Annotated in this window: 56 protein-coding genes, 1 rRNA gene, 2 pseudogenes and 1 riboswitch (2 of these 60 running past the window's edge); of the genes and pseudogenes, 32 read left to right on the plus strand and 27 right to left on the minus strand. The window is 43.6% G+C overall.

What is annotated here, in order from left to right; translation table 11 throughout:
* Positions 1 to 490 carry the start of a phosphomethylpyrimidine synthase ThiC gene (gene thiC, locus LU297_RS04845; protein WP_263077280.1) on the minus strand. Its footprint begins 1,364 nt before the window's first position, so only the first 490 of its 1,854 coding nucleotides appear in the window; it begins with the start codon at positions 488 to 490; its stop codon lies off the left edge, out of view.
* A 102-nt stretch (positions 491 to 592) separates the two neighbouring features.
* Positions 593 to 708, minus strand: a riboswitch (TPP riboswitch).
* Between the two features lie 162 nt (positions 709 to 870).
* Between thiC and LU297_RS04850 the strand changes: the two genes are divergently transcribed.
* From LU297_RS04850 to LU297_RS04860, 3 genes are read left to right on the plus strand one after another with little or no spacing between them, the layout of a single operon-like run.
* Positions 871 to 2,121, plus strand: coding sequence for a D-amino acid dehydrogenase (locus LU297_RS04850; RefSeq protein ID WP_263077281.1), 1,251 nt, complete (start codon positions 871 to 873; stop codon positions 2,119 to 2,121).
* Positions 2,122 to 2,127: 6 nt separating this feature from the next.
* Positions 2,128 to 3,945 (plus strand): WG repeat-containing protein, encoded by a 1,818-nt coding sequence (locus LU297_RS04855; RefSeq protein ID WP_263077282.1) that lies wholly within the window; start codon positions 2,128 to 2,130, stop codon positions 3,943 to 3,945.
* 26 nt (positions 3,946 to 3,971) lie between these two features.
* Positions 3,972 to 4,331, plus strand: a complete 360-nt coding sequence (locus tag LU297_RS04860) for a RidA family protein (protein WP_263077283.1) — start codon at positions 3,972 to 3,974, stop codon at positions 4,329 to 4,331.
* A gap of 45 nt (positions 4,332 to 4,376) precedes the next feature.
* Here the strand turns inward: LU297_RS04860 and LU297_RS04865 are convergent, their stop codons facing one another.
* The 7 genes from LU297_RS04865 to guaA form a co-directional block, all read right to left on the minus strand.
* Positions 4,377 to 5,660 (minus strand): valine--pyruvate transaminase, encoded by a 1,284-nt coding sequence (locus tag LU297_RS04865; RefSeq protein WP_263077284.1) that lies wholly within the window; start codon positions 5,658 to 5,660, stop codon positions 4,377 to 4,379.
* 8 nt (positions 5,661 to 5,668) lie between these two features.
* Positions 5,669 to 6,289 (minus strand): phosphatase domain-containing putative toxin, encoded by a 621-nt coding sequence (locus tag LU297_RS04870; RefSeq protein ID WP_263077285.1) that lies wholly within the window; start codon positions 6,287 to 6,289, stop codon positions 5,669 to 5,671.
* 20 nt (positions 6,290 to 6,309) lie between these two features.
* Entirely contained in the window at positions 6,310 to 7,485 is a 1,176-nt protein-coding gene (locus LU297_RS04875) for a type III PLP-dependent enzyme (protein WP_263077286.1), read from the minus strand.
* 157 nt (positions 7,486 to 7,642) lie between these two features.
* Complete coding sequence (locus tag LU297_RS04880; RefSeq protein ID WP_263077287.1) at positions 7,643 to 7,879, minus strand: DUF1653 domain-containing protein; 237 nt, start codon at positions 7,877 to 7,879, stop codon at positions 7,643 to 7,645.
* Complete coding sequence (locus LU297_RS04885) at positions 7,872 to 8,234, minus strand: FKBP-type peptidyl-prolyl cis-trans isomerase (protein WP_263077288.1); 363 nt, start codon at positions 8,232 to 8,234, stop codon at positions 7,872 to 7,874. The genes LU297_RS04880 and LU297_RS04885 overlap by 8 nt, the downstream gene beginning before the upstream one ends.
* The gene (locus LU297_RS04890; RefSeq protein ID WP_263077289.1) at positions 8,235 to 8,726 is read right to left on the minus strand and encodes a septal ring lytic transglycosylase RlpA family protein; all 492 of its coding nucleotides are present in this window, start codon (positions 8,724 to 8,726) and stop codon (positions 8,235 to 8,237) included.
* Positions 8,727 to 9,126: 400 nt separating this feature from the next.
* Positions 9,127 to 10,689, minus strand: a complete 1,563-nt coding sequence (gene guaA, locus LU297_RS04895) for a glutamine-hydrolyzing GMP synthase (RefSeq protein WP_263077290.1) — start codon at positions 10,687 to 10,689, stop codon at positions 9,127 to 9,129.
* 154 nt (positions 10,690 to 10,843) lie between these two features.
* Between guaA and LU297_RS04900 the strand changes: the two are divergent.
* Positions 10,844 to 11,848 (plus strand): annotated as a pseudogene (locus tag LU297_RS04900) (PD-(D/E)XK nuclease family protein); the annotation flags it as partial.
* Positions 11,849 to 11,956: 108 nt separating this feature from the next.
* Here LU297_RS04900 and gyrB read toward each other — a convergent pair.
* From gyrB to dnaA, 4 genes are all read right to left on the minus strand, one after another.
* On the minus strand, positions 11,957 to 14,398 hold the full coding sequence (gyrB, locus tag LU297_RS04905; protein WP_263077291.1) for a DNA topoisomerase (ATP-hydrolyzing) subunit B: 2,442 nt from the start codon (positions 14,396 to 14,398) through the stop codon (positions 11,957 to 11,959).
* Between the two features lie 112 nt (positions 14,399 to 14,510).
* A complete protein-coding gene (gene recF / locus LU297_RS04910; RefSeq protein WP_263077292.1) occupies positions 14,511 to 15,704 on the minus strand; it encodes a DNA replication/repair protein RecF in 1,194 nt (397 codons plus the stop codon).
* Positions 15,705 to 15,706: 2 nt separating this feature from the next.
* Positions 15,707 to 16,876 carry a DNA polymerase III subunit beta gene (dnaN, locus tag LU297_RS04915; RefSeq protein ID WP_263077293.1) on the minus strand — a complete coding sequence of 390 codons (1,170 nt, stop codon included), beginning with the start codon at positions 16,874 to 16,876 and terminating at the stop codon, positions 15,707 to 15,709.
* A gap of 53 nt (positions 16,877 to 16,929) precedes the next feature.
* The gene (gene dnaA, locus LU297_RS04920) at positions 16,930 to 18,300 is read right to left on the minus strand and encodes a chromosomal replication initiator protein DnaA (protein ID WP_263077294.1); all 1,371 of its coding nucleotides are present in this window, start codon (positions 18,298 to 18,300) and stop codon (positions 16,930 to 16,932) included.
* A gap of 615 nt (positions 18,301 to 18,915) precedes the next feature.
* Here dnaA and rpmH point away from each other — a divergent pair.
* From rpmH to LU297_RS04985, 13 genes are all read left to right on the plus strand, one after another.
* Positions 18,916 to 19,050: a 50S ribosomal protein L34 gene (gene rpmH / locus LU297_RS04925; protein ID WP_003662232.1), complete on the plus strand. Its 135-nt coding sequence runs from the start codon at positions 18,916 to 18,918 to the stop codon at positions 19,048 to 19,050.
* A 98-nt stretch (positions 19,051 to 19,148) separates the two neighbouring features.
* Complete coding sequence (gene rnpA, locus LU297_RS04930; protein WP_263075460.1) at positions 19,149 to 19,508, plus strand: ribonuclease P protein component; 360 nt, start codon at positions 19,149 to 19,151, stop codon at positions 19,506 to 19,508.
* 17 nt (positions 19,509 to 19,525) lie between these two features.
* On the plus strand, positions 19,526 to 19,855 hold the full coding sequence (yidD, locus tag LU297_RS04935; RefSeq protein WP_263075461.1) for a membrane protein insertion efficiency factor YidD: 330 nt from the start codon (positions 19,526 to 19,528) through the stop codon (positions 19,853 to 19,855).
* Between the two features lie 171 nt (positions 19,856 to 20,026).
* Positions 20,027 to 21,673, plus strand: a complete 1,647-nt coding sequence (yidC, locus tag LU297_RS04940; RefSeq protein WP_263075462.1) for a membrane protein insertase YidC — start codon at positions 20,027 to 20,029, stop codon at positions 21,671 to 21,673.
* 132 nt (positions 21,674 to 21,805) lie between these two features.
* Entirely contained in the window at positions 21,806 to 23,203 is a 1,398-nt protein-coding gene (gene mnmE, locus LU297_RS04945) for a tRNA uridine-5-carboxymethylaminomethyl(34) synthesis GTPase MnmE (protein WP_263075463.1), read from the plus strand.
* 71 nt (positions 23,204 to 23,274) lie between these two features.
* The gene (gene nrdR, locus LU297_RS04950; protein WP_263075464.1) at positions 23,275 to 23,736 is read left to right on the plus strand and encodes a transcriptional regulator NrdR; all 462 of its coding nucleotides are present in this window, start codon (positions 23,275 to 23,277) and stop codon (positions 23,734 to 23,736) included.
* Entirely contained in the window at positions 23,737 to 24,786 is a 1,050-nt protein-coding gene (gene ribD, locus LU297_RS04955; RefSeq protein ID WP_263075465.1) for a bifunctional diaminohydroxyphosphoribosylaminopyrimidine deaminase/5-amino-6-(5-phosphoribosylamino)uracil reductase RibD, read from the plus strand. It begins immediately after the preceding gene.
* Between the two features lie 282 nt (positions 24,787 to 25,068).
* Positions 25,069 to 25,734 carry a riboflavin synthase gene (locus LU297_RS04960; protein WP_263075466.1) on the plus strand — a complete coding sequence of 222 codons (666 nt, stop codon included), beginning with the start codon at positions 25,069 to 25,071 and terminating at the stop codon, positions 25,732 to 25,734.
* 116 nt (positions 25,735 to 25,850) lie between these two features.
* A complete protein-coding gene (gene fmt, locus LU297_RS04965) occupies positions 25,851 to 26,834 on the plus strand; it encodes a methionyl-tRNA formyltransferase (protein ID WP_263075467.1) in 984 nt (327 codons plus the stop codon).
* On the plus strand, positions 26,827 to 28,164 hold the full coding sequence (gene rsmB, locus LU297_RS04970; protein ID WP_263075468.1) for a 16S rRNA (cytosine(967)-C(5))-methyltransferase RsmB: 1,338 nt from the start codon (positions 26,827 to 26,829) through the stop codon (positions 28,162 to 28,164). The genes fmt and rsmB overlap by 8 nt, the downstream gene beginning before the upstream one ends.
* A 78-nt stretch (positions 28,165 to 28,242) precedes the next feature.
* The gene (gene thrC, locus LU297_RS04975; RefSeq protein WP_263075469.1) at positions 28,243 to 29,658 is read left to right on the plus strand and encodes a threonine synthase; all 1,416 of its coding nucleotides are present in this window, start codon (positions 28,243 to 28,245) and stop codon (positions 29,656 to 29,658) included.
* Between the two features lie 11 nt (positions 29,659 to 29,669).
* Positions 29,670 to 30,854: a DNA-processing protein DprA gene (dprA, locus tag LU297_RS04980; RefSeq protein ID WP_263075470.1), complete on the plus strand. Its 1,185-nt coding sequence runs from the start codon at positions 29,670 to 29,672 to the stop codon at positions 30,852 to 30,854.
* Positions 30,841 to 31,443, plus strand: a complete 603-nt coding sequence (locus LU297_RS04985; RefSeq protein WP_263075471.1) for an L-threonylcarbamoyladenylate synthase — start codon at positions 30,841 to 30,843, stop codon at positions 31,441 to 31,443. Before dprA ends, LU297_RS04985 begins: the two co-directional genes overlap by 14 nt.
* A 71-nt stretch (positions 31,444 to 31,514) precedes the next feature.
* On the opposite strand, the gene LU297_RS04990 is transcribed toward LU297_RS04985, so the two are convergent.
* Positions 31,515 to 31,706, minus strand: a complete 192-nt coding sequence (locus LU297_RS04990; RefSeq protein ID WP_263077331.1) for a GlsB/YeaQ/YmgE family stress response membrane protein — start codon at positions 31,704 to 31,706, stop codon at positions 31,515 to 31,517.
* A gap of 49 nt (positions 31,707 to 31,755) precedes the next feature.
* Between LU297_RS04990 and LU297_RS10055 the strand changes: the two genes are divergently transcribed.
* Both LU297_RS10055 and LU297_RS10060 read left to right on the plus strand, forming a co-directional pair.
* Entirely contained in the window at positions 31,756 to 32,124 is a 369-nt protein-coding gene (locus LU297_RS10055) for an IS630 transposase-related protein (RefSeq protein WP_115007331.1), read from the plus strand.
* A 53-nt stretch (positions 32,125 to 32,177) separates the two neighbouring features.
* On the plus strand, positions 32,178 to 32,645 hold the full coding sequence (locus LU297_RS10060; protein WP_432806279.1) for a transposase: 468 nt from the start codon (positions 32,178 to 32,180) through the stop codon (positions 32,643 to 32,645).
* Positions 32,646 to 32,843: 198 nt separating this feature from the next.
* Here LU297_RS10060 and ribB read toward each other — a convergent pair whose 3' ends face one another.
* Entirely contained in the window at positions 32,844 to 33,944 is a 1,101-nt protein-coding gene (ribB, locus tag LU297_RS05000) for a 3,4-dihydroxy-2-butanone-4-phosphate synthase (protein ID WP_263075472.1), read from the minus strand.
* Between the two features lie 44 nt (positions 33,945 to 33,988).
* Complete coding sequence (locus tag LU297_RS05005) at positions 33,989 to 35,251, minus strand: replication-associated recombination protein A (RefSeq protein WP_263075473.1); 1,263 nt, start codon at positions 35,249 to 35,251, stop codon at positions 33,989 to 33,991.
* A 96-nt stretch (positions 35,252 to 35,347) separates the two neighbouring features.
* Between LU297_RS05005 and LU297_RS05010 the strand changes: the two genes are divergently transcribed.
* Together LU297_RS05010 and LU297_RS05015 are read left to right on the plus strand one after the other, a co-directional pair.
* Entirely contained in the window at positions 35,348 to 35,809 is a 462-nt protein-coding gene (locus tag LU297_RS05010) for a type IV secretion protein Rhs (RefSeq protein WP_263075474.1), read from the plus strand.
* Between the two features lie 101 nt (positions 35,810 to 35,910).
* Positions 35,911 to 37,776 carry an autotransporter domain-containing protein gene (locus tag LU297_RS05015; RefSeq protein ID WP_263075475.1) on the plus strand — a complete coding sequence of 622 codons (1,866 nt, stop codon included), beginning with the start codon at positions 35,911 to 35,913 and terminating at the stop codon, positions 37,774 to 37,776.
* Positions 37,777 to 37,831: 55 nt separating this feature from the next.
* Here the strand turns inward: LU297_RS05015 and LU297_RS05020 are convergent, their stop codons facing one another.
* The 8 genes from LU297_RS05020 to recN are packed head-to-tail and all read right to left on the minus strand — an operon-like array spanning position 37,832 to position 43,685.
* Positions 37,832 to 38,437: a class I SAM-dependent methyltransferase gene (locus tag LU297_RS05020; RefSeq protein WP_263075476.1), complete on the minus strand. Its 606-nt coding sequence runs from the start codon at positions 38,435 to 38,437 to the stop codon at positions 37,832 to 37,834.
* A gap of 42 nt (positions 38,438 to 38,479) precedes the next feature.
* The gene (locus tag LU297_RS05025) at positions 38,480 to 39,352 is read right to left on the minus strand and encodes a glycosyltransferase family 2 protein (protein ID WP_263075477.1); all 873 of its coding nucleotides are present in this window, start codon (positions 39,350 to 39,352) and stop codon (positions 38,480 to 38,482) included.
* The gene (gene xerD / locus LU297_RS05030; RefSeq protein WP_263075478.1) at positions 39,297 to 40,220 is read right to left on the minus strand and encodes a site-specific tyrosine recombinase XerD; all 924 of its coding nucleotides are present in this window, start codon (positions 40,218 to 40,220) and stop codon (positions 39,297 to 39,299) included. The genes LU297_RS05025 and xerD overlap by 56 nt, the downstream gene beginning before the upstream one ends.
* Positions 40,217 to 40,453, minus strand: a complete 237-nt coding sequence (tusA, locus tag LU297_RS05035) for a sulfurtransferase TusA (RefSeq protein ID WP_263075479.1) — start codon at positions 40,451 to 40,453, stop codon at positions 40,217 to 40,219. The genes xerD and tusA overlap by 4 nt, the downstream gene beginning before the upstream one ends.
* Before the next feature lie 11 nt (positions 40,454 to 40,464).
* Positions 40,465 to 40,929 (minus strand): hypothetical protein, encoded by a 465-nt coding sequence (locus LU297_RS05040; protein ID WP_263075480.1) that lies wholly within the window; start codon positions 40,927 to 40,929, stop codon positions 40,465 to 40,467.
* Entirely contained in the window at positions 40,922 to 41,404 is a 483-nt protein-coding gene (gene ruvX, locus LU297_RS05045; protein WP_263075481.1) for a Holliday junction resolvase RuvX, read from the minus strand. Before ruvX ends, LU297_RS05040 begins: the two co-directional genes overlap by 8 nt.
* Entirely contained in the window at positions 41,405 to 41,956 is a 552-nt protein-coding gene (locus LU297_RS05050) for a YqgE/AlgH family protein (protein ID WP_263075482.1), read from the minus strand.
* Positions 41,949 to 43,685 (minus strand): DNA repair protein RecN, encoded by a 1,737-nt coding sequence (recN, locus tag LU297_RS05055; protein ID WP_263075483.1) that lies wholly within the window; start codon positions 43,683 to 43,685, stop codon positions 41,949 to 41,951. The genes LU297_RS05050 and recN overlap by 8 nt, the downstream gene beginning before the upstream one ends.
* A 279-nt stretch (positions 43,686 to 43,964) precedes the next feature.
* On the opposite strand from recN, the gene rlmB reads away from it, so the two are divergent.
* Positions 43,965 to 44,810, plus strand: coding sequence for a 23S rRNA (guanosine(2251)-2'-O)-methyltransferase RlmB (rlmB, locus tag LU297_RS05060; RefSeq protein WP_432806281.1), 846 nt, complete (start codon positions 43,965 to 43,967; stop codon positions 44,808 to 44,810).
* Between the two features lie 103 nt (positions 44,811 to 44,913).
* Here rlmB and fabF read toward each other — a convergent pair whose 3' ends face one another.
* Entirely contained in the window at positions 44,914 to 46,239 is a 1,326-nt protein-coding gene (fabF, locus tag LU297_RS05065) for a beta-ketoacyl-ACP synthase II (protein WP_263075485.1), read from the minus strand.
* Between the two features lie 167 nt (positions 46,240 to 46,406).
* Here fabF and LU297_RS05070 point away from each other — a divergent pair, with 167 nt between their 5' ends.
* From LU297_RS05070 to LU297_RS05085, 4 genes are all read left to right on the plus strand, one after another.
* Positions 46,407 to 47,378: a pseudouridine synthase gene (locus LU297_RS05070; protein ID WP_263075487.1), complete on the plus strand. Its 972-nt coding sequence runs from the start codon at positions 46,407 to 46,409 to the stop codon at positions 47,376 to 47,378.
* Positions 47,379 to 47,541: 163 nt separating this feature from the next.
* Complete coding sequence (sstT, locus tag LU297_RS05075; protein ID WP_263075488.1) at positions 47,542 to 48,753, plus strand: serine/threonine transporter SstT; 1,212 nt, start codon at positions 47,542 to 47,544, stop codon at positions 48,751 to 48,753.
* 176 nt (positions 48,754 to 48,929) lie between these two features.
* The gene (locus tag LU297_RS05080) at positions 48,930 to 49,853 is read left to right on the plus strand and encodes a LysR family transcriptional regulator (RefSeq protein ID WP_263075489.1); all 924 of its coding nucleotides are present in this window, start codon (positions 48,930 to 48,932) and stop codon (positions 49,851 to 49,853) included.
* Positions 49,854 to 50,054: 201 nt separating this feature from the next.
* Positions 50,055 to 51,251, plus strand: a complete 1,197-nt coding sequence (locus tag LU297_RS05085) for an amino acid aminotransferase (RefSeq protein ID WP_263075490.1) — start codon at positions 50,055 to 50,057, stop codon at positions 51,249 to 51,251.
* 49 nt (positions 51,252 to 51,300) lie between these two features.
* Here the strand turns inward: LU297_RS05085 and LU297_RS05090 are convergent, their stop codons facing one another.
* From LU297_RS05090 to LU297_RS05100, 3 genes are all read right to left on the minus strand, one after another.
* Positions 51,301 to 52,071 (minus strand): sulfite exporter TauE/SafE family protein, encoded by a 771-nt coding sequence (locus LU297_RS05090; protein ID WP_263075491.1) that lies wholly within the window; start codon positions 52,069 to 52,071, stop codon positions 51,301 to 51,303.
* A gap of 24 nt (positions 52,072 to 52,095) precedes the next feature.
* Entirely contained in the window at positions 52,096 to 52,383 is a 288-nt protein-coding gene (locus LU297_RS05095; RefSeq protein WP_263075492.1) for a DUF2218 domain-containing protein, read from the minus strand.
* Between the two features lie 155 nt (positions 52,384 to 52,538).
* A complete protein-coding gene (locus LU297_RS05100) occupies positions 52,539 to 53,762 on the minus strand; it encodes an anhydro-N-acetylmuramic acid kinase (protein ID WP_263077332.1) in 1,224 nt (407 codons plus the stop codon).
* A gap of 203 nt (positions 53,763 to 53,965) precedes the next feature.
* Between LU297_RS05100 and tyrS the strand changes: the two genes are divergently transcribed.
* The 6 genes and pseudogenes from tyrS to LU297_RS05130 form a co-directional block, all read left to right on the plus strand.
* Positions 53,966 to 55,171 (plus strand): tyrosine--tRNA ligase, encoded by a 1,206-nt coding sequence (tyrS, locus tag LU297_RS05105; RefSeq protein WP_263075493.1) that lies wholly within the window; start codon positions 53,966 to 53,968, stop codon positions 55,169 to 55,171.
* Between the two features lie 55 nt (positions 55,172 to 55,226).
* Positions 55,227 to 56,144 (plus strand): Holliday junction resolvase-like protein, encoded by a 918-nt coding sequence (locus LU297_RS05110; protein ID WP_263075494.1) that lies wholly within the window; start codon positions 55,227 to 55,229, stop codon positions 56,142 to 56,144.
* 27 nt (positions 56,145 to 56,171) lie between these two features.
* Positions 56,172 to 56,324: pseudogene (locus LU297_RS05115) on the plus strand (DUF1653 domain-containing protein); the annotation flags it as partial.
* Between the two features lie 33 nt (positions 56,325 to 56,357).
* Positions 56,358 to 56,453 (plus strand): FKBP-type peptidyl-prolyl cis-trans isomerase, encoded by a 96-nt coding sequence (locus LU297_RS05120; protein WP_432806228.1) that lies wholly within the window; start codon positions 56,358 to 56,360, stop codon positions 56,451 to 56,453.
* Positions 56,454 to 56,506: 53 nt separating this feature from the next.
* The gene (locus tag LU297_RS05125) at positions 56,507 to 56,629 is read left to right on the plus strand and encodes a hypothetical protein (RefSeq protein ID WP_263075495.1); all 123 of its coding nucleotides are present in this window, start codon (positions 56,507 to 56,509) and stop codon (positions 56,627 to 56,629) included.
* 722 nt (positions 56,630 to 57,351) lie between these two features.
* Positions 57,352 to 57,671, plus strand: a 16S ribosomal RNA gene (locus LU297_RS05130); it runs 1,209 nt beyond the window's last position.

A 57,671-nucleotide genomic window follows, 5' to 3' on the forward strand; every position in this document is an offset into this window, starting at 1 on the left:
CGATATATTCCATTTCAGGGGTGATAATGCCAGCTCGTGCGTAGTGCAGTTGGGTTACATTTTTGCCTTTCTTGGCTCGGCGTGGTTTGGTGATGTGAGCAAAGCGAATATCTGCGGTGCGAATGTCATTTAATCGTGCCTTACCAAAATCCGATGTTAAACTGGGCAAGACTTCGCTGTCATCTCGCTCGGCAATCCAGTTTTCACGCAGTTTGGGTAAGCCCCGATTTAAATCAATACTCACACTTGGGTCGGTATAAACGCCAGAAGTATCATAAACCAAAATGGGGGGATTTTGTTCAAAGCCGTCTTTGGCAAGCCCTGTGGGCGTATCAGTCAGGGAGATTTCACGAAATGGCACACGAATGTCGTCTCGTGAACCTGTTACATAGACTTTTTTGGAAGCAGGCAAGATACGGGTTAAATCTTTGGCATCTTGTTCGTGCTGGTTGATAAGTTCGGTTGGGGATTGATTTGCGATTTGGCTCATCATAATTTCCTTTTTAAATGGCTAATAAACAAATCAAGCCATCAAAAATCTTATGATGAAAAAGTATGATTGATGTAATACCAATCATTAAAAGACTTTGTAAGATTTTGAAAACTTGATTTCCTACGGCGGTACGAACCGCATCAGGTTCAACGGATTGCCAATGGCTCTCAGCGGTTTTTATTTGCACAGCAAAAACCGCACTCCGTCAAGTTGTGTTTATTGTAGCACAATTTTTAGGCAAATTAGACATTTAGCCAGATTGGTATTTTTAATCAAAAGACCACTTTTATTCAAGATAAAATAATTAAAAAACCCACCAATACATGTTATGATGGCAATTCTATGAATGTTTTTTCGTGTAATGTTGGAGGTGGGATATGAATATCATTGTCTTAGGGGGCGGAGTCATCGGCACAACCACCGCCTATTATCTTGCCAAATCTGGGGCAAAAGTTACCGTCATTGACCGCTGTGCCAATGTTGCCGAAGAGACAAGCTTTGGCAACGCAGGGCAGATTTCGCCCGGCTATTCAACGCCTTGGGCAGCTCCAAGCATTCCAATGAAAGCGGTCAAATGGCTGTTCCAAAAGCACGCTCCCCTTGCCATTTCTCCTGACGGCACAGGCTTTCAGCTTTCGTGGATGAAACAAATGCTTGCCAACTGCAACGCCCAAAAATACGAGATTAACAAAGAACGCATGATGCGAGTTGCCGAATACAGCCGAGATTGTATCCGTGCTTTGCGTGATGAAATTGGCATTGATTACGAACACCGCACAGGCGGAACTTTACAGCTCTTTCGTAAACCTGCTCAGCTTGAAGCAATGAAACTAGATACCAAAGTGCTTGATGAGTGCGGTGTACCTTATGAAGTCTTGGACAAAGATGGGCTTGTGCGTGCTGAACCCGCCCTCGCTTATGCCAGTGCCGAGCTTTTGGGCGGTCTAAGACTACCCAATGACGAAACAGGCGACTGTCATTTATTTACCAAACGCCTTGCCGAACACTCTAAAACTTTGGGCGTAGAATTTAAATTTAACACCGTCATTGACAAAATTATCTTTGATAATCAAAAAGTTACAGGCGTGGTGGCAAATGGCGAAACCTTGACGGCAGACGGTTTTGTCTTGGCGTTAGGGAGCTATTCTCGGGCAATGGCAAAGGATTTGGGGCTTGATTTGCCTGTGTATCCTGTCAAAGGTTATTCCTTAACCGTGCCAATCGTGGACGAAACAAAAGCCCCTGTTTCCACCGTGCTTGATGAAACTTATAAAATCGCCATTACTCGCTTTGATAAGCGGATTCGTGTGGGCGGAATGGCAGAGCTATCAGGCTTTGACAAATCCCTAAACCCTGCTCGCCGTGCCACACTGGAAATGGTTACAAAGAGCCTATTTGACGGAGGCGACTTGCCCAATGCCAAATTTTGGACAGGACTGCGTCCAATGACCCCAGATGGCACACCCATCATCGGAGCGACCAAGTTTGATAATTTATTTATCAACACAGGACACGGCACGCTGGGCTGGACGATGGCGTGTGGTTCTGGTAAGTTGCTTTCTGATATTATTTTAGGTCAGCCGACACAGATTAAGATTGATGGGCTTAATATTGAGCGTTATCGGTAATTGGTTATGTTAAAATTTTTGTTATCAAGTTGTTTGTTGTTTGCCAATATTGCCTTTGCCAATTCGGTATTTTTTGAAATATTTGATAAAAAAGACGACCAAGAAGTTGTTGGCATCATTACCGCTAATGGCAAAACCATTATTCCCACAAAATATCAGCACATTATCCAAAATAATGATGATATTGATGGCAATAAGGATAGAAAATGGGTTGGTATTTATGAAAATGACAACAAAGAATATACCGACTACTACACATTAGATGGTCAATTTTTAAAATCACAAGCAAGCACTATACCTTATTCAGAATATGAATTACCCAATTTAATGCTTGATTATCCCGATATTAATGATAAGGAAAAGCTTGCAAAAGTTAATTCTGAAATAGAACAAAAAATCAATCAATTAAGTGAAGAAGATAGAGAGTACAGTTATAAAACAAATGTTATTATCAATAGTTATTTGTCTTTAATCAATCGCAAAACTGGCAAACAAACACCTTTAACCGATAAAAAGATTGCCAAGCTGTCTCGTTTTCAAAATGTTGGCGAGCGAGAGCTTGGGGTTATTGGTGCAAGGGACGAAAATGGCAAATGGGGCTTTATTGATGATGATGCCAATTGGGTTATTCCACCCCAGTTTAATGATTTGAATGATGACCATCGCTCTTTTGCAAAACCCTTACCCAATCATATTTTATCCATTTATCAATTTTATAAAAAAATTGATGATAATTATGAAAGGTGTTGGAGTTTTGTTTTTAAAGATGGTAGTACAGCAGGGGAATTTGATTTTTTTAAAGGTTTTGAAAAGCACTCAAAATATGGCAACATTGGCTTTGCCGAGCCGTGTGGTGCTTACTTGTCAGACCATAATGGCATTATTAACGATAAAGGCGAATGGCTAATTACACCACAAAAAGGTAGGCAGTTACTCTCACTTCCTGATGAACAAGATTTTGTCGCCATTCAGAATGTTGCCATTGATGAACAATACAATGATAAGCATATAGACAAAATTGGTTTTATGGATATGTCGGAAAGTATCAAAATTCCCGTTAAATTTTACTTTCCCAATTCTCGTGAGATGAATTTTGATAGCAATAATGCACAAGTGGCATTTACTAATGAGTTAATGGCGGTTAGTGAAGAGAAAAACAGCCCTTATTATGGCTTTATTGACCGCACAGGTGATTGGGTCATTGAGCCAAACCTAATTACCAATAATTCTAATAGTTACAATTTTGATAATCACGGGTTTTCTTATACTTTTTTGCCCAATAACGAACACCAAGCCAAAGAATATGAAATTGCCAAATCACAATTTGGCTTATCCGATTTTTTATTTCCCAATAGCCTTTCTGGTAGGCGAGTGATTGATAAAACAGGCAAAGAATTATTTAAGGATTTGGCTGGCGATTTTTATAATTTTAATGATAAAGGTTATGCGGTTTTTATCAGTCATAAAAATAAAAATTTGCAAGGCGTTGTTGATAAAAATGGGCATTTTGTCATACCGCCCCAATATGATAATTTGGATTTAGCCGACAATGTTATCATTGCCACCTTAGAAAAATCCAATAAAGAAGAAATAAAACACATGGGCTTATTGGATTATCAGGGCAATGTTATTTTGCCTTTTGAATATCAAACCATTACCGATTATACTTTTATGCTTGATGATAATGCCGTTTTTGTTGTGCGACATCATAATGGTAAATATGGTATATTAGATAAATTTGGTAATTGGCTATTGCCTTTACAAGACAAAAATTTAAGAATTTTTGATGAAGGCATTTGGTTTAAAACCATTGGATTTAATTAACTCTTTAATCAATGTAGGTAACTTTTATGAGTGAAATCATTAAACTAGACAGCAACGAAACCATTGCCGAAATCGCTGTTTATAATGGCGTGGTATATTTGGCAGGGCAAGTGCCTGATGATGACAGCCTTGATATTGTTGGGCAAACTCGGCAGGTTCTTGCTAATATTGACAAAGCCCTTGCCAAAGCAGGCACGGACAAATCTCGCCTTTTGACCGCCCAAGTGTTTATCAAAGATTTAAATGATTTTGATAAATTTAATGCCGAGTACAAGGCGTGGATACAGGGTAATGTTCCGCCCACCCGTGCCACCGTGCAAGCCAATCTGGTCAATCCAAACTGGCTTGTGGAGATTGTGGTGACGGCAGCTACAAAACCAGCCTAAAAAACCACCTAAAAAATCCGCTCAAATGGCGGATTTTTATTTTTATTACTGCATCGCATAGAGTTCTCGCACAACCCTGCCAATGGTTGCAATACCGTCTTTGAGTGTCTGGTCGTCTTGGGCGATGGATAGGCGAATGCACTGTGTGGCGTGCGGATAATCTTTGGTATCCACGCCAACAAAGAAATGCTCGCTTGGAATGATGAGCGTGCCTTGTTCTTTTAAGATTTCATAGAGTTTGGTGGTCGATATTGGTAAATCCTCAAACCATACCCACAAGAAAATCGCCCCTTCGGGTTTATGAATTTTGACTGGAAAATTGGCAAATTCTTTCTGCAACAGCTGAATTGCCAAAGCAGCTTGCCCATGATAAAACGGCTGAATCACCGTATCTGACAGCTCTTTGATGCGGTCATTGGCAAAAAGCGGTGTTGCAACCGCTGCCCCAAAACGCACCGGAGAAAGATTGACAATCGCATTCATATTGCTGATTGCTTGCACAATCTGTGGATTGGCGACAATAATGCCTGTTCTGGCTCCTGGCAAACCCACTTTGGATAGACTAAAACACAGCACCGTATCTGGATTCCATGACAAGGTCGTCTTAGGATAAATCACATTAGGAAACGGCATGCCATAAGCATTATCCACAATCAATGGCACTTGATACCGCTTGGCAATCTGAGCCAGTCTTTGCATCTCATCATCGGTCAAGACATTGCCTGTTGGGTTGGTTGGACGAGAGCAGCAAATCGCTCCGATAGTGCCATTTTTTAATTCTTCTAAATTTTCAAGGGCTTCAAAATCAATTTGATATTTAAAAAATCCTTCACGACCCTCATGCGTGGCTGAACGAATAATAGGCTTAACACCCACAAAATGCACGCCATCGATATGCACATCAGCATAGCCCACATACTCAGGTGCTAAGGGCAACAAGATGGATTTGTTGGTACCGTCAGCAAACTGCCCTGCAAACAAATTAAATAGATAAAAAAACGCATTTTGCGACCCATTGGTCAGCACAATATTATCCGCGGTCAGTTTCCAATCATAATGACGATTAAAAAACTCAACCAAAGTCTGGATAAACTTAGCATCGCCTTGCGGGGTGGAATAATTGGCAATACTCTCCAAGGCATCATGTTGCTCGATGATGTCTTGCAATATTTCTTGATACACTTCATTGAGCTTAGGAATGCTGGCAGGATTGCCACCACCCAGCATGTTGATGGGTTGGTCGCTATTTAACGCATTGCCTAAGTCGTCCATCAACTGTAAGATGGCACTGTCTTGGGTAAATTTTTGACCAAATTTTGAAAACTGCATAAAACTCACTATCTATTATCTGCTTGTTCTAATTTAGCAAGCTCAGCTCGAACCTGCCACACTTTGACATCGGTCAGCAATCTGTCAATATTTTTCCAAATGGCGTGATAGCCAAAATGACCATTTTGCATCTCTTTTTTGGCTTCATCAATCGACCAATGTTGATAGATGATGCGATACATTGCCACCACAATACCTGTGCGATCAGCACCATGATAGCAATGCACCAACACCGCACCATCTTGTTGGGCATATCTGATGGCATACAAAACCCGAGCCAAATCTTTGGGAGAAATACGCCACGCCAATAGTGGCTCATTGAGCAAAACAACCGAGCCATCACGAAACACTTGCTGGTCATCATCACGGTCAAAATATCGCAAATTGATGACAGTCTTGATGTTATTATCCAAAATCAACGGTTTATCATCGATGATTGGCTGCTCGCTTCGATAGAGTTTATCATCAACCTGATAAAAGTTGGCTGATTTATCCATCAAGACCGCCCAATGTTTTGGGTGTGCATTCACCTGATGCGTGCTACATGCAGACAGACCGACAGCCATCATCAATAGCACCATGCCCATTGAGCGGGTTGCAAACTTTTGGTCATTGTTGCCATGTTTCATGTGAAACATACCAGACCTACTTACTCAATATACTTGACTTTTAGTGGCGGAAAACCGTTAAACTCCACCGATGAATATGAATTGGTGTAAGCCCCTGTGGTTAGCCAGTACAACTTATCGCCAATTTCTAAATCTTGGGGTAGTTTGTAAGCAGCGTGTTCGTACATGATGTCCGTACTATCGCAAGTCGGTCCTGCCAAAATCACTGTACCTTTTTCGGTGGCGGTTTCCATTTTTGGGGTATAAACAGGATATTTAATCGCCTCTCCCAAAGTCTCAATCAACCCCTGAAACAGCCCCACATCAGTATAGACCCAACGAGTCAAATCGGTGCGAGACTTACGACTGATTAGCACCACTTCTGACACCAATACACCACTATCGCCCACCATGGAACGACCTGGTTCTAGGATAATCTCTGGCATTTCATCTTCATCAAAATCCTCTGACAAATAACGATGAATCTCTTCGGCGTACACGCTGACTGGGTTTACTTCACTGATGTAATTGGTTGGAAAACCACCGCCCAAGTTAATCATTTGCAGCTTGATACCCTCTTCATACTTCATCCAGTCAAACATATATTTGACTTTGGCAAGTGCATCGTCCCACGCTGCCACATCTTTTTGTTGGCTGCCTACATGAAATGAGATGCCATAGGGAATCAGACCCAGATTTTTGGCTTGCACCAGCAAATCAATCGCCATATCAGGGTGGCAACCAAACTTACGAGACAATGGCCATTCTGCGGTATCCGCCCCATGTACCAAAATACGCACAAACACCTTTGAGCCTGGTGCATGCTTAGCAATATTGATTAGGTCAGATTTAGAATCTGTGGCGTATAGTTTGATGCCTTTTTCGAAGGCATACTTAACATGCTCCGCCTTTTTAATGGTGTTGCCATACGAAATGCGTTCAGGTTCCACACCGCAATCCAACACTCTATCAAGTTCATAAATAGATGCACAGTCGAAGTTTGACCCTAAATCTGCCAAATATTTCACCACCTCAACAGCAGGGCTGGCTTTCATGGCATAATGAATTTTTGCCTTAGGAAATAGTGCCACCATCTCTTCGTACTTTGCCTTGATGCGACTTAAATCCACAACAAGTAACGGAGTTTCTTGACCTTGTGCAGCATCGGTGAATTTTTGCCACTGTGCTTGGCTAAAATATTGTTCAATTTTAATCATAAAAAACCTCCGTCATTTTGGCGAGCATCTACATCGCCAAGATTCAAAGAAAAAAGCACCTTTAACCCCAAACCAAACTGGTTTGTTATTAAAAATGCCATCAGTAGGAATTTATTATAACAATCTTTATGAGTGATAACTAGCTTTTTGATGTTTTTTATTGTGTATTTAGCAGGGCAAATCTAGGCAAATATTCGCCCGACACCAGCACTAATTCAGTAAACATCGCAGCAGGTCTGACCCACAATTTTTCTGATACAGGCTCATCAATGTACAATGGCTGGTACAACACCAGCCATTCTTGCGTTTCACTATGGCGAACCAATCCAAGTACTTGGTATAGATTGCCCTTATAGTGTCGATAGATGCCTGTATCAATCTTAGGCTTAGTCATCACGAGTGCGAACTTCCAACAATTCTATCTCAAAATACAATGTTGAATTTGGCGGGATTTTACCAATCGCACGTTCACCATAACCCAAATGTGCTGGCACAACCAAACGGCGTTTGCCACCAACTTTCATTGGGGCAACCTGAACATCATCGTCAGTAAAGCCTAACACACCCAAATCCCAGCCTTTGATGACTCGCCCTGTGCCAATCACGCATTCAAACGCCTTGCCACGACTGACTGACGAGTCAAATATCGTGCCATCAGCCAGTTTGCCTGTGTACTGCGTGCTGATTAACGCACCCTTTACGGCTGTTTTGCCAGTGCCAATCTCAATATCTTCTACAATTAGAGTCATTTATTGCTCGCTGGTGTTGCTGGATAAAGTAATGGTGACCGTCTGAGAAATGCTCAACGGCTCAATCGCAGGTAACGCTTGCTCCACCTGCTCGCTATTAGCTTGATTTGACGCCATCACCTCTGCCTGCTCCACCACTGGTGCAACCGCTGGCACATCACGCACAGGCGTGATGGTTACTCTGGCACGACCCTGAGACAGCGGAGCGATTTTAGCAAATGCTGCTTTGGACAAATCCAGCGAAATACCGTACTTGCTAAATCCACCACGGTCATTGACACGACAAATGACAGATTTACCATTTTTGACATTGGTTACTTTTAGTCGAGTACCAAATTTGTGTGAATTACTGGCACAAGTCAGGGCATTTTGGTTAAAGCGTTCGCCACTGGCGGTTTTTTTACCATGAAAGCCTGCTCCATAATAGGTAACCACCTGTGCATTAGCAGACATACCCATCAGCACCATTGTTGCTAAAAGAAGTTTTTTCATCATACGACTCGCATTGTGATAATTTTCGCCCATCATAGACGAAAAATCCATCATGGACAAGTTTTTGGTTAAGATTTACTGATAATTGTATAAAAATCAATCAATTTGCTAATGATTTGAGCGATGATGTTGTCACTTTTTGATGATTTGCCCATTTTTTTAAATGACACACGCTCCCTGCATTGCTCCAAGCAGCTTTTCGGTTATCCAAAAACCCTTTTAAGCCAAGCAACACTTAGACATCTGATTGAATTGACCAATGTTTACACTTTGCAAATCCATATTGACCCAAATACAGCCCGACAATCTTCATATCATCAACAAATCATCATCATTTTCATTATTTCACTCTTTTAACTTAAAAAAAACAAAACCGCCAATTTCTTGACGGTTTTTTGGTTTACTCCCACTCAATCGTCGCTGGCGGTTTGCTACTTACATCATACACCACACGAGAAACATCGGTGATTTCATTCATAATACGGGTTGAGATTTTATCTACCAAGTCATATGGCAAATGAGCAAAACGAGCGGTCATAAAGTCCACCGTTTCAACGGCACGCAATGCAATCACCCACGCATAACGGCGACCGTCGCCAACCACACCCACTGATTTGACAGGTTGGAATACGGCAAAGGCTTGGGCGGTTTTATCATACCAACCAGACGCACGAAGCTCCTGCATAAAAATATCGTCCGCCACACGCAAAATGTCGGCATATTCTTTTTTGACTTCGCCCAAAATGCGTACGCCCAAGCCCGGCCCTGGGAACGGATGACGATAAATCATATGGTACGGAATGCCAAGAGCCACGCCAAGTTTACGCACTTCGTCTTTAAATAAATCACGCAAAGGCTCAACCAATTCAAAGGCTAAATCGTCAGGCAAACCGCCAACATTGTGGTGTGATTTAATCACGTGGGCTTTGCCCTGTTTGGATTTGGCGGACTCAATGACATCAGGGTAAATCGTGCCTTGTGCCAAAAACTTGATACCGTCTAGTTTTCTGGCTTCTTCGCTAAATACTTCAATAAATTCTCGTCCGATGATTTTACGCTTAGCCTCTGGGTCGGTTACGCCTGCAAGGGCGGTCAAAAAGCGATTTTCGGCATCGGCACGAATCACCCGAATGCCCATATTCTCGGCAAACATTTGCATTACTTGGTCGCCTTCGTTGAGACGCAGCAAACCATTGTCCACAAAGACGCAGGTCAATTTATCGCCAATCGCACGGTGCAACAACGCTGCTACCACTGATGAATCCACACCGCCTGATAAGCCAAGTAAGACTTCGCTGTTGCCAATTTGTTCTTGGAGTTGTTTGATACGAAGTTCAATGATATTCTCACTATTCCACAGACTGCCACAACCACAAATGCTATGGACAAAGTTTGAAATCAAGGTTTCGCCTTTATCGGTATGGGTTACTTCTGGGTGAAATTGCACCCCATAAAAATGACGGCTTTCATCAGAGGCAGACGCATACGGACAGCTAGGCGTACTAGAAGTAACACTAAATCCGTCCGCCAATTTGGTCACTTTGTCGCCGTGACTCATCCACACTTGTGATTGGTTGTGTTCGTCCGCCATATTGGCAAGCAGTTTGTCAGCTTGGGAGATGTCAATTTTGGCATAGCCAAATTCTTTGACATCGCCTGCTTCCACCACGCCACCCAGCTGGGCGGTCATCGCCTGAAAGCCGTAGCAAATGCCAAGCAAAGGCACGCCAAGCTCAAACACGGCTTGTGGGATTTTGGGGCTATTGTCAGCGTACACGCTCTCAGGCCCGCCTGATAGGATAATGCCTTTTGGGGCGAATGCACGGATTTCGTCATCGCTTGCGTCATAGGCGTACATTTCAGAATAAACGCCTGCTTCTCGCACACGGCGGGCGATGAGCTGGCTATATTGTGAGCCAAAATCTAGGATTAAAATGCGGTCGGTGGTGATGTTTTGGGTCATTTAAGCGGTCCTTTGGTGTGTAAAACGATAGAGATATTTTGGGATATTTTAGCATTTTTTTGGTTGTTTAGCGAACAATAAATGGTGTAATATGTACGCTTAAACTTCATTTTTAAGGACGCAACATGACCACCCCCCCCCAAATCTTTTTTCATTCGCCACTAGTGAGCTAAGTCAAGATGCATTTTTTGCATGGCTACTCAGTTTTGCTGATAAAAAATACCAAAACGACTTTAAAGATTTGCACGACCTCGCCCAAGATTTGGTTTACACCATGATTCACATTACTGCTGTTGGGTTTGAACTTTACAACATTAACAAAGTTGAGGTTGTGCGTCAATATCACAATATTGACATTATGGTTATCATCAATGACGGATTTAGAATTCTGATAGAAAGCAAAACGAATAGCAAACAGCACAACGACCAACTCGCTCGCTACTACAAATTTGCCAAACAGCAGCAAGACTGGAGTGGATTTTGCTTAGTCTATCTAAAAACTGGCAATGAATCACAGTATCATCTTGACAAGAACTGGGAGAATTTAAAAAAAATATCTCCCTTTGGTTACGCATCCATATCAAGAGAAATGCTTTTAAATAGGTTTAATAGGTACAAACATATTAAAAATGACATTTTCCAAGCCTATTTTGAACACTTACAAGCCATACAAAATAGATCAGATGCTTATCTTACCCTTCCAATTAAAGACTGGGATCATTATTGTTGGCAAGGGTTCTTTATGCTGCTTGAAACAAGCCATGCCAATCCTATTTGGTGGGATTATGTTGATAATAAAAATGGTGGTTTTTGGGCGATTGATTGGCGTGAATCACAGTGGCAAGGGCATAAAATTGTCATGGCTTTTCATCAAACTCGCTTAGTGTTTGGCATTTTCGTTGATGATGAAAATATTCGCTCTCAAAAACGCAATGAATTTAGCGATTATTTATTATCCAAAGCCGATGCATTTTCAGAAAAGCACTATGTTTCACTTCACATTTCTCGCCCTACCAAATTTGGTAAGGGTAGATTTATGAAAGTTGCCGAGGTTGAGCAGCAATATTGGCTGGGTGGTGATAATCAAATATTTGACTGGCAAGATTTCTCACTAAATCTAAGATTTTATGAAATATTTTTCCTTTCTTTAAAAGACTGATAAAATAAATCAGTACAAATCAACATACCAATCGAACCACATTTTAACGCATAGGCTCGGTTGGTGCAAAATAAAAAGCAGACCTAAAAGCCTGCTTTTTTATTTATTTTAAGCATCAATCTCAGCGTTCAGAGCGTTTTCTTCGATAAACGCTCGGCGTGGTTCAACATCATCGCCCATCAGGCAGGCAAACATTCTGTCCGCCTCAATCGCATCTTGCAAAGTAACCTGCAACATATTGCGATTTTCTGGGTCCATGGTTGTCTCCCACAGTTGGTCAGGGTTCATCTCACCCAAACCTTTGTATCGTTGCACAGCAATGCCATGTCTTGCGGTGTGCATCAACTGATTCCAAAGATGATGAAAATCTCTAATGGCAATGTCTTTATCGCCTCGACGCAAGAAAGCCTGTGCACCAAGCACCGTATTCCATGCACCAGACAGTCTCATAAAGCGTGCATATTCACTTGATGCCAAAAAGCCCAAATCAAGCAGATAATGATGTGGCAGACGATGCTGATAAATCGTTACTCTTGGCAAGAATTGCTGTTTTTCCTCGCCAAATGTTTCTAGCGTGACAGTCGGCTCATCGCCCAAAAACTCACGCAATTTGGCTTGCAATTTATCCGCCCATGCCTGTACTGCTGCCTGATTATTGATGGCATTGACATCAAATTTATCGATTAAAGCTAAGGCATCAAGCAAAGCAGCAGGGTACTTCGATTGCAAACGACTCTTGATGACTTGGCTATGGTTATAATCATTAAGCAGCTTTTCTAGTGCCACACCTGTCACCGCTGGGGTGTCTTTATCCAAGAATAGTTGATTATCATCGATGGTTGATGATAATAAATATGATTTCAATGCCTCATCATCTTTTAGGTACAGCTCTTGTTTATTCTTTTTGATTTTGTACAACGGTGGTTGGGCGATGTAAATATGTCCACGCTCAACCAGTTCTGGCGTTTGACGAAAAAAGAAAGTCAAAAGCAATGTACGAATATGGCTACCGTCCACATCAGCATCGGTCATGATGATGATTTTATGATAGCGAAGTTTGTCAGGATTGTATTCTTCACGACCAATGCCCGTGCCAAGTGCCGTAATGAGCGTGCCAACTTCTGCCGAAGATAGCATCTTGTCAAATCTGGCTCTCTCTACATTCAAAATCTTACCTTTGAGTGGCAAAATCGCCTGCATTTTGCGATTACGCCCCTGTTTGGCACTACCACCTGCCGAATCACCCTCGACAATGTATAATTCGGATAATGCAGGGTCTTTTTCTTGGCAATCTGCCAATTTGCCAGGCAGACCTGCGATGTCCAACGCCGATTTGCGGCGGGTCATCTCACGAGCTTTGCGAGCAGCATCTCTGGCACGAGCAGCATCGATGATTTTGGCAGCAATGGTCTTGGCGGCAGCTGGATTTTCAAGCAAAAACTCAGACAGGCGTTCATGCATCGTGGTCTCGACCGCTGATTTGACTTCGCTAGACACCAGCTTATCTTTGGTTTGGGAGCTAAATTTAGGGTCTGGAACCTTGACAGAGATGATTGCCACCAAGCCCTCTCGTGCATCATCGCCCGTCACTTGCACCTTTTCTTTTTTGCCAATATTCTCACTATCCATATAATGATTGAGGCAACGAGTCAGAGCTGAACGAAAGCCTGACAGGTGCGTACCGCCATCTTTTTGGGGAATGTTATTGGTAAAACACAACACTTTTTCGTTGTAGCTGTCCGACCATTGCAACGCAACCTCAACACCAATCCCATCACTGCCATCAGCAGTAAAATGAAAAATATCATTCAAAGTCTGCTTGCCATCATTGATGTAGCTGACAAATTCGGACAAACCACCTTTGTGTTCAAACACCTCGTGCTTGTCGGTGCGTTCATCAGTCAGTACGATACGAACGCCTGAATTTAGGAATGATAATTCACGCAATCTTTTGGCAAGAATATCATAATCAAAAACGGTCACACCCTTAAAAATCTCAAAACTAGGATAAAATCTGACCTGCGTGCCTGTCTTGGTTGAGGGTTCAAGCTGTGCCAATGGTGCATCTGGCACACCATCGCTAAATGATTGGCTATGAGCAAAGCCATCACGCCAAATGTTTAATACCAGCTTACTCGACAGAGCATTCACCACCGACACGCCCACGCCATGCAGACCGCCTGAAACCTTATAAGAATTATCGTCAAACTTACCGCCAGCATGCAGCACAGTCATGATGACCTCTGCTGCCGACACACCTTCTTCTGGGTGAATATCCACAGGAATGCCACGGCCATTATCCATCACTGACACCGAGCCATCGTCATGAATGATGATGTTAATCTCATCACAATGCCCTGCCAATGCCTCATCAATGGCATTATCCACCACCTCAAACACCATGTGATGCAAGCCAGTACCATCGTCCGTATCGCCAATGTACATACCAGGACGCACTCGCACCGCTTCTAGTCCACGCAAGACTCGAATATTCTTGGAGCTGTAATCCTGTTCTTCGACTTGATGATTGTCATGTGTCTGTTCGGTCATGAAATATCCTTTAAATTTGGGATTTTATCTGTTTTCTTAATAAAAAGAACGACCAAATTATAGCATTTTTTTGACCAAAAGTCATCGGATAATCGCTTGATTTATGGCTTTTTTATTCATCTTTGGCATCATTATTGGGTGCTGTTTGTGCGGTCAAAAACTCGCCTTGTTCCACATGAAACACACGACAAATGGCTGATGGCGACAGTATTGATAATTTATCATCAATAACTTGGCAAATCTCTTGATTTAGACTGGTGATGATGACTTGGCATGGCAATGATAATATCGTATCCAGCAGCATTGATACCGCCCTTTGGTCAAGCTCTGCATCAATATCATCAATCAGCACCACAGGTAGATTTAGTTGATTGCCTTGGGTGTTTAACTGACAAATCAGTGTTAATTGTGACAGTTTCAAGGCAGTGATGAGTAGTTTTTTTTCGCCACGAGACAGAACATGACTTGCCTGCTCTCGCACCTTTTTGCCCTGCTCGTCCATCGTCTTAAATACAACGGAAACATCAGCACGATGCGAGCCAACTCTGGTATAACCAAGCTCAATATCCTGCCAAATGCGTTCGGTCAAAGTGTGCAATAATGGCGTGCTAACATCAAAACCTGCCTGATAAGATAAACTTAACATATCTTGATAAGCTGGCAACAGGCGACTGACCATCTGCTCAAATGCCAACTGCCATTGCTCAAAAATCTGCAATCGATGCTCGTGTAAGGCATGAGCATAAAAAGAAAGCTGATTATCCCAAGCGGTTAGTTGGTGGGTATGCTGACGAATATTGGCTTGCTTTAACAGGGCATTTCGCTGTTTTAGCAGTCTTTGATAATTTAGCCATTGTTCATAAAAATCAGGTTTCACATGAAACACCAGCCAATCAAGCATCTGCCTACGAGTTGCACTCCCCTCGTCCAACACAGTCATGCTACTAGGGTCAATCAAAAGGACGGGCAAATGCTTACTTAGCACGCTTTGCCCCAACACCGTCTTATCATCAAATTTTAGTGTGGTGTCTGATTTTCCTGACAAATCCATCTGTTTTTTGATGGCGAGTGTGCAAGGCTGATAAAAATCAGTCATCGCCCAAACGATGCACTCTGTGGCGTGATGACTGATGTATCTTTTGGGTTCATGATGTCGAAAACTTTTGCCACGAGAAAGCAAAAACACCGCCTCCAACAGCGATGTTTTTCCGCTACCATTCTTGCCAATCAGTACATTATGCTTGGCAAGCGATAAGGTTGCTTGCTTGACATTACGAAACTGATGAATGTGTAACTTGCGAATCACGCTTAGACACGCATTGGCATGATGACATGGCGATAAAACTCATCGCCATCTTGATAAATCAAGGTTGGAGAGCCTGGCTGGCTCATCTCGATACACACCTTACCCTCCAAGACTCCAAGTACTGCTCGCAAATAGCTTTCATTGAATGATAATTCAATCGGACCGCCCTGATAGCTGACCGCCAGCAATTCTTCGGCTTGGCTTTTACTGCGTTTATCATCAACACCGATTTTAAGGGTATCAGCCGATGAGAAATTCAAGAGTACGCCTGGCACTTCTTTGCTATTTAAAATCGAAATACGGCGTAGCACATCTGCCATTGCATCACGGTCAAAATAGACTTTTTTGTCATTTTCGGTCGGTATGACACGGCGATAATCGGGAAACTTACCCTCAATCAAACGGGCGGTCAAACCCACTTCCATACCAGCTGCAACACCCACCTGCTCTTCGCTAGTCAAGGTTAAAGCCACTTGCAGGTATTCGCCATTAAACCCAAGCTCAACCACCTGCTCATCATTGCTTGATTTGGATAATTCAAGCAACAATCGCTCCAATTCACTAATCGCCTTGCCAGGAATAATCATCTGAGTTGGCTCATAAGTTTCATTCAATGGACGATACGCCATCGCCAAACGATGTCCATCTGTTGCTACGGCAGTCAGCTGTTCACCACCAAGCTCAAACAACACGCCAGTCAGATAATGACGCACATCTTGGGTTGCCATTGCAAAACGAGTGCGATGAATCAAATCCACCAAGTCTGACTGAGCAATCTTAACAATGGTGGTCGGCACACCAGCACCCACATCTGGAAAATCATCGGCTGGCAACGCACTTAGCGTGTACTTACCTTGACCACTGCTGATTTGGCATCTTAGACTGCCTTGCGGTGCTTCGATGGTCACCATTTCATCGGATAATGACTTACAAATACCAAAGAACATCTCGGCTGGCAAGGTGGTTGAACCCGCCTCAATGCACACATCAGGCGAGATTGGCAAACGCACCGTCAATTCCAATTCAATGTCCGAACCTGTCAAGACCAAAAACTCTGGACTAAGTTCAATTTTAATGTTCGCCAAGATTGCCAAACGATGGCGTTTATCAGCCGCTTTTACAACCAGATTTACCGCCTTAATCAGCAAATCTCTATTGATGACTAATTTCATAACAACTCACTTTGTTTATCTTTTTACTATGGTAAAAGGTTTATTGGTCAAATTCAAGAAAATTCCAGCATCATTTTTAGGGAATTATAATCCTTCTCAATGCTTGGGTCGGTCAGCTTTAATTCCTCAATTTTTTCACAAGCGTGCATCACGGTGGTGTGGTCTCGACCGCCAAACGCCTGTCCAATCTCAGGGAAGCTATCTTTGGTCAGCTCACGAATGAGTGCCATCGCCATCTGTCTTGGGCGAGCGATGGTACGCATGCGTTTTTTGCTCATCAAATCTTTTGACGATACGCCATAATATTCTGCCACCACATCACGAATATTTTCAGCATTCAATGCTCTGGCTCTGGCGGCAATCTTATCCTTAATGGCGGTGCTGACCAACGCCAAACTGACTGACTCGCCACGAATTTTGGCAATCATGTCTACCTGTTTTAATGCACCTTCTAGCCCTCTGACATCGGACGGTAGATTTTGTGCCATGAACAACGCACATTCTTTGGGCAGCTCAAAACCCATCAACGAGGCTTTTTTGTCCAGAATCTGTACTCGCATTTCCATGTCAGGCGGTTCAATCATCAATGAAAGCCCGCCTGAAAATCTGGATAAAAATCTATCGTCAAACCCTTTCATCTGAGTTGGATGTCTATCCGATGCCATCACGACTTGTTTTTTGGTTGTCTTGCTAAAAGTATCAAATAAAGTCGTCAAAATTTGGGTGACTTTGGGTGCACTTTTGCCATCAAACAAATGCACATCATCGACAATGAGCAAATCCGCCTGACAAATCTGCTTAACAAAATCGTCCATTTTGTTTTCACGAAATGCCTCGGTGGTTTTCTCAAAAAAATGCTCTTTGGTAAAATAACAAAAACTCTTGCCGTGTTTGCGATAGCGATGGGCAATGGCGTGCATCAAATGCGTCTTGCCAAGCCCTGATGACCCATATAAAAACACAGGTCCATAACTGTTGTTATAGTCTTTTTTGGATAATTCATGACAAGCATTGTACGCCAAACTGTTTGACTTACCCTTGACAAAACGCTCGAAGGTAAATGACTCATTTAGCTGCTCGCTTTGTGCCAACAGCTTGCCTAAGGTTGTTTTTTTGGCGGTCTTAGTGGCGGTCTTGGCAGACAAATTAACCGTTTCAACGATGACCTCAACCACCAAGCCCTGTGCATGCTTGAACACACTGCTTTTGATGTCCGCCAAATAATGATCTTTGATGTGCTGCACCCATAAAGCATTGGGTGCAGTCAAAGTCAGCACTTTGGACGACAACTTGATGCTCAATGGGTGAATCCATTGATTAAAATCCTGCTCTTTCATGGCAAATTGCAAATCTGCCAGACATTGCTGCCAGACATCGCCAATCTCAATCACAGGGATTTGTTCATCGTCAAATAATTGACTCATAAGTTCCTCAAATGTTTATGAAAGCCCATCATCATATTGTCATCAAATTTTAAAAAAGTTGGCTTGATTCAATACATCGCCACACCTTTTATCAAATCTTGTTTTTACCTTTAAACATAATAACACAAAATCTGTATTTTTCAAAACTATTTTTCTGTGGATAACTTTATGGAAAATCCTGTGGATAACTCAAAATCATGGGTTTTGCACAAATTAACAACACATTATTAACAATATTTTCCACAGGATAACTTTATGATTTTAATTATATTTTTTTAGTTATACACAGATTTTATCATATATTATTATCATTATTTTTTATATATAATTTAATAAAAGGGTTTTTGAAAAACTGTGGATAAAATTATTTTTTATCTACAAAAGAGTATCAAAAAATACGCCTGATTTTAAGCAAAATAATCATCAAAAGTAAAGCTTGTGACAGGCAAAATTCACAAAGGCTTGATTTTTTAATCAATTTTTTTTATAATTACGAAGCATTTATCTTAATTAAATGCATTAACTAGTTAATAATCGTGGTTGTTGATGATTTTTCATGAACAACATAAGTCATCATTGTAGTGATATAATGGTGCCGACACTTTAAGGTGAATTATGAAACGTACTTTTCAACCAAGCGTTCTAAAACGCAAGCGTACTCACGGTTTCCGTGCTCGTATGGCTACTAAAAAAGGTCGCCAAGTTTTGGCGCGTCGTCGTGCAAAAGGTCGTCATCGTTTGACTGTATAAGCATGATTGAAAAAAGCACCAGTTTTGGTGCTTTTTTTTGCCCAAAATTCATCAATGATGTTACAATCTTTCTACCCTTTTGTGAAAAGATGATGATTATGACCCAGCAATACACTTTTGATAAGAGCGATAGACTGCTTAATCCCAATGAGTTTAAAAAAGTGTTTGACCAGCCAATTAAGAAAGTCCATGGCGAGCATTGCCTATTGTTTGTGGGCAAGGCTCAGACAAATACTGCCAGACTTGGACTTGCTATTACCAAAAAAAAGCTCAAACACGCCGTTGATCGCAATCGCCTTAAACGCCTAACCAGAGAGCATTTTCGTCTTACTCAATCATCTTTATCCCCCGTTGATGTAGTGATGATTGTCAAAAAAGGCTACGATAGGGAGTTTGACATCGGTGCTGAGGTGGCTGAAATTTTTAGAAAAATTAAACAAATGTATCCAAGTAATTAGGTTGATATTTTGTAGATATGATAAAAAATATTATCCTAAAATTGATTGAGTTTTATCAAAAATTCATCAGCCCACTATCGCCACCACGCTGTCGGTATTACCCAACTTGTTCAGCGTACGCCAAACAGGCCATCGTTTGGCATGGTGTTAAAAAGGGTTTACCAATGGCAGTCACCAGAGTGTGTCGGTGTCATCCATGGGGCGGTTCGGGCATTGATTTTGTGCCATTGCCGATGTATTTGTATCGCTATCACTATGTTGGTGGGCAAGCATTGGGCGTACCTTGGCGAAAGGCATTTACCAATTATGCTGATATAATAAATTTAAAATTTAAAAAAAATAATTAAAATAACGATAGCTTTACTGATTTCCCATACTTTGATTACAAAATGTCATAAAAATCTATCAATTCTTTGCTGTTTTTAGTAGAATAAAGGGTTTATTTATGATAGATAATCAACCCACAGGTGGTTTGAGTGCGGCTTAAACCATAAATATGCCTACATAGGATTTGATTTATGCAAAGAATTCTTAGGATTTTAATCATTGTTGCGATGCTAATAACAGCTTATTTGCTGATTTTGGCATGGCGAGATGATTATGCAGGAAAGCCTGCAACCAGCGTACAGCCAACAACCATGACGCAAGCAGGTAGCGATGTGCCAGCGATACAGCACGCAGGTGATGTGCCAGCAACCACCGCCAGTACGCAAGTGGTATCGCCAAATAATGCCAATTTCATCACGGTCTCAACCGATCGCTACGACATCAAAATCAATCCTGTGGGTGGTGATATCGTATATGCCGCTCTAAAAGACCATAGTGCCACACTGGGCAGCAAAGAACCGTTTGTTTTGCTTGAAAGTGAGCAAGGGCGTGTGTATGTGGCACAGTCAGGCTTGATTGGTCGTGATGGTGTGGATACTGCAACAAGTCGCCCAACTTATAGCAGTCCAAAAAATAGCTATCAGATGAATGCCAATGCAGGTGCATTGCAAGTACCGCTCATCTACCAAAAAGATGGTGTTACCATCACTAAGACTTATACTTTTACTGCTGGTCAATACCCCATTACACTGAGCTACAACATCAATAATAATTCTGCCAAAGATTGGCAGGGTCAAATGTATGCACAGTTAAAGCGAGATGGCAGTGCTGACCCAGGCATTGAGGATAAAGGTATGCTGAGTATGGCGACCTATTTAGGTGGTGCATGGGGAACGCCTGATAAGCCTTATAATAAGCTAAAATTTGCTGACTTCAACGAGAAACTTAATGTAAGCAGTCGTGATGGTTGGGTTGGCATTGTTCAGCATTATTTCGTTTCTGCGTGGACGCCCAAAGATTTTGATGCCAATTTTTATAGCCAAAGCAATGGCAATGACTATTTTATTGGTTATAATAGCTCCATCTTAAATGTTCCAGCAAACAAACAAATCACTTTGACAAACACCCTATACGCAGGTCCAAAGGTTCAAGCTGATTTGGCACAAGTGGCAACAGGATTGAATCAGACGGTGGATTATGGTTTCTTGTGGCCGATTTCTAAGGTGCTTTTTGCAACCTTAGAAGGTGTGCATAAGATTGTGGGCAACTGGGGTTGGTCAATCATTATTTTGACATTGATTGTCAAAATTTTGTTGATGTGGTTGTCAAATAAGAGCTATGTTTCGATGGCAAAAATGCGTGCCATTGCACCAAAATTACAAGCCTTAAAAGACAAACATGGCGATGACCGCATGGCGATGAGCCAAGAGATGATGCAGTTGTATCGTGATGAAAAGGTCAATCCAATGGCGGGCTGCCTACCAATCTTAATTCAGATGCCGATTTTCTTGGCACTATATTGGGTGCTTGTAGAGTCTGTGGAACTTCGTCATGCTCCGTGGATTTTATGGATTCAAGATTTATCAGCGATGGACCCTTGGTTTATTTTACCGATTTTTATGGGGGTTACCATGTTCATCCAGCAGCTGCTTAATCCACAGCCAACTGACCCAATGCAGGCAAAAATGATGAAAATCATGCCGATTATCTTTGCAGGTTTTATGCTGTTTTTCCCAGCAGGTTTGGTGCTGTACTGGACGGTGAACAACTTGTTTAGCATGACGCATCAGCATTTGGTGAATAAGCGTGTCGAAAAACAAATGCAAAATAAAGGCTAAATACCGCCATTGATAAAAAAATCCTGCCCTTTTGGCGGGGTTTTTTATTGCTCAAATTCCAGCGGTGATTTTCCCCAAATGACCAAAAAAGTGCTACAATATCAGGTTAACTGTCATTTTATCCCAAATATTATGAACCAAATTACTATCCAAAAACCCACCATTGCCGCCATTGCCACGCCGATTGGTCAAGGAGGTGTTGGGGTTGTTCGTTTATCTGGCAAGACCGCTTATCAAATTGGTTGCCAAATCACAGGACTGCCCAAGCTAAAACCTCGCCATGCACATTTTGCCAAATTTTATGGAGAGCAAGGCGTGATTGATGAGGGAGTGGTGCTTTATTTTCAGGCACCACACTCATTTACTGGCGAAGATGTGGTGGAGCTGCAAGGACATGGCGGTGTTGTGTTACAAAACATGCTGCTTGCCAGATTGTTTGAGCTGGGTGCAAGACAGGCTCAGGCGGGTGAGTTTTCGTATCGAGCTTTTGAAAATGATAAGATAGATTTGGTGCAAGCAGAAGCCATCAGTGACATGATTAGTGCCAATTCTGTTGCTCAGGCAAGCAGTGCGATGCGTTCTTTGAGTGGGGAGTTTTCTAATAAAATTAATCGATTGCTGGATAAATTGACCAATTTACGCCTGTATGTGGAAGCATCTATCGATTTTCCTGATGAAGAAGATGTGGATTTTTTATCCGATGGCGTGATTGAATCTCGCTTGATGGATATTTTGTCAGGTGTTGATGAGATTTTGGCGACCGCTAAACAGGGTCAGCTACTCAGAGATGGTGTGCATGTGGTACTGGCAGGCAGACCTAATGTTGGCAAATCAAGCCTGCTGAATCGACTGTCTGGCACTAATCGAGCCATCGTTACCGACATTGCAGGTACTACCAGAGATACGCTCGAAGAGACTTTGGTGCTAAATGGCTTGACGATTCATTTGACAGACACCGCAGGACTTAGAGAGACGGATGATAAGGTGGAGCAGATTGGGATTGAGCGTGCCAAAACCGCCATTGAGCAAGCCGATGTGCTGATGATGGTGTATGATATAACCCAAGAAAGCAAGCCACTTGACTTGGCAAAAGAGCTGTTTGGCGATAGCATTACTGGTGATATTGACCAGATATTGCATCAAAAATTGATGCCCGTTGCCAATAAATGCGACCTTTTGGCAAGTCAAGACGATATTGTTCCACATGAAACTTGTCAGCCCATCAATATTTACCCCGTTTCATGTGAAACTTCTTGGGGGATTGATGCTTTGGTTGATGCTTTGTGTGAAAAGGTTGGATTTCATCCATCTGAAAATAGCCTGATTGCCCGCACCAGACATATTGACGCCCTTAAAAGAACCCGAGCAAATCTTGAACAGGCACATCAAGAATTAACTGTATTTATGGCAGGCGAATTAGTGGCTGAGCGTTTGCGATTGGCACAGCAGGACTTGGGTGAGATTACAGGTCAGATGAGTGCTGATGAATTATTGGGTAAGATTTTTTCTAGTTTTTGTATTGGAAAATAATAATTTCTAATCAATAATTTTGCCAATCTTACACAAGATTATTGATAAAAAATAAAATATTTGGAGCGAATATGCATTGTCCGTTTTGTAATGAAGTAGATACCAAAGTGATGGATTCTCGATTGGCTGCCGAAGGAGCTCAGGTTCGCCGTCGCCGTCAATGTACTTCTTGCCATGAACGATTCACCACTTTTGAGATTTATGAAGTGGTGATGCCACGAGTGGTGAAATCTAGCGGATTGATAGAGCCGTATGACCAAAACAAGCTTCGCCGCTCAATTTCGTTGCCATTGCAAAAGCGACCAGTCAGTGCTGATGAGGTTGAGGCTGCCATTAGTCGTATTGAGCAGGCATTACGCAAGACTGGCGAGCGAGAAGTACCCAGTAAAATACTTGGCGAGGTGGTCATGAATGAATTAAGACAGCTTGATGTGGTGGCCTATGTGCGATTTGCCAGTGTGTATCGAGATTTTCAAGACATTGATGAATTTCAGGCTGAGCTTGCTAGCATCAAGCAGCCACAAGGAGTATGAATGGACGGTCAGATTTTGCCCCATGATGCTTATTATATGGGGCTTGCCATTGCCTTAGCAAAAAAAGGAGAGTTTACCACCAGACCCAATCCTGCTGTGGGGTGTGTGCTGGTCAAAGATGGGCGGATTATCGGAGAGGGATTTCACCCCAAGGCAGGAGAGCCGCACGCAGAAGTGTTTGCGTTGCGTCATGCCAATCAGCAGGGGTATGATGTGACTGGGGCGACTGCCTATGTAACGCTTGAACCGTGCAGCCATACAGGACGCACGCCACCGTGTGCTGATACGCTTGTGCAAGCTGGTATTGCTCGTGTGGTCATCGCTTGCACAGATAGCAATCCTAAGGTGTCAGGCGGTGGTATTGCAAAGCTTCAACAAGCTGGTATTGCCGTGACGGTTGGGGTAGCTCATCAGCAGGCAGCTGCATTAAATCGTGGATTTTTAAAGGCGATGGCAACAGGAATGCCGTATGTACGCCTAAAAATTGCCACCAGTTTAGATGGCAAGGTGGCAATGGCAAACGGAGAATCCAAGTGGATTACTGGTGATGAGGCTCGAGAAGATGTGCAAAAATTGCGTGCAAAAAGTGCCGCCATCATCACAGGTTCTGGCACAATCATCGCTGACAATCCATCATTGACCGTGCGTAGTACCCAGCTTGGCGTGCCAGCTTGCCATGTTCCAAGCCCAAAAATTGTCGTGCTAGACCGCAGCAAAACACTAAGCCGTTCCATGGATTATCAGGTGTTTTGCAATCCTGATACCATGATTTGGCATCAGGATATCCATTCATTATTAGCACTTTTGGTGCAAGAACATCAATGCCATGATGTTTTGGTGGAGGCAGGTGCTAAGGTTGCTGGTGCGTTCATTGAGGCTGATTTGGTCGATGAGTTGATTGTGTATCAAGCACCAAGCATTCTAGGGGCAAAGGCTGTTTCCATGTTTGATTTTGATGTTGGTCGGTTGGACAATCAAAGGCGATTTACTTTGTCAGAAATGACTAAAATCGGTGAAGATGTCAAGTTGGTTTATCATAAATTATATTAACTATTATATTATTTATTTTAAATAATATAAAATTATCCACAGTCTATTTTTTCATAAATATGAACAATAGTATTTAAATTATGTTCCATGTGAAACTGTGGATAATTAGACGATTTGTATCATGATACATCGTTTATTGTATCGTAATATGATGATTTTTCAGGATATTTTTAAAAAATCAATGATTATTTTTATCTTGTGGATAACTTGATGATGGTTGATTTTACCATGCGATAATAAATTGATTTCAAAAAAGTTATCCACAGTTTTGGAATGATGATTATGTTTACAGGCATTATTGAAACTCTGGGCAAGATTAAGGCGATTCAACCAATTGGCGGCGATGTTCAGTTGGTGATTGATGCTCCCGAGTTGGATTTTAGCGATGTTAAGTTAGGAGACTCTATTGCCTCTAATGGCATTTGTCTGACCGTCGTTTCGGTGAGTGGTCATAGCTATGCGGTCGATGTTTCTCGTGAAACCATGAGTAAGACCGCCCTGCAAAACTGGCGAGTTGGCGATACGATTAACTTGGAAAAAGCCATGCTCCCCACCACTCGTTTTGGCGGTCATATTGTGGCAGGGCATGTGGACGGCGTGGGTCGAGTGCAAAAAATCAACCAAGATGCACGCTCGGTTTATATTGAGATTGAGATTCCCCAAGAATTGATGAGATATACTGCACATAAAGGTTCTATCACGCTAGACGGCATTAGCTTGACAACCAACGCCATCATTCCTGAGAGAAATCTGGTGTGCCTGAACATCATTCCTCATACTGCCGAAAGAACCAATATCGCCAAACACTGGCAGGTGGGAGCTTTGGTTAATGTGGAGGTTGATTTGGTTGCTAGATATCTAGAAAGACTGTTATTGAGTCCAAAATCAGACAATAAACCTAAGAGTAATATCACAGAGGCTTTCTTGGCGGAAAATGGATTTGTGTAATTTTAGAAAAATTGCATAAATATTGATAAATTTTTTATTTCCAATTAGGTATTTATAATTTAGATTATATAAATAATAATTGGGTGTATATAAGAGATAATAAAAGTATGGCAAAAATGAGAGTGGTATTTGCAGGCACGCCAGAGTTTGCTGCGGTGGCGTTGCAAAAATTGATTGATGAAAAAGAAGCGTTGAACATTGATATCGTTGCGGTGTACACTCAGCCTGATCGCAGGTCTGGGCGTGGACAAAAAATAACCATGTCAGCAGTCAAGAATGTCGCATTGGCAAATGGTATTGCTGTTGAGCAGCCTGAAAGTTTTAGCTTAAAGCATGAATTAGGTCAGGTTTGTCGTGAAACTTTGCAAAGTTATCAAGCTGATGTCATGATTGTGGCGGCTTATGGATTGATACTACCCAAGGCGGTGCTGGAAATGCCAAAATATGGCTGTCTTAATATCCATGCTTCTTTATTACCAAAATGGCGAGGGGCGGCACCAATTCATCGAGCCATTTTGTCAGGCGATGCCACAACAGGCATCACCATCATGCAGATGAATCAAGGCTTGGATGCAGGAGATATGCTATATAAGGTGGCTTGTCCAATCCAAGATGATGACACCACGGCGACACTTCACGATACATTGGCGGTGCTTGGCGGAGAAGCGATTGTGACCGTTTTGGCGGACTTGGTGAATTTTCAAGCCAATGCAATTCCTCAAAATGATGCCGATGCAACCTATGCTGACAAGGTGTTTACCCAAGATGGTTTGATTGATTGGAGGCAGTCTGCTCATCATATTCAGCGACAGATTCGAGCATTATCTGCGTACACTTATGTCAATCAGGAGCGTATCAAGGTAATCTCAGTCTTGCCTGTTAAACCTGAACAAACAACTAATGAGCCTGCTGGCAAAATCATCAGCGTGGGCAAAAAAGCCATTTTGGTTTCATGTGGAACAAATGAGCAGGGTGTGGCACATTTGCTAAACATTACAGGAATGCAGTGGGCTGGTGGCAAAATGCTAAATGCAGAACAAATCGCCAATGCCAATAAGCTGAACGATGGCGATGTCTTTGAGATAAAAGCAGATGAATAATTTTTTAGATAAAATCAATAAAAAGACCTTATCATCTCGTGCAAAGTCAATATTGGTTATTGAAGAAATTCTAAATGGAAATTCACTATCTAGTCTGCTGGATATGACGCTTGGTACCATCAATGAGACTGATAGAGGATTTTTTCATGAGTTGCTGGTGGGTACATTAAGGCACTGGCACGCACTGGCACGCATCAGCGAGAGTCTGCTTGATAAAGAGGTGAGTGATCAGGGTTTGCTTGTGGCGATTCATGTTGGATTGTACCAAATGCTGTACATGAATACGCCCGATTATGCTGCCATCAATGATACCGTAGAGGCTGTCAAGCAGCTGGATAAGGGTTATGGGGCGTCTTTGGTTAATGCGATTTTACGAAAGGTACAAAAAACCCCTACTAAATTTGCCAAAAAAGTGCATAAAAATCATAGCTTACCTAATTGGCTGGCAAAAGAATTAAAGCAAGACTGGCCTGAGTATTATGATGAGCTGGGGCAGGCTTTGCGTACTTGTGCGGCGGTTTTTTTGCGTATCAATGAGCGACAATGCTCGGTTGAGCAATATTCTGGCATTTTAACGCAGCATCAGACTGCTCATCAAATCGTCAAACTGGGTATTGATGACAAACAAACCATTCGGCTAGATGAGCAGATTCGCATTGTTGATTTGCCTCATTTTCAGGAAGGCTGGCTGATGGTGCAGGATTTGCATGCTCAATTATCGGCACATTTACTTGAAAAACTGGCAAAAAATCAGCTGTCTGGCAGAGTGCTTGATTTGTGTGCCGCACCAGGTGGTAAGACAACCCATTTGCTTGAAAAGTTCCACATGGAACAGTTATTAGCGATTGATAATGACGAAAAACGCTTGCTAAGAGTGCAGGAGAATCTTGATAGACTGCGGTTAAATGACATGGCGGTGCAGACATTGGTGGCTGATGCCAGAAGTTGGCAGGCGGATAAACCATACGATGTGATTGTGCTTGACGCTCCTTGTACGGCGACGGGTGTGATTCGTAGGCATCCTGACATCGGACTGCTTCGTACCGAAGATGATGTCCGCCAAACTTGTCAGTTACAAAAGCAAATTTTGAATAATGCATGGCAGCAACTACAAGTTGGCGGTGTGTTACTATACATCACTTGCTCCATATTAAAGGTTGAAAATGAGCATCAATTATTGGATTTTTTGAACACCAATACTGACGCCAAACCACTGCCGTTCACATTGGACCTGCCCAACCAAATCAAACAGCAGGTTGGTTATCAATGTTTGCCATTGGATACACAAGGCGGCGATGGTTTTTATTACGCAGCTTTGCAAAAAGTCTAGCATCATCAAGATGATTGATGATTATTTTATGAAAATTATGCTAGAATGATTGATGGATTTTTATAAAGGTAGATGACAATGAAATATATCAGTACTCGTGGCAAGACAGAGCCAATGTTATTTAGCGATGTGTTATTGATGGGGCTGGCTCCTGATGGTGGTTTGATGTTGCCAGAATCATATCCACAGATTGATGATGAAGTATTGACACAATGGCGTACACTTGGCTATACCGACCTTGCTTTTGAAATCATGAAATTATTTGCCACCGATATTCCAGAGCAAGATTTACAGGATATTATTAATAAAACCTACACAAAACAAGCCTTTAATAGCGATGAGATTACCCCAGTGACCAAGCTGTACCAAGGGGTGGATTTGTTGGAATTATCCAATGGTCCTACGCTGGCATTTAAAGATATGGCGATGCAATTTTTGGGCAATGCATTCGAGTATGTGTTGAGCAAAAAAGGCGAAAGATTGACCATCATTGGGGCGACCTCTGGCGACACGGGTAGTGCTGCTGAGTACGCATTGCGTGGCAAGCAAAACATCGAGGTCTTTATGATGTCGCCACATGGCAAAATGAGTGCTTTTCAGCGAGCTCAGATGTACAGTTTGGACGATAAAAATATTCACAATATTGCGGTTCAGGGCATGTTTGACGATTGCCAAGAGATTGTTAAAAAATTACAAGAAGACCATGATTTTAAGCAAAAATATAGCTTAGGTACGGTTAATTCTATCAACTGGGGTCGTATTTTGGCTCAGATTGTGTACTATTTTAAGGGTTATTTTGCCGCCACTCAAAATAATCATGAGACAATCAGTGTTTGTGTCCCTTCTGGTAATTTTGGCAATGTTTGTGCAGCTCATATTGCTCGTGAAATGGGCTTGCCAATCGACCGCCTGATTGTGGCAACCAACGAAAATGATGTGCTAAATGAGTTTTTTAACACAGGTAAATATCAACCAAGAACTTCTGATGAGACTTTTGTGACTTCAAGTCCATCGATGGATATTTCAAAAGCATCGAATTTTGAAAGATTCATCTATCTTTTGTTGGATAAAGACACGCAAAAAGTGGCTCAATTATTCACACAAGTCCGTCAAGGAAACGGGTTTGATTTATCAGAAAATCTAAACAAAATCCAAGAGACATTTGGTTTTGTGGCGGGCAAATCCACCCATCAAGACCGTCTGGATACCATTCGATTTATTTTTGAGCAAACCCAGCGTTTGATTGACCCGCACACCGCTGATGGCGTGAAAGTTGCGTTGGATTTGCAACAGCCAAATGAGAGAATTTTGGTGGCAGAAACGGCATTGCCAGCCAAATTTGAGGAAACGATGAGTGAGGCGTTGGGAGAGATTGACCTGCCACGCCCTGCACATACGGTAGGTTTGGAAGAAAAGCCGCAGTATGTCACGGTGGCGGAAAACCGTGCCGAAGAGGTGGCGGATTTGATTAAGCAGTTTGTACAACCAAATTAACCTTAATCATCATGCAGGCATATCAGGCACTTACAGGGCGATGGGCGGTGTTGGCGTTATGGTATATTGTCAATACTTCGCTGATTGCCTATTACAAACTGTTGGAGCGATTTGGCGGTGCGTCTGAGGCACTACTTGCCACACGGACGGCTTGGCAGGAGCTGGGCATTCATACAGCTCATCTAAATCGTTGGCAAGATGCAACCGATGTGCTGGCATTTATTGACCGAGTGCAAAAAGAACTGTCCATCAATACCTATCATTTGCTTGATACCAGCGATGAGGCGTATCCGAGCCAGCTTTTGCAACTGTATGACCCGCCGCCAGTACTGTTCTATCGTGGCAATGTCGCAAGGCTCAATGATGAGCAAATCGCCATTGTTGGTACTAGAAATCCCACCCAATATGCCCAAAAAACCACATTTGATTTGGCTCAGTATCTGGTGCAGTCGGGCTATACCATCACTAGCGGATTGGCTCAGGGTGTGGATAGACAGGCTCATCTAGGTGCATTGACACAGCTACCTACTTTGATGGGTAGAACGGTTGGTGTGATGGGTACAGGGATTGATGTGTGCTATCCACGCAATCATCATGCCCTGTTTGCTCAAATTATTGATGAGGGCGGCTGTGTATTGACAGAACTATTGCCTGCCACACCTGCCAGCAAGCACACCTTTCCTAGACGCAATCGTCTGGTGGCAGGATTGTCTTTGGCAACGGTCGTGACGGAGGCTGCCGTACAATCGGGCTCTTTGATTACCGCACGATTGTCTGCTGAACAAGGTAAGCAGGTGTTTGTAGTGCCAGGATTGATTGACAATCCACAGGCACAAGGTTGTCATCATCTGATTCGTGAGGGGGCGACTTTGATTTATCACCCTAATCACATTTTGGAGGATATTGGTCGTCAGATTGATGTGCCAAAAACTTTCGGTTCTGGTGCGTCGCCTGAAAAAACCCCATCAAAATCCACTCAAAACAGCCAAGTAGCAGCAACATCTTCTGTGGCACAACATAAAATCATTCCCAAGCATTTGACCGCTATCTTTGATGTGTTATCCGATACACCGCAAGATTTGGATGTATTGGTGGCGATGAGTGGCATGGCAGTGCCAACATTATTGGCTGGCTTGTTGGAGCTTGAAATCTTGGGGGTTTTGGTGCAGATTGGAGGGCGTTATGCCAAAGCCTAAGCATTATTTTCATCAGGATAATTTGCCTCAGTTGTTGGCATTTTTGCGTGCTGGCGGTGTGTTGGCTTATCCTAGCGAAAGCGTTTGGGGGTTGGGCTGTGATGCAAGCGATGAGCAAGCATTGCAACGCATTGTGACACTTAAACAACGAGATTTGGGCAAGGGTTTGATTGTTTTGACCGACCAAGCCAAGAGGCTAAAATCAGCTTTATCAGACGAGTTGATTGAGCGGCTGCAAAGCATTAGTGCAAAACATATGTTGCAACAAGGTCGAGCCAGCACTTGGCTTGTTCCAATGCCAACCAAAGTCATCAATCCACTGTTGATGGGGGATTTTGGGACGCTGGCAGTTCGCATCACACCACACCCGATTCTGGCAAACATTTGCCAACATTTGGTCAGTGATGTCAATCCTTATGGTTTTTTAGTGTCCACCAGTTGCAATCCATCAGGACAAAACCCTGCCACAAGCCTACAAGAGGCGTATGACTATTTTGGCGAAGAGGTTGGCTATCTTGATGTCCAAAGTTTGGGTTTTAAGCAACCAAGCCAAATCATTGATTTGATGACAGGCAAGGTTTTTCGTTAAAAGTCAATCAGTTATCCAAGACCGCTTACCCTGTGGTTACCAAAAAAATGTTTCACATGGAACTTTAAGATTTATTTTTTGTTGGTTAAAAAGCCATAAATCACCAGCACAATCATCGCACCAATGACCGAAAATACCCAATAGGCAAATCCAGCCGTCGCATTAGCACCAACCAATCCTGCTAATAGCGAGCCAATATAAGCTCCCACAATGCCTAAAATGATGGTAAAAATCCAGCCCATGCTGTCATTGCCTGGTTTTATACTAAATTCACTTTAAAACCCTACAAATCTATGCTAAAATATCGCTATTATGGCATATTCAATAGAACTTAAACAAAAGGCCTTAGCCTACTTAGAGCAGTGTGGTAATATTAGCACAGTTTGTACTGCTTACAACATTTCAAGAAGCACCTTGTATGCTTGGATTAAAAAACAAGAACAAGGTGATTTGTCCTGTCAAAGTGGTGGCAATCGTGGTGTTAAAGTGGACAGAAATAAGCTTAAAACTTATGTAGAGCAAAACCCTGATGCTTACTTGTATGAAATTGCTGAAGTTTTTAATTGTGGTACAAGTACCATCTTTTATGCTTTACGCTCTCTTGGTATTACCCATAAAAAAAGACCACAAGTTACAAAGAACAAGACCCAAACAAAATCAAAGACTATCAAGACAGGCTAAAACAGTTACAAAGCATACAAGACTACGAGCTTGTTTATGTAGATGAAACTGGTATTGACACTTACCTACACCGCACCCACGCCAGAAGTTTAAAGGGTCAAAAAGTCTATGATAAGGTGAGTGGTAAATATTATCAACGCATATCATTGGTTGCTGGACAAATTGGTAACAAAGCCAAAAACTTGATTGCTCCACTTATCTATCAAAACACAATGGTAAGCAACTTATTTGAAACTTGGTTTGAACAAATGCTTCTACCTAGCCTTGACAACCACGCCAAGCAAACAGGTAGACCTTGTATCATCATCTTAGATAATGCAAGATTTCATAGAATGAAGCAGTTACAGGTACTTGCTAATAACACAACATGCAAACATGTTATCTTGCCACTCCCACCTTATTCACCTAACCTAAACCCCATAGAACACACTTGGGCAACTATTAAGAGATGGCTTAGAAGTCATCTGTCAAAGTTTGAGAGTATTGAAGGTGGGCTGATGTCTTATTTTGAGTTGAATTGAGTATAATAGACGAGCCAATAGTCCAACCAAAAATCCTACAATGATGGTTTTAATCATGTTTGTGCCTCATTTTTTTATCTATGATGTCTTGATTATACGGATTTTTTTGTTCTTGTGGGTTGTTTGTCTGTAACAATAGTCATCATAGGATTGGTTCTTTTGCAATAAAAAACGCCCCAAACGGAGCGTTTTATTGTGTTAGGTTTTATCTACGGTCTCGATGACATTCAACCCAAAGCCTGACAGGGCATTAAATTTGACAGGGCTGGATAATAAACGCATGTTCTTGACGCCTAAGTGTTTTAGGATTTGAGCACCAACACCGATGGTTTGGTACATTTCTCGGCGGATATGCACAGGTTTTGGGGTTGGGTTTTTGATGGCGGTAAAGGCATCGGCAAGCTGCATATCATCGCCATGCCCAATCCATACAAACACACCATGTTTGGCTTGGCTAAGCTCTTGCAAGGCGTTTTGAATGTTCCATTGGCTACCGCCTGTATGGATACCAAACAAATCTTTCATGGGCGAAAAGCTATGCACACGCACGGTACTGACTTCGTTGTCGTCAGGCGTGCCTTTGACAAAAGCTAGATGTGTGTCGGTTGAGCCAAATTCAGTAAATCGGTAGGCGGTAAATTGTCCATATTGGCTGTCGATGTCAAAATGCTCCACTTCACTGACGGTCTGTTCGGTTGCCATGCGATATTCAATCAAATCGGCAATCGTGCCAATCTTAATGCCATGTTCTTTGGCAAAAATTTCCAAATCATCACGGCGAGCCATTTCGCCATCTGGTTTAATAATCTCGACAATCACCGCCGCAGGTTCAAGTCCTGCCAAGCGTGCCAAGTCACACCCTGCCTCCGTATGCCCTGCACGATGCAAGACACCGCCTTGTCTTGCCATGATGGGAAAGATGTGTCCTGGCTGAACGATGTCGGTGGGCTTGGCGTTTGGGGCGACTGCTGCCAAAATGGTGGTGGCACGGTCAGAGGCTGAAATGCCAGTCGTCACCCCTTCGGCGGCTTCGATGGATAGTGTGAAATTGGTGCTAAATTTTGCACCGTTTTTATCACTCATCAAAGGTAGGTCAAGTTGCTTGCAGCGTTCTTCGGTGAGCGTCAAGCACACCAAGCCACGAGCGTGAGTAATCATAAAATTGATGTCTGATGGCTTGACATGGGTTGCCGCCATGATGATGTCGCCTTCGTTTTCACGCCCTTCATCGTCCATCAAAATGACCATTTTGCCTTGTTTGATGTCTTCGATAATCTCGCGAATGTTATTTAGTGCCATAATAATCTCATTGTGTTTGGGTGGTTAATTGATGGGGTTTTTTGTCAATTTTTAAAGGTGTGATTTTGTTTGAGCCAGTTGATGAAAGCAAAACTTGCCTGTTCCTTTTGATTATCGGCAAATTCATAAAAACGCACACCAGACAAATGCTCTGGCAGGTATTGCTGAGGGTAATAATGATTGGGGTAATCATGCGGATAGACATAATCCACCCCATAGCCCTCTTGTTTCATCAGTTTGGTTACACCATTTCTTAGGTGTAATGGAACAGGTGACTGGTCGGTCTGGGCAACTGCCATTGCCTGATTGATGGCGTTGTAGCTGGTATTGGATTTTGGACTATTGGCAAGATAAATCGCCACCTGCCCTAGTATGATTCTTGCCTCTGGCATGCCAATGGACTGCACAGAACGCAAGGCGGTATCTGCCAGCAATAGAGCATTTGGATTGGCAAGTCCGATGTCTTCGCTGGCGGCAATCACCAGTCTTCGAGCGATAAAAGCAGGGTCTTCGCCAGCGGTCAGCATTCGTGCCAGCCAATATACAGCGGCATCAGCGTCTGAGCCACGAATGGATTTAATCATCGCAGAGACGATGTCATAGTGATTATCGCCTGATTTGTCATATCGCACCAAAGATTGTCCTGCCACTTTGGCGGTGCTTTGATTATTAATGATGATGGGTTCTGGGGCGGTGCAGATGAGTTCTAGTAGATTTAAGACTCGCCTACCATCGCCTTGTGATAAATCAATCAAGGCGGTCAAGTCATCAATGATGATTTGTCGGTGTTTTAAAATCTCATCATGAGCGATGGTATGCTTGACCAGCTTAGTAATGTCATCAGCATCAAGTGGTTTTAGGCGATATACCTGACAACGAGAAAGTAGTGCGTTATTGACGCTAAACGATGGATTTTCGGTGGTTGCCCCAATAAAAGTAATCTGCCCTGTTTCGACCGCTTGCAATAACGCATCTTGCTGGGCTTTATTAAAACGATGAATTTCATCGACAAATACCACAGGCGGCTCAAAGAACAAGCCATCATCGCCATCAAGCACTTCTCTAAGTTCTTTTACGCCTGAGGATATGGCAGATAAGGGGCGAAAAGGACGACCGACCGCTTGTGCCAGTAGCATTGCCAGCGTGGTTTTACCAATCCCTGCTGAGCCGTGCAAAATCATCGATGGCAAAAACTTTTGTCTGATGATGTTGGTAATGGGGGCATCATCGCCCAGCAGGTGTTGCTGTCCGACAATGTCATCAATACGCTTGGGTCGCATGCGTTCAGCTAGGGGTTGTTGGCTCATCATGATGTGCGTGGGATAAAAATTTGTGTTATTTTAGCACAATTTATCGTATTTTTTGTGTTTGATGACTTGTCAGAATGTATGACGATTTTTATAATGGATTTTATTTTTTTAATGCCAAATATGCCACGATTCATCAAACAAGACAGAGCCTTGACCATAGGCGAACAGCAGCTTGCACGCAGCGTTTTTGGCGATGCCATACAGCTTGAACAAGTTCGCCTAAAAACCGCTTGTTGGGTGATAAAGGGTTATGCTGTTTCTCCTAATGGGCATATTTATTTTCATACACAGGATTTTTGTGCAGATTTTAGCGTTCAGTCGTTACAAATCAGAGCGTGGCTGATTCACGAATTGACCCATGTTTGGCAGGTGCAACAGGGTAAGCAGGTGTTTTGGCGAGCGTTATTTAATCGCAGATACCGTTATCGTTTGGGTAAGCGATTTGAGCAATACGGCATTGAGCAACAAGCTCACATGGTTGAAGAATATTACATTCGCCGTGAGATGGGCAAAAATTGCGATGCTTGGCGGGCGTGTTTACCGTTTTTGGCGTGACAAAATCATCAGATTGATAATAGCGATACAAAAACATTTGAGTTTACAAGTGTTTTTTCTTATAATGGCATGATATATTGATGCGATTTAGGGATAATTTGATGAAATTTTCGTATGTATCTTTGATGATTGGGGCGTTGCTTGGTACGCAAGCCTTAGCACAAGATTTTAGCCAGATGGTGATTTTTGGCGATAGCTTATCAGACACTGGCAGGCTTAAAGACATCGTCACACAGGTCAATCCCACTTTTGGCAATGCACTACAAGAGTCCTTCACCACCAATCCTGACCCTGTGTGGGCAAGGGTGTTGGCAAGCAATTTGAGCACCAAAGCCGATGCCAACACCACCGCCAATCCTGCTGGCACAAACTATGCAGTTGGTGGAGCCAGATCTGGCAGTGAAGTTAATTGGAATGGCGTGATTAGCGTTCCTTCGACCAGTAAACAGATTGGTACTTATCTTAGCCAGCACCAAAATAAAGCAGACCCTAATGCTTTATATGCGGTATGGATTGGCTCTAATGATTTGATTGCCGCTGCCCAAGCAGGTAGCACCAATGAGGCTTTGGTGGCGATTTCTTCTTCGGCACAGGCAACTTATCAAGACATTTTGACCCTGCATCAAGCTGGGGCAAAGTATGTTTTGGTGCCAAATGTGCCTGACATTAGCCTAACACCACGAGTGCTGTTTGCCGAAAAAGTGCTTGGTTTAACTGGCACGGCACAAAAATCTAGGACTGCCGCCAAACTTTATAATGATAAGCTGTATCAGCAGCTTAATCAATCTGACATCAATGTCATTTCTGCCAATACTTTTGGTTTGCTTCAAGAAGTTGCTGGCAATCCTACTGATTTTGGCTTCAAAAATACCAGCAGCGTGGCGTGCCAGATGCCAAATCGCACCACAGGAGCAGATGACCCGCTTTCGACTTCTTTGGCGTGCACACCTGCCAATCTGGTAGCAGCCGATGCCAATGAGACCCACCTGTTTGCTGATGATATTCACCCTACTGGACGCACGCACCGTATTTTGGCACAGTATTATCAATCCATCATTGATGCACCAGCCGCCATGGCAAAACTGACGAATGTGGTGACTGATGATGGACAAAGATTTGGGCAAAAACTGTACCAACAAATGAATACATTGACCGATGGTCAGGCGAATTGGTGGATTGATGGCGATGTGGTTAAATTGGATAATGGCTTAATATCCAGTCAAGGCACGCCCACGATGGTTGCTGTTGGAGCAAGTTTTGCCACTGATAACGGACATATTGGTGCTTATGCAAAACACGGTCAGCATCAGTACACACTAAGCCCCACCACCAAAGCAGATATTGACCAAACAGGGGTTGGTGTGTATGCTAAGCAGACTTTTGGTAAAGCCATCATCAATGCCCAAGCTGGTGTATCTCGCCTAGATGCCAAGACCGACCGCAGTATTGCTTGGGAGGGTCAGGCTCGCCATCATCAGGCTTGGGGGCGTGGCAGTCATACGCACGCAGGTCTAAGAGTGGCGTATCAGCTTGGGTCTGATAAGCTAAACTATCGCCCTTATGTGGGGGTGCTTGCCCAGCAGGTTGTCATCAAGGATTTGGTGGAAGACCAAAGTCATTTGTCCACAGCGATGCGATTTGACACCCAAGAATACAACTCACTACAAGGTGAGCTTGGTGTGGCGGCAGATTATCAGCTTAATGACAAAATCGCCATCAATACAGGCGTGGGCTATACGCATGAATTTCATGATGACGACCGCCAGATTGGAGCATCTTTGACTTCCTTGCCGTACAAAGGCTTTGTTTTGCCCACCACCAAAGATAAGAATGATGGTATCTATGCCCATCTTGGGGCAAATGCTCGCTTGACGGCTTCAACATCACTGAATCTGGGCGTGCTTGCCAACCGTGCTGATGATAAGCATGGCGTGGGTGGATTTATTGGACTACAAGGCGTATTTTGATGACACAAAACCCCTAAGCATCACTTAGGGGTTTGTTTTTTGGCATGATACAAATTTAGTCTTTGACCGCCATCGTGATGGTGTAGGTCTTGCCTTGTTTGATTTTGTCGCTATTACCAAATACTTCGGTAAAAGAGCGTTTCATAAAATCTCGCAAGCCGTTGATGGTCACCACATAAAATCTAGCACCGCTTTGCATACGCTCATAAGCGTCCAGCAGATACAGATAGTGCTGTTCCTTGCTGGCTTTGGCAGGTAGATTGCTCATCACAAGGCTAAATTTTTTGTCCATTGGCACTTCACGAAAGCCATTTGAGAGTTGGACTTGGGTGTTGGTTAAGCCGTTTTTTTGGCAGTTGAGCTTGGCGTACTCCACCGCCACAAAGTCTTTATCGATGAGTAAATGCTGACCATTTGGGCATTCACGAGCGGCTGTCATGCCAAGCACGCCATAGCCACAACCTAAGTCAATGCTGTCATCATCAGATTGAAAATCAATATAATCAAGCAACATCAGACTGCCCTCGTCCAACTTTTCGGGGCTAAAAATCCCCCAAGTGCTGACAAAGTCAAACGGCTTACCAAGCACTTCTTGGCGAAAGCTGATGTCGCCTCGCCATTGTTTGGCACGAGCAAGTAGGTCTGGATTGATTTGGTGCATATAAATTCCTTGATAAATAAGCCAAATTATAACACAAAAGCCCTAGTCTTGGGCGTACTGCACCATCAATTCTCGCCTGCCAATATTGGTCTGCCCAATGATGGGGCTAATGCTGGCAAGCTGGCGTTTGATTCTTTGGCTGATGGCATTGGCTGTTGCTATCGTGTTTGCATCAATATTGGGGTCTGATTGACCAAATAAATAGCCATCCAACAGTCTTTGGGCGTGCATGCCTTCTCGGCAATGATTTAGTACGCCCAAATGAGCATCGCCAAACAAAGTACCAACCATTGTGCTTTCGGCAAGAGCGATGCCTAATGCACCATCTTCTCCGCCAAATTGGCGAAATAATGTATCGGTAGGAAAGCCACCGCACGCCAAAAATAATCCTTTGCGAAACACGGTATTGCCAGCCCCTGTCATTTGGGCAATGTCCCAGACTTTGGCAAAATTTGGGTGCTGATGATAGCGGTCTGCCAGATTGATGGGAATCAGTTTGAGTCGGATAAGACTTAGGTTTGGTAATTGGGCAAATACTTGTGGCACGATGTCTAAGGCAGATGGCTGATATTCATCGTCAGCGTCTAAAAATGCCACCAAGTCCGCCTCACTGTGCAGGACACCCCAATTTCTGGCAAGAGCGACACCGCCATTGGTGGGTAGGTGTAATGCTTTGATTTTATTGGGAAATTTTTTGGCAAACTCATCAATCATGGTGGCGGTATCGTCCGATGAGCCATCATTGATGAGTATGATGCGTTGGCAGGCGGCTTGGTGCAGCACGCTTGACACGGCACGATTTAGGGTGGATTGTGCATTATAACAAGGAATGATGACATCAAGCGTTGGCGTGTCCATGTTATCCTCTTGGGTGGTGAGTGGCGTGAAGTTGTTGCAGGCGTGCGGTGGCGACATGGGTATAAATCTGCGTGGTGGATAAATCGCTATGACCCAGTAGTAGCTGCACACTGCGTAAATCAGCACCGTGATTGACCAGATGAGTGGCAAAAGCGTGTCGTAAAGTGTGTGGCGAGATATGACTGGTAATGCCTGCGATTAGGGCGTATTTTTTGATGATGTGCCAAAAATTATGCCGTGTCATGTAGCCACCATGCTCGCTCAAAAACACTGCCTGACAGTCTTTTTTGCCCAGTAAAAATCCTGCACGATGTGGTAGATAGCGATGTAAAGCATCGATGGCATAGTCGCCCAATGGCACAAGGCGAGTTTTATTGCCCTTGCCTGTGATGCGAATCCAGCCTGCATTAAGATTAAGCTCATCTAGGGATAAATTCACCAGCTCGCTGACTCGTAATCCACAAGCATACAGCACTTCTAGCATTGCTTTATCTCTTAGACCCAAAGCGGTGCTGACATCAGGAGCTAACAAGAGTGTTTCGATGTCTTGTTCGGATAGGGATTTTGGCAATGCCATGCCTAGTTTTGGGCTTTTGATGTGCTGGCAGGGATTGTCCTGCCTTTGGTCTTGTTCAATTTGCCACAAAAAAAATCGCCGCAAACTTGCCAATAGCCGTGCGATGGATTTGGGGGATTTATTGTCTTGCTTGGCAAGGGTTAGACAGCTGATGACTTGGCTTTCTTGCCATTGAGACAAAGGGAGCTGATGTTGTTTGATGCACCATCGCAAGTCTTGCAAATAGGCATTTCTGGTTGCCACAGACAAACCCTGTGCCAGCATTGCCCCACGAAAATCACTCAGATAATCTGGGTCATCATCACACAGGACGACTTTGCTTTTGCGAGGTGTGGTGGCACGGCTCATGATTTTTTTTGTACCACATAGCGATAACTGCCATCGTCTAGGGTTTCTTGGCTGACTAGGGTATGCCCCAAATGACGACAAAAATTAGGAATGTCTCTGGTGGTGGCAGGGTCGGTTGCCAATATCTGGATATACTCACCGCCAGCAGCCTGCCTGATGGTTTTGTGCAGTAGCATTACAGGTTCTGGACAAATCAATCCTGTGGTGTCTAATTGATGATGAAAGTCTGTCATAGTGTCCAATCTTAATGATGTTGTTTGGTTGAATGGTTGTGGGTGGATTTATCTTGTAAAAAAGATAAGAATTTTTGTAAATTTACCTTAATCAAAAAAGGCATGCCAAACCAAGCAATCATCGCCAAAAATAAACTCATAAAAAAGACGATGCTTGCATTGCCAATGGCATAACTAATCAGAGCAAACGCCAAAAGTCCTACTCCTACCATCAATAGAATCAATAAAATAATCCCATCAACAATGCGATAGCGATGGAGCAAAAACAGATGATATAAACTGATGGGTATGCTGATGGCAATGAGCAAATACGGCAGATAGTGAAATGCATAATACACCACCGTGCTGTCTTTAAAGTGTGCCATCGATGCCAAAGTGCCAAAGACACAAAAGCAGATGACGGCAAGAATGCCAAGCCAAACCGTAAATTTGGCGAGCGTAAGAGCATGATTGAAAGTGTTGGTTAAGTCAGTCATCTTTGGGCGAGTCTTTGTGGTTTTTGATATAGATAGCGTGCTTGGGACTACGAAAATAGCCGTCAATCAATAAGCAGGCTGAGATGTCATCGATGGGGTCTCTTTCATCATCAATCCAGCCGTTTTCCCAAGCAATTTGTCGTGCTTCGACAGATGATAGGCGTTCATCATAGACGAAGACAGACACGGCTTGATGGCGTTCTGCCAAGCGGTGCGAAAGCCTGCGAGCAAATTTATGGGCTCGCTTGGAAATCATCGAGTCTGTACCGTCCATGTTAAGTGGCAATCCCACCAACACCTCGTGAATGCCCCAATGCTCAATGATGCCAAGCAGATTATCCCAGTCGGCAGGCTGTCCATTATCCATCGCTAAGATGTCAAATGGGCGAGCGTCTTGGGTTAGGCTGTTGCCCAGTGCCATGCCCATTTTTTTGACACCGTAGTCTAGGGCGAGTATCAAAGTTGGATTGTTCATTTAGGCACTCCCAATATGGTCAATCATCATGTGGCGATGAATGCCGATTTTGTCGTAGATGCAAGCCAATCTGTCTTTGGCATCGATGGCAAATATGGTGGATAAATCAGCAGGATAAGCCAACCAATCGCCATTGGCAATCTCTTGGTCTAATTGTCCTTTGCCCCAATTACAATACCCCATGCACAGCAGATAATGCTTGACTCGGTCAAGGCTGATGTCTTCTAAGATGTCTTTGCTGGTGGTCAGGCAGATATTTTCTGAAATGGCAAACGATGATTTATAATCAGGCAACCCTGTGTGTAGCACAAAGCCAGCTTCGCCTCGCACAGGACCGCCATTCATCGCTGGTGTGTTCATGGTGGTTTGGCTGGTGAACAAATCTAACTCGCTAAGCAGTCCGCCAACGCTGGCATCTAGGGGTTGATTGATGATAAATCCCCAAGCACCATCTGTGTTGTGCTTGCAAATATAGATGAGCGTGTCAATAAATCGCTCATCGTCCATTTGAATGCTGGGTGCTAAAAAATGATGAGTGAGTTGTTTAGTCATGATTACTCTGATGGAAATTTTGTAGCTCTTCTAGGGGAATGTTGGCAGTCATCTCATCAGCGTGCCTGATGTCGTTTAGCAGGCTTTTGACATGAGCCTTAGTGGCTTCGGTGATGTTCACACCGCCTGACATGCGAGCCAGTTCATCAATCTGGGCATCGTCTGTGATGATTTGCATGTTGCTGACGGTTTGCTCCCCGTGTTCTTTATGTACCAAAATATGACGATGAGCAGCAGCAGCAACTTGGGCTTGATGAGTGATGGCAAGCAGCTGTTGATGTTTGCCCAAACGACGCAGCAGCTCGCCCACCACCTGTGCTGTCCCGCCACTGATACCAACATCAACCTCGTCAAACACCAGCGTTGGCGTGTGATATTCGCCACTACCAGCCACCATCACTTGCATCACCAAAGCAATGCGAGACAGCTCGCCCCCTGAGGCGACTTTGTGTAAGGGTTGTAGTGGCATGCCCACATTGGCACTAAATAGTAGTGCGATGTCATATTTGCCATGTGCATTGTAGTGTTCGGCAGGTTTTTGATTAAAGGCAAATTCGCAGCGAGCATTAGGCAAAGCCAGAGGTAGCAGTCGAGCTTCTAGCCGTTCGCAGATATCTGGGGCAATGTTGATGCGAGCCTCATCAAGTGCATTGGCAGCGGTCAGATAGGCTTGATACGCTGCTTGAACCTGTGCGTCCATCGTGTCGTTGTCGGGCAATGCACCCAATGTATCAAGCTCGGTTTGCCAATTTTGGGCATCAGCCACCAATGCTTTGATGGGGGTGTGGTATTTATTGGATAATCTGTGAGCTAGACTAATCAGTGTATTTAGTTCATCTAGTCTTGCCTCATCTGGCAGTTGCTGCTCAGCATAATCGTACAGCTTGGCGGCTGCCTCGTTGATATGCTCTTGGGCGACAGATAGGATATGGCTACACTCATTGAAGGTTTTGCTACCAGCATTGTTGTCACAAATCTTCATCGCACGAGCCAGCAAGCTGGACACGCTTGGCGTGTCATTGTCATTATCTAACAAAACCGCAGATTCGACTGCTTCACGCATCAGATGTTCAAGATTTGACAGCTCATCGTATTCTGCTTCGATGTCATCAAAATTCACCAAAAGCAGTGGTTCGATGTCAGCCAGCTTGGCGGATAATAGTGCCATGCGGTCAGCTCTTTGGGCGGACTGGCTTTTGGCTTCATCGGCTTGTTTTTTTAGGGTTTGATAATGATGAAAAGCGGTTTTGGTGGCAGATTTTAGTTCGCCAAGCTCGCCAATGCGGTCTAGCCAATCCACGACAAATTGAGGTTTTAAGAGTTCAAGACCTGCATGCTGGCTGTGGATATTAACCAAGATGGAACCAAGGCTTTTTAGTTCGCTGATGCTGGCTGGCACGCCGTTAATCCATGATTTTGAGCGACCCTGATTGCTGATTTTACGGCGAATCAGTAGGGTGTCTTCTTCTAACACTCTGTCGTGCTGGGCAAACCAGTCGGCAACCTGAGGATTGTCTGTGATGTCAAATTCGCCAAACACCGAAGCCTCGTCTGCACCGTGTCTGATGATGCCACTATCAGCCCGTTCGCCAGCACACAAGGATAAAGCGTCCAAAATCAAGGACTTACCTGCACCAGTCTCGCCTGTGATGACATTAAATCGTTCATCAAAGCTGATTTCTTTATGGTCGATGAGAGCCAGATTTTGTAAGGTAAGCGAGATGAGCATCTTGCCAATTTCCCATTTAGATAAGTAAGGTCAAACTCTCTATGATAATAAAAGCCGTCTGATTTGGCAATCATCAAAATGTAAAGCGATGATTTTTACCAAATCGCATCAGGTGTGTAGGCAAAATATTAACCCAAAGATGATTGATGGGCTGATGAGGGCGACTTTGTTTTTTTGAATATGATGTGGGTTAATGCAGACTTATTTTGACAATCTGCATTGAATTTGCCACAATAGCTCATCTTTATCCATCATTTTAATCAATCCGCCATGAACAAAGTGCATAAAAAATCTCGCCATAGCGACAAATCAGTAGCTCAATCAAAATCTTTTGAAAAATCCACCCAAAAATCTAAGCCAAAAAATCCACATTTTTATGGCATTCATGCTGTCAAGATGCTGCTCAATCGCCGTCCGCAAGATGCACTGACCTTATTTGTCCAACTAAGAGATGATGGCGGAGTCAGTGATGAACACGCCCAGCTGGTGGAGCTTGCCAAGTCGGCAGGCGTGAGCGTGCAGATGACGCACAAAGACCGACTGGCTCAGCTGTGTGATAGCCATCAGCATCAGGGTGTGGTCGTGGCCGCCAGACCGCTTGCCATGCTTGATGAAAGCGTGTTGGAGCAGCTGTGTCAAAAAGATGATGTGTTATTTTTGGTGCTAGACCAAATCACAGATGCTCATAATTTGGGGGCGTGTTTGCGGTCGGCATGTGCGATGGGTGTTGATGCCGTCATTATTCCAAAACACCAATCAGCCAGCCTAACCCCGACTGTTGCCAAAGTTTCGGTTGGAGCAGCAGAGGTCATCGATGTGGTGTCTGTGACCAACTTGGCTCGCACTTTGACCATGCTCAAAAAACAAGGCGTGTTTGTGTTTGGCACGGCACTTGATGAGACTGCCAAGCCGCTGCATGATTGTGATTTTGAGGGTAAGGTTGCCATCGTGATGGGTTCGGAGGGCGATGGCATGAGACGCTTGACCATCGAAAGCTGTGATACTTTGGTGTACATTCCGATGGCGGATATTCCTGACCGACCTCAAAGTCTAAATGTCAGCGTTGCCACAGGCATGACTTTGTACGAGGTGGCTCGTCAGCGTCTGATGCGTGGTTCATCGTAGGAGTAAGTTGATGATGTTTCATGTGAAACCTATCCATGTGAAATTGTTCTGATAATGCCATAAAAAAACCGCCCTAAGTTAGGCGGTTTTTTTTATGGTGTTATCAGTCTTGCCAGCGTCTAAATAGCAATGAACCATTGGTGCCACCAAAGCCAAAGCTGTTGCTTAGGGCATAGTCCACACCATCAACTTGGCGGGCGATGTGTGGGATATAATCTAGCGTGCAATCTGCATCTGGATTATCCAGATTGATGGTGGGCGGTAGGGTTTGGTGTTGCAAGGCAAGCACGGTAAAGATGGCCTCGACCGCACCAGCAGCCCCCAACAGATGACCTGTCATGGACTTGGTGGAGCTGACAGGTACGCCATCGCCAAACAGTCTTTTGATGGCACAGCTTTCGGCGATGTCGCCTTGTGGTGTGCTGGTGCCATGTGCATTGATGTAGCCGATTTGTTGTGGATTGACGCCTGCATCGTTGAGGGCGTTTTGCATGGCACGATATGCCCCTTCACCACCTTGTGAAGGTGAGGTGATGTGATTAGCATCATCACTCATACCAAAGCCAACCAGCTCTGCCAAAATCGTTGCCCCACGAGCTTTGGCATGGGCAAGACTTTCTAGCACTAAGGCACCAGCCCCATCGCCTAATACAAAGCCGTCACGGTCTTGGTCAAAAGGTCGGCTGGCTTTGGTTGGTTCGTCATTTTTGGTGGATAGGGCGTGCATTGCCCCAAATCCAGATAAGCCAAGCGGTGTCGATGCTTTTTCACTACCGCCCACCAAGACCGCATCACAGTCGCCATAGGCAATCAATCTTGCCCCAAGTCCGATGGCGTGCGTTGAAGTGGTGCAAGCGGTGGCTGTGGCAAGATTTGCTCCTTTTAGCCCATGACGCATCGCAATCAGACCTGCTGGCATATTGATGATTGTGCCAGGAATGATGAATGGCGAGACTTTTTTGGCACCGTGTTCTTTGATGGTGTCTCGGCTGTGTTCGATGGTTTGAATACCGCCAATGCCAGAACCCATCACCACACCAAATCGTTCGCCAGCGACCTTGGCAGGCAGACTATCTCCATAAACATCATCAATCAAACCAGCATGATGTAAAGCAATGGCGGCAGCGACTTGGGCATAATGCACAAATGCATCAAAGCGACGCACTTCTTTTGGATTAAGATATTGTTTGGCATCAAACTCTTTGACTAAGCCGACAATCTGCGAACGAAATTCGCTAATATCGACAGACGGGTCATCAAAAGCGGTCAGCTTGGTGATACCACTGTTGCCTTGCGTCAAATTTTGCCAAATCGTATCAAGGTCATTGCCCACAGGGGTCAATGCCCCCATGCCTGTGATGACCACTCGCTCGTGGTCACTTTTTTCAAAATAAGCACGCAAAGGGCGTGGCTGTGATGTTTGTGTCATGGCTAATCCAAGTTGCTTAAATTGTTGATTTAGGCTATCTTAGCATGATTTGTGATGGATTTACAGTTTACAGTTGTTTTTATTTTTAAATTGTCCATATTTGTCCAATTTTATCCATGATTATCGTACAATACGATAAACCAACCTTAAATAAATGACTATTTGCCATGATTGATTGCTCAAATCGGTCGTCAGATGCCATGACCGTACCGCCCACCAAAGAGGGTATTTCGCCCAGTCGTTTGTATTTGCCAAAGATTGAGCCTATGCCGATGAGTATTTTTGCTTATGTTTGCCAAAAATTTGGGCATATCACGGCAGATGAGTGGCGACAACGCTTTGATGATGGCTTGGTGTGTGACGCATTGGGACAAGCGTTATCTGTCGAGACGCCCTATCAGCATGGTCAAACGATTTATTATTATCGAGCGGTGGCTGCCGAGCCTGTTGTGCCATTTTTGCATGAAATTTTGTATGAAAATGAGCATCTTTTGGTGGTGGATAAGCCGCATTTTTTGACCGTTGCCCCAGCAGGTCGCTATGTCAAACAGACGCTGCTTACCAGACTAAAAGAGCAAACTGGCAATGAGCTGTTATCGCCCATTCATCGACTGGATAAGGAGACGGCAGGGGTCATGCTTTTTGCCAAGACGATACTGGCTCGCAAGGCATATCAAGCCCAATTTGCAGACAGGCAAATCCAAAAAACTTATCACGCCATCACGCATCACAATCTTGATGTATCCTTTCCGTGTGAGCTTCATCTAAATTTGCAGCGTGGCGTGCCATTTTATACGATGCAGGTGGTGGGCGGTGTGCCAAATACGCACACCAAGATACACCTGATGGAGCAAAGTGACGATGGTCGTTTTGCCAAAGTGCAGCTTATCCCGACCACAGGCAAACTGCACCAGCTAAGGGTGCATCTTAATCATCTGGGTATGCCGATTTTAAATGACCCATTTTATCCAATGCTTTGCCACAAGGCAGATGATGATTTTGCCAATCCATTACAATTACTGGCTAAGAGTCTAGCCTTTATTGACCCAATCACACAGCAATCGATGTTTTTTGAGTCAAGCAGGCAGCTAAAACTACCAAGCATGGCATCAGATGACCCAAATTTAGATGGGATTTGATGGGAAATTTGGCGTAATTTGCCCAAAAAATAATCAAAATAACCATCACTTACCCAGTTTGCCAAAATTATTGATATAAACTTCTGACATTGATAAAAAAAAGTGTTATATTACCAGCGTTTTTATGTATGGTAATTTCACAAGAATTGTGATGGGAGTTAATATGCGTTCATTGGTTAATGCGTATTTGCGTGCTGGGCTGGTGCCGATGATTGTGGCGGCATTGGTCATTGGTACGATTATTGGGGTGGTGGCACCAAATGTAGGCGTAGGTCTTGGCATTTTGGGCAGTATTTTTGTTGGTGCTCTTAAAGCCATTGCACCAGTCTTGGTATTCTTCTTGGTGCTGGCAGCGGTTTCTGGTCAAAAAATCAATGCCGATGTGCGTGTCAAGCCTGTACTGATTTTGTATTTGGTGGGGACTTTTACCGCAGCTTTGGTGGCGGTCGGGGCAAGTTTTTTATTCCCAACGGAGCTGGTTTTGACAGGGCTTGATGCAGTTGAACAATCTGCTCCCCAAAGCCTAAAAGAGGTTCTGACCAATCTGTTGATGAATCTAGTGGCAAACCCTGTTTCCTCCATTGCTAATGCCAACTATATGGGTATTTTGACTTGGTCGATACTGCTGGGCTTGGCGATTCGTTCGCTTAGCGACACCACTCGTCAAGTCGTGGCAGATGTTGGCACGGCAGTCACTAATGTGGTGAAATGGGTCATTCATCTTGCCCCATTTGGCATCTTAGGATTGGTGGCAAACACCGTTGCTGAGACTGGCATTGATGCCTTGATGGGCTATGGTCGTCTGCTGGGTGTATTGGTTGGGTCGATGTTATTTATTGCGTTGGTGGTCAATCCACTATTGGTGGCAATCGTCACTCGCAAAAACCCATACCCATTGGTGCTGACCTGCTTGCGTGAATCTGGCGTGACGGCATTTTTTACCCGCTCATCGGCCGCCAATATTCCTGTGAATATGAATTTGGCTCGCAAATTGGGTCTTAATGAAGATACTTATTCAGTCACGATTCCTTTGGGGGCGACCATCAATATGGCGGGTGCTGCCATCACCATCAATGTCTTGACTTTGGCGGCGGCACACACGATGGGCATCGAGATTGGTTTTGGTTCAGCACTCTTACTTGCCATCGTTGGCAGTTTGTCAGCGTGCGGTGCCTCAGGTGTGGCAGGCGGGTCATTGCTACTGATTCCTTTGGCGTGTAACTTGTTCAATATCCCTAACGACATCGCCATGCAAGTGGTTGCGATTGGCTTTATTATTGGGGTGGTGCAAGATTCGGCAGAAACTGCTCTAAATTCATCAACTGATGTGCTATTTACAGCAGCGGCTGACCCCAAATTTGCTTATAAAGGCTAACAAATCCAAACAATCCCCTAAATCAACTTAGGGGATTTTTTATAAGATGATTTTGGTTGGTCTTGGTTGGCGATTATTTATCATCTGTTGTATTTGGCAAATAATCATTTATAATATTGATTGATGATTTGTCATGATTGACAAGATGTATGTTTTGAAAATTCAAAAGGAATTTTGTGAGTACAACCCTTCGACAATTACGAGCCTTTGTGCTGGTTGCTGAGCAAAACAGCTTTACTAAGGCTGCCGAAACCCTATGCCTGACACAGTCAGCATTGAGCGGATTGATTAAAGAGCTTGAACAGAATCTGGGGGTCAAGCTGTTTGACCGCACCACCAGAAAACTCTACCTGTCCGATGCAGGGATTAGGTTGTTACCCCAAGCACGCAGGGTACTCAATGAAATGTCGGTGCTAAGCGAAAAGGTCAATAATCTAAAATCCTTACATCAGGGTCATGTGCGTCTGGCGGTCTCCCAACAGCTGTCTGCCAGTACGATGCCCAAGTTCATCAGCAAATTTTGTGAGCTGCACCCCAACATTCAGGTGACGCTGACCGACTGCTCTGTCGATGAGGTGGTGGAGCATATCGAAAATCTTGAAGCAGACTTAGGGGTAGCACCAGAACGCACGCATTCAGAAGATTTGCACCATGAGGTGTTGTTTAGCTCGCCGTTTTATTTGGTGTTGCCTGCCACGCACGCTTTTGCCAAAAAAGATGTGGTGCGTTGGTCGGATTTGCTCAATGAACGACTCATCACGCTTAATGGCCCTTTTATTAAGAGTTTGCAAAATGAGCTGCCTGCCCAGATTTCAAGTCGTATTTTTAATCCTGATTTTGAGGTTAATTTTTTATCGACAGCATTGGGCATGACTCGCATGGGGCTGGGTGTGACACTCTGTCTGCTGTATGCCGCTGAATGGGTGGAGCAAAACGGTCTGGTGATGAGACCGATTGCCGACCCTGTGGTGGAACGCAAATTTTTGCTTTATACTCACAAAAATCGCTCGCTATCACCTGCTGCGGTGGCGTTCAAAGAATTTTTGGAAAAAAATGCTCATGAGTTTTTGGTCAGTGCATCAAAAACCGCCAAGCTGTAATACAAAGTCTGACTCATCAAAATCGCCACGCCAAAAAAGAGTGGCGATTTTTTTTGTAAAAATCTTGAAAATTGTGCCAATTTTTATGCACATTTGCCAAAATTTTGGTTATACTAGCCTAGCCTAGCCTAGCCTAGCCTAGCTTTGTCAATCAAATCCCTATCAAGATTTGATGTTTTTGTTAATAAAAAAGGAATCATTATGTTTAATCATGTCAGCCCTTATGCAGGCGACCCAATCTTGGGTTTGATGGATAAATTTGCCAAAGACCCACGCACCGACATTAAGGTAAACTTGGGCGTGGGCGTGTACTATACCGAAGATGGGCAACTGCCAGTATTAGAATGTGTTAAGAGTGCCGAGCAAACCATCGCCAATCCACCACGCCCCAGAGGCTATCTGCCAATGAGTGGATTGCCAGGGTATCGTAAGGCGTGCCAAGACTTATTATTTGGCAAAGACAGCCAAGCGGTGAGCGAAGGTCGTGTGGCAACCATCGCAACTTTGGGTGGTTCTGGTGCTTTAAAAGTGGGTGCTGACTTTATCCATCAATGGTTCCCAACCGCCAAATGCTATGTGTCAAAGCCAACTTGGGGTAATCACATCAGTATCTTTGAAGGTGCTGGCATGGAAGTGGGCGAGTATCCTTATTATGATGCAGCCACCATTGGTGTCAAATTTGAAGAAATGTGTCAATTCTTTGAAGGGTTGAACGAGCATGATGTGGTGTTGCTACACCCATGCTGTCACAATCCGACAGGCGTGGATTTGAGCCGTGAGCAGTGGGATATTGTCCTACAAATCGTCAAAGACAAAAAGCTCATTCCATTCATGGACATCGCCTATCAAGGTTTTGGGGCGGACATGGACGGCGATGCCTATGCCATCAGAAAGGCGGTGGAGATGGGCTTGACGGTATTTGTCAGCAATTCATTCTCAAAAAATCTATCTTTGTATGGCGAGCGTGTGGGTGGTTTGTCGGTAGTGGCGGAAACCAAAGAGCTTGCTGATGTGGTGTTTGGTCAATTACAATTCACTGTTCGCCGTATCTATTCAAGCCCACCAGCACACGGCAACTTTGTGGTCGATACCGTGATGAATGATGATGCACTGTTTGCCCAATGGGTTGGCGAGGTGTATGAAATGCGTGATCGCATTCGCTTGATGCGTCAAAAGCTACAAGACAGCTTGACTGCTAAGTTGCCAGAGCGTGATTTTAGCTACTTTACCAAGCAACAAGGTATGTTTAGTTTTACAGGGTTGAGTGCTGAGCAAGTGGCACGACTACAAGAAGAATTTGCCGTATATATGGTCAGCAATGGTCGTATGTGTGTGGCAGGTCTGAATAATGGCAATGTTGAATATGTCGCTAACGCCATCGCCCAAGTGCTACAATAAGCACCATCAACACAAAAAAATCCGCATCGGTTGGTGCGGATTTTTTATTTTAAGTCAGTTTTGTGATGCCTGTATGACCAATTTTAAGTGCCAGTAATAATAATACCAAAAAAATCAAGCACTTAAATATATTGACACTGATTTTATTGCGTAGCCAAATACCAACAAACAAGCCTGCCATGGCAATGATGGTCAGATAAAGCAAGTGCAGATATTGAGCCGGTGCTAGACCTGCATAAGTAGATTTGAGCATGAGTATCTGCACCAACTTACCAAGTAAGTAGCACAGATTACTGGCTTTGGCAATTTGATTTTTATCATCGCTAAGACTGAACAAAAAAATCAGTAAAATTGGCGACATGGCATTGGTTGCACCGCCCACCACACCAGCCAATAAACCAAACAATATCATACTGGTGCGATGCGTGGGTACATGCAGACTTTTTGCCTTGCCAGCCAATGACAGCAGTCCGTGTGTGGCGTAATATAGCGTGACCACAGACATCAGCAAATATAGATAGCCAGCAGGTAAGATTAGCAGCAGCCACACGCCTAATACACCACCAATCACACTGCTGATGGCAAGCAGGCGATAGGTGTTGATGTAGTGGCGGATTTCTTGGTAGATGCCCTGTTTGCTACCAGCGGTCAGCACCAAAAGACTCATCAATAGACTGGGCAATGCCACCATTGCCACCGCTTGTGATAATGGCATTGCCATGCTTAATGCACTGGTACCAAGCATTGGAAACCCCATGCCAGTCATGCCATGCAATAAAGCAGCAAAACCAAAAATGGCAACTTGCCACAACTCATTCATATACAATCCTTGTTATGTTGATGTTTATTGGTCTTGCCAATGTGCGTCAAACTCTTCGCCTGCCATGCGATTGATGTGATTGACGATGACGCTTTTGAGTTTGTCAAAAGCCTCTGCTTCGTTGGTGTGTAAACTGGCAAATAGGTGATTTTCATCAGACCACAGCTTGGCGGTGCTGACTGGCGAAAATGGAATGATGGTTTGTTGGTCGATGACCACGATGTCCATTTTGTGTCGCCAATGATTGGCAAGTCTTTTGATGATGCGTTCGCCATCGGTGGTTGTTAGCGTTAATTGACTGGATAAATCCATATTGACTCTCCTTAAAGTAGGCGTGATTGACAGATTGATTGACAATATTTTTTTATCAGGTCTGATGAGACTGATATATGAGCTGCCCTTTGGCTAAATCACAAGGATACAAAGCCTTTGTGTGCATGATGATTGTTCTATTTGCATCAAGGTCATCAAAAACACACTTGTCCTAAGACCACTTCTTTATCCGCCCCCGTGACCGCAGGAACATTACCAGCTCTACCCAAGATGGTTTGGCGAGCCAGCCAAGCAAAAGCCATGCCCTCCACCAAAATGGGCGATACGCCTGACTTGGCTGATGATTGGACGGTTAAGTGTGGCAAATGGGCTTGCAGGCGTGTCATGAGGTGTGTATTTAATGCACCACCACCACAGACGATGAGCGTACCATCTGTAACCAACTCTTTGATGGCGTTAGCGGCACTTTGGGCGGTCAGTTCGGCAAGCGTGGCTTGTACATCGGCAGGGCTGATTGCCAGATTGGGGTGGGTTAGCCCAAGTTGATTTAGATTATCTTGTAGCCAGCCTAGATGAAATTCTTCCCTGCCTGTGCTTTTTGGTGGTGTTTTGGCAAAAAATGGGTGTTCAAGCAGTAGCGTCAATAAAGGCTGTACCATCGTGCCAGAACTTGCCCAGTTGCCATCTTTATCATAGCTAGCCCCTTGATGTTGATGAATCCAAGCGTCCATCAATAGATTGGCAACACCTGTATCAAAACCCTGTACCAAGCCGTCTCTACCCAGTACCGTGATGTTGGCAATGCCACCTAAGTTTAGCACCGCTTTGATGGTAGGGTCTTGAAACATGGCTCGATGAAAAGCAGGCACCAGCGGTGCTCCTTGACCACCGACTGCCATATCACGGCGGCGAAAGTCACTCACGACCGCAATGCCTGTTCGTTCAGCCAGTACATTGGGGTCAAGCAGCTGCAAGCTAAATGACCATTGGGGTCTGTGGCGTACGGTCTGACCATGACAGCCAATGGCACTGACCGCCTGAGCGTCAATATTGGCTTTATCAAGCAGTTCTAGCACCACTTGGCTGGCAAAATTGGCATAATAAACACTTGCCCAGCCAAAGACATCAAGCTCGCTTTCAAAACCCAATCCGTGCTTTGTGATGTATTGTTTTGTGCCATCAGGCTGCGTTAAGGCAAGCAGGGCTGATTTTAAATCATCAGGAAAAGGTAGGCTGTGACTTGCCACGACATTGACCGCTTGTTCGCCCTCATCAAAAAACTCACACAGCACTGCGTCCATACCATCAAGGCTTGTACCGCTCATCATGCCGATGAAATAAGGGGAATCTGCCAAAGGATTGTCATTAAATAATTGGTTAAACTCTGCTAAGAGTGCATCATCAAAGTGTTGTGTCATCACGGTATCGCCAAAGATTAAAATTAACCTAGCATAGCAAATTTTACCAACCTTGATAAGGTTTTGTTTGTCAAATCATCAAAAATTGGCAATTTATCCACACAAAGCCTGCCCATCATGATGATTTTAGATGATTTTTTGGGAATTTTTGTTATAATCCTTATCCATCTACATATTTTAATACATTGATAAAGGTGTCAATCATGAGCGAGTTTTTACCCATCGAAGAACAGTTGGCGTTGATTAAGCGTGGCGTGGATTCTATCTATTCAGAAGAGGATTTGATTGCCAAATTAAAGCAAAATCGCCCCCTTCGCATCAAGCTGGGTATGGACCCTACTGCCCCTGATTTACATTTTGGGCATACGGTGGTGTTAAACAAACTTCGCCATTTTCAGGATTTAGGACACGAAGTGCTGTTTTTGATTGGCGATTACACCGCTCGCATTGGCGACCCTACGGGCAAAAATACCACCCGTCCACCGCTTTCAGAAGAAGATGTCAAGCGTAACGCCCAGACTTATGCTGAACAAGTCTTTAAAATTCTTGACCCTGCCAAGACCAAAATCGTCTTTAATTCACAATGGTTTTCTAAGATGAATGCAGGCGATATGATTGCACTGGCAAGTCAGCTGACCGTATCAAGAATGCTAGAACGAGACGACTTTTCCAAACGATACAACAGCCAAACACCCATTGCCATTCACGAGTTTTTGTATCCACTGGTACAAGGCTATGATTCAGTGGCATTGCAAGCAGATGTGGAGCTTGGCGGCACTGACCAAACCTTTAATATTCTGATGGGGCGTACATTACAGGGTCGTTATGACCAAGAGGCACAGGTGTGCATCACCATGCCGATTTTGGAGGGTTTGGACGGCGTCCAAAAGATGAGTAAATCTTTGGGTAATTATATTGGCATCGATGACCCTGCTGGCGTGATGTTCCAAAAGATTTTGTCAATGCCTGATACGCTGATTGCTCGTTATTTTGAGCTACTAAGCTTTAAGCCGATGAGTGGGATTAAGACACTGCTAGACGAAATGGCAGATGGTCGCAACCCCCAAGAAATCAAAAAAATCCTTGCTCATGAGCTGATTGAGCGTTTTCATGGAGCAGAGGCTGCCGCCAACGCTCATAAATCAGCAGGCAATCGCTTGGCTGATGGCGAATTGCCAGTAGATTTGCCAGAAGTTAGTTTGACCATTGATGGCGATAAGCTGTTTATTGCCCAACTTCTCAATCAAGCAGGTCTGGTCAAAAACTCTGCACAAGCCAAAGACGCTCTAAAAAATGGCTCTGTCAAGGTGGACGGTGCTGTCGTTGGGGCGGATTTTGCCATTGAAAAAGGGAAAACGGTTGTGGTACAGGCAGGGAAGAAGGCATTTGCTAGGGTGAGTGTGGCCTGATAAAAAACACACGCCAATCTAGTGCGGTTGGCGTGTTACTAATAATGGAGTTGTTATGTCTTTAGAATTGATTGGATTGATTATTGGCATTGTTATTATTATTTTTACCATTGTATATTTTTTTCTCAAAAGAAATAATGAATTGGATGATGAAGAATATGAAAACCATCATCAAGAAATGTTAAAACTCAAAGACGAAATTATTCGCTTAAAAGATGACTTTAATTTACAAAAAATACAATTATTAGAAAATTCACAAAAAGAAATTGACGATAAGAATCAAACCATTCATCATTTGGAGCAAAAATTAACTGAACAACAAGCCAAATTGGAGCAACAGCTTTTAGCACAACAAGCTCAGTTTGAGCAACAACTCACTGAACAACAAGCTCAATTTAAAATCACCTTAGGCAATGAAATTAAACAAGCTCAAAAACGCTCCAATGATGTACAACGCAACGTCATCAAAGGGCAAATAGCAGAACGTTTTGCGCCTTTTATGAATGGATTTTCATATAATCCGTCTGACTGTCGTTTTTTGGGTGAGCCAATTGATTACATCATTTTTCACAATTTACACCAATGTACTGATGGTGAAGTCGGTATCGATGAAGTGGCAATTGTCTTTTTGGAAATTAAAACAGGTAATGCCAAATTGAAAAAACGTCAAGAAATATTAAAACAAGTCATTTTGAATGGGCAAATTGAATTCGAAACATTAAGAATTGATAATGACAACCCAATTGTAACAATTGATAAAAATGCAAGTACTACATTAAATTCACAGTATGCTCATGAAGAATGTGATGATGAAGATGTCAATCGAGTGGGACAAAAATGGACAACTGATGAAGAAGAAAGGCTGATAGAGTCTTTTGAGTTGGGATCACCCATTTCGGAAATTGCCAACCTTCATGGGCGAAAAGCAGGTGGTATTAGAAGTCGTCTAAGAAAACTGGGAAAAATTGAATGAATTTAACAAACGGCATCTACCGCCACACATAGTGAAACAGGCGAAAGTTTGGTTGTTTATCGTGCCTTATACGGAGACTATGGCGTATGGGTACGCCTTTTGACGATGTTTTGTGAAAGTGTAGTAACGATTGATGGCAAGACCTTGCCACGTTTTGAACTGGTTAAGGAATTGCAATGACCGAGTTTAACATTACCGACCTTGTTGTAGGCGATGGTCAACCCGCCGAGCGGGGCGTTGATTGCCGCCCATTGTACAGGCTATTTGGCGGACGGTACGGTGTTTGACAGCTCACACCATCGTGGGTAAGCCTTTGAGACTATGATTGGCATAGGACGAGTGATAAAAGGTTGGGTCTGGGTGTGCTTAGCAGTGAAATTGGGGCGAAACTGCTTGCCAAATGGGGCATAAGCGTGGATTTACCAGCGTGCGAGCCGATGGGAGTTGGCGGGAAAAGACGGCTCATTGTTCCTGCTTTTTTTTGAGCTCTGTCAAGGTGGACGGGCAAGTGGTGGACGCAAGTTTTGCCCTAGAAAAAGGAGCAACAGTCGTGGTGCAAGCTGGGAAAAAGGCATTTGCCAGAGCAAGCATTGTAGCTTAATGGGTAAAACAACCGTCCAAATTGGGTGGTTTTGTTTTTAATAAAGTAAAAAGAGAAAGTTTGCCAAAATTTTTATCAATAAAAACCCAAACAAAATCAACAACCTACAAACTTTCTCCCATTTCCCCAAAAAAACCACTTTACAAGTGAAATATTACCCCCTATAATACGCACCACTCAAGCAGAGCAGCAAACAAAAAACTGCTTTTAAATCAATAACTTAGCTATTTACTTAACAGTAAATAACCAAATATTGTTTGCTTGCAAACTTCAAAAGTTTTAAAATAAAAAATTTTTGAAAATTTTGCAAAAAATGCTTGACAAAAGATTTAAAGCCTATATAATAGGCGACCTAAGTTAAACGCTAGACGATAGCTTAACTTCAAACTATTTAAAATCAAATCTAAAGAACAACTTGTGTGGATTTTTACGAATACAAGATAATCGATAATATATATTATCATTTATTAAGTACAGTAAAAATACTCAAAGTTAATTCATTTACACGATGAGCAAATTTTGCTAGTAATAATAAATGAGCCAAATAAAAAGTCCTAACTTTTTATTTTACTTTTTAAGTAAATATCAAGTAGGCAAAACAAGATTAAACTGAAGAGTTTGATCATGGCTCAGATTGAACGCTGGCGGCAGGCTTAACACATGCAAGTCGAACGAGGTTAGGGAGCTTGCTCCTGATACCTAGTGGCGAACGGGTGAGTAATGCTTAGGAATCTGCCTAGTAGTGGGGGATAACTATCCGAAAGGATAGCTAATACCGCATACGACCTACGGGTGAAAGGGGGCGTAAGCTCTCGCTATTAGATGAGCCTAAGTCGGATTAGCTAGTTGGTGGGGTAAAGGCCTACCAAGGCGACGATCTGTAGCTGGTCTGAGAGGATGATCAGCCACACTGGGACTGAGACACG

The organism is Moraxella nasicaprae (assembly GCF_025643275.1).
GTDB lineage: Bacteria > Pseudomonadota > Gammaproteobacteria > Pseudomonadales > Moraxellaceae > Moraxella > Moraxella nasicaprae.

What these genes read in the sequence shown, in the direction of transcription:
- LU297_RS04850 (WP_263077281.1), top strand. Translation starts at nt 871, where the DNA reads ATGAATATCATTGTCTTAGGGGGCGGAGTCATCGGCACAACCACCGCC.
- LU297_RS04855 (WP_263077282.1), top strand. Translation starts at nt 2,128, where the DNA reads ATGTTAAAATTTTTGTTATCAAGTTGTTTGTTGTTTGCCAATATTGCC.
- LU297_RS04860 (WP_263077283.1), top strand. Translation starts at nt 3,972, where the DNA reads ATGAGTGAAATCATTAAACTAGACAGCAACGAAACCATTGCCGAAATC.
- LU297_RS04865 (WP_263077284.1), bottom strand. Translation starts at nt 5,660, where the DNA reads ATGCAGTTTTCAAAATTTGGTCAAAAATTTACCCAAGACAGTGCCATC.
- LU297_RS04870 (WP_263077285.1), bottom strand. Translation starts at nt 6,289, where the DNA reads ATGAAACATGGCAACAATGACCAAAAGTTTGCAACCCGCTCAATGGGC.
- LU297_RS04875 (WP_263077286.1), bottom strand. Translation starts at nt 7,485, where the DNA reads ATGATTAAAATTGAACAATATTTTAGCCAAGCACAGTGGCAAAAATTC.
- LU297_RS04880 (WP_263077287.1), bottom strand. Translation starts at nt 7,879, where the DNA reads ATGACTAAGCCTAAGATTGATACAGGCATCTATCGACACTATAAGGGC.
- LU297_RS04885 (WP_263077288.1), bottom strand. Translation starts at nt 8,234, where the DNA reads ATGACTCTAATTGTAGAAGATATTGAGATTGGCACTGGCAAAACAGCC.
- LU297_RS04890 (WP_263077289.1), bottom strand. Translation starts at nt 8,726, where the DNA reads ATGAAAAAACTTCTTTTAGCAACAATGGTGCTGATGGGTATGTCTGCT.
- guaA (WP_263077290.1), bottom strand. Translation starts at nt 10,689, where the DNA reads ATGACCCAAAACATCACCACCGACCGCATTTTAATCCTAGATTTTGGC.
- gyrB (WP_263077291.1), bottom strand. Translation starts at nt 14,398, where the DNA reads ATGACCGAACAGACACATGACAATCATCAAGTCGAAGAACAGGATTAC.
- dnaN (WP_263077293.1), bottom strand. Translation starts at nt 16,876, where the DNA reads ATGAAATTAGTCATCAATAGAGATTTGCTGATTAAGGCGGTAAATCTG.
- dnaA (WP_263077294.1), bottom strand. Translation starts at nt 18,300, where the DNA reads ATGAGTCAATTATTTGACGATGAACAAATCCCTGTGATTGAGATTGGC.
- rpmH (WP_003662232.1), top strand. Translation starts at nt 18,916, where the DNA reads ATGAAACGTACTTTTCAACCAAGCGTTCTAAAACGCAAGCGTACTCAC.
- rnpA (WP_263075460.1), top strand. Translation starts at nt 19,149, where the DNA reads ATGACCCAGCAATACACTTTTGATAAGAGCGATAGACTGCTTAATCCC.
- yidD (WP_263075461.1), top strand. Translation starts at nt 19,526, where the DNA reads ATGATAAAAAATATTATCCTAAAATTGATTGAGTTTTATCAAAAATTC.
- yidC (WP_263075462.1), top strand. Translation starts at nt 20,027, where the DNA reads ATGCAAAGAATTCTTAGGATTTTAATCATTGTTGCGATGCTAATAACA.
- mnmE (WP_263075463.1), top strand. Translation starts at nt 21,806, where the DNA reads ATGAACCAAATTACTATCCAAAAACCCACCATTGCCGCCATTGCCACG.
- nrdR (WP_263075464.1), top strand. Translation starts at nt 23,275, where the DNA reads ATGCATTGTCCGTTTTGTAATGAAGTAGATACCAAAGTGATGGATTCT.
- ribD (WP_263075465.1), top strand. Translation starts at nt 23,737, where the DNA reads ATGGACGGTCAGATTTTGCCCCATGATGCTTATTATATGGGGCTTGCC.
- LU297_RS04960 (WP_263075466.1), top strand. Translation starts at nt 25,069, where the DNA reads ATGTTTACAGGCATTATTGAAACTCTGGGCAAGATTAAGGCGATTCAA.
- fmt (WP_263075467.1), top strand. Translation starts at nt 25,851, where the DNA reads ATGAGAGTGGTATTTGCAGGCACGCCAGAGTTTGCTGCGGTGGCGTTG.
- rsmB (WP_263075468.1), top strand. Translation starts at nt 26,827, where the DNA reads ATGAATAATTTTTTAGATAAAATCAATAAAAAGACCTTATCATCTCGT.
- thrC (WP_263075469.1), top strand. Translation starts at nt 28,243, where the DNA reads ATGAAATATATCAGTACTCGTGGCAAGACAGAGCCAATGTTATTTAGC.
- dprA (WP_263075470.1), top strand. Translation starts at nt 29,670, where the DNA reads ATGCAGGCATATCAGGCACTTACAGGGCGATGGGCGGTGTTGGCGTTA.
- LU297_RS04985 (WP_263075471.1), top strand. Translation starts at nt 30,841, where the DNA reads ATGCCAAAGCCTAAGCATTATTTTCATCAGGATAATTTGCCTCAGTTG.
- LU297_RS10055 (WP_115007331.1), top strand. Translation starts at nt 31,756, where the DNA reads ATGGCATATTCAATAGAACTTAAACAAAAGGCCTTAGCCTACTTAGAG.
- ribB (WP_263075472.1), bottom strand. Translation starts at nt 33,944, where the DNA reads ATGGCACTAAATAACATTCGCGAGATTATCGAAGACATCAAACAAGGC.
- LU297_RS05005 (WP_263075473.1), bottom strand. Translation starts at nt 35,251, where the DNA reads ATGAGCCAACAACCCCTAGCTGAACGCATGCGACCCAAGCGTATTGAT.
- LU297_RS05010 (WP_263075474.1), top strand. Translation starts at nt 35,348, where the DNA reads ATGGATTTTATTTTTTTAATGCCAAATATGCCACGATTCATCAAACAA.
- LU297_RS05015 (WP_263075475.1), top strand. Translation starts at nt 35,911, where the DNA reads ATGAAATTTTCGTATGTATCTTTGATGATTGGGGCGTTGCTTGGTACG.
- LU297_RS05020 (WP_263075476.1), bottom strand. Translation starts at nt 38,437, where the DNA reads ATGCACCAAATCAATCCAGACCTACTTGCTCGTGCCAAACAATGGCGA.
- LU297_RS05025 (WP_263075477.1), bottom strand. Translation starts at nt 39,352, where the DNA reads ATGTCGCCACCGCACGCCTGCAACAACTTCACGCCACTCACCACCCAA.
- xerD (WP_263075478.1), bottom strand. Translation starts at nt 40,220, where the DNA reads ATGAGCCGTGCCACCACACCTCGCAAAAGCAAAGTCGTCCTGTGTGAT.
- tusA (WP_263075479.1), bottom strand. Translation starts at nt 40,453, where the DNA reads ATGACAGACTTTCATCATCAATTAGACACCACAGGATTGATTTGTCCA.
- LU297_RS05040 (WP_263075480.1), bottom strand. Translation starts at nt 40,929, where the DNA reads ATGACTGACTTAACCAACACTTTCAATCATGCTCTTACGCTCGCCAAA.
- ruvX (WP_263075481.1), bottom strand. Translation starts at nt 41,404, where the DNA reads ATGAACAATCCAACTTTGATACTCGCCCTAGACTACGGTGTCAAAAAA.
- LU297_RS05050 (WP_263075482.1), bottom strand. Translation starts at nt 41,956, where the DNA reads ATGACTAAACAACTCACTCATCATTTTTTAGCACCCAGCATTCAAATG.
- recN (WP_263075483.1), bottom strand. Translation starts at nt 43,685, where the DNA reads ATGCTCATCTCGCTTACCTTACAAAATCTGGCTCTCATCGACCATAAA.
- fabF (WP_263075485.1), bottom strand. Translation starts at nt 46,239, where the DNA reads ATGACACAAACATCACAGCCACGCCCTTTGCGTGCTTATTTTGAAAAA.
- LU297_RS05070 (WP_263075487.1), top strand. Translation starts at nt 46,407, where the DNA reads ATGATTGATTGCTCAAATCGGTCGTCAGATGCCATGACCGTACCGCCC.
- sstT (WP_263075488.1), top strand. Translation starts at nt 47,542, where the DNA reads ATGCGTTCATTGGTTAATGCGTATTTGCGTGCTGGGCTGGTGCCGATG.
- LU297_RS05085 (WP_263075490.1), top strand. Translation starts at nt 50,055, where the DNA reads ATGTTTAATCATGTCAGCCCTTATGCAGGCGACCCAATCTTGGGTTTG.
- LU297_RS05090 (WP_263075491.1), bottom strand. Translation starts at nt 52,071, where the DNA reads ATGAATGAGTTGTGGCAAGTTGCCATTTTTGGTTTTGCTGCTTTATTG.
- LU297_RS05095 (WP_263075492.1), bottom strand. Translation starts at nt 52,383, where the DNA reads ATGGATTTATCCAGTCAATTAACGCTAACAACCACCGATGGCGAACGC.
- LU297_RS05100 (WP_263077332.1), bottom strand. Translation starts at nt 53,762, where the DNA reads ATGACACAACACTTTGATGATGCACTCTTAGCAGAGTTTAACCAATTA.
- tyrS (WP_263075493.1), top strand. Translation starts at nt 53,966, where the DNA reads ATGAGCGAGTTTTTACCCATCGAAGAACAGTTGGCGTTGATTAAGCGT.
- LU297_RS05110 (WP_263075494.1), top strand. Translation starts at nt 55,227, where the DNA reads ATGTCTTTAGAATTGATTGGATTGATTATTGGCATTGTTATTATTATT.
- LU297_RS05120 (WP_432806228.1), top strand. Translation starts at nt 56,358, where the DNA reads ATGGTCAACCCGCCGAGCGGGGCGTTGATTGCCGCCCATTGTACAGGC.